The sequence below is a fragment of the Bacillus aquiflavi genome (assembly GCF_019915265.1).
Classification (GTDB): Bacteria; Bacillota; Bacilli; order Bacillales; family Cytobacillaceae; genus Bacillus_BT; species Bacillus_BT aquiflavi.
This window is the reverse complement of sequence record NZ_CP082780.1, coordinates 2,133,844-2,191,514: the sequence shown is the minus strand read 5'-3', so window position 1 is coordinate 2,191,514 and position 57,671 is coordinate 2,133,844. Positions and strand designations below refer to the sequence as shown.

Annotated in this window: 55 protein-coding genes, 9 pseudogenes and 1 other annotated feature (2 of these 65 only partly in view); of the genes and pseudogenes, 46 read left to right on the top strand and 18 right to left on the bottom strand. The window is 36.8% G+C overall.

Annotation, left to right across the window (positions count from 1 at the left end):
* A pseudogene (locus tag K6959_RS10575) lies at nt 1-591 on the bottom strand (IS256 family transposase) (its annotated part extends 348 nt beyond the left edge of the window); the annotation flags it as partial.
* Between the two features lie 69 nt (nt 592-660).
* Here K6959_RS10575 and K6959_RS20025 point away from each other — a divergent pair.
* From K6959_RS20025 to K6959_RS10505, 11 genes and pseudogenes are all read left to right on the top strand, one after another.
* Nucleotides 661-1,814 (top strand): annotated as a pseudogene (locus K6959_RS20025) (IS3 family transposase).
* 506 nt (nt 1,815-2,320) lie between these two features.
* Nucleotides 2,321-2,696 (top strand): annotated as a pseudogene (locus tag K6959_RS10550) (polymorphic toxin type 50 domain-containing protein); the annotation flags it as partial.
* Nucleotides 2,697-2,712: 16 nt separating this feature from the next.
* Nucleotides 2,713-3,048: a hypothetical protein gene (locus K6959_RS10545; protein WP_163242946.1), complete on the top strand. Its 336-nt coding sequence runs from the start codon at nt 2,713-2,715 to the stop codon at nt 3,046-3,048.
* Between the two features lie 759 nt (nt 3,049-3,807).
* Nucleotides 3,808-5,691 (top strand): methylmalonyl-CoA mutase family protein, encoded by a 1,884-nt coding sequence (locus K6959_RS10540; protein ID WP_223086471.1) that lies wholly within the window; start codon nt 3,808-3,810, stop codon nt 5,689-5,691.
* Nucleotides 5,681-7,876 (top strand): methylmalonyl-CoA mutase, encoded by a 2,196-nt coding sequence (gene scpA / locus K6959_RS10535; protein ID WP_223086469.1) that lies wholly within the window; start codon nt 5,681-5,683, stop codon nt 7,874-7,876. Before K6959_RS10540 ends, scpA begins: the two co-directional genes overlap by 11 nt.
* Nucleotide 7,877: 1 nt before the next feature.
* On the top strand, nt 7,878-8,996 hold the full coding sequence (gene meaB / locus K6959_RS10530) for a methylmalonyl Co-A mutase-associated GTPase MeaB (protein ID WP_223086467.1): 1,119 nt from the start codon (nt 7,878-7,880) through the stop codon (nt 8,994-8,996).
* A 263-nt stretch (nt 8,997-9,259) separates the two neighbouring features.
* Entirely contained in the window at nt 9,260-9,697 is a 438-nt protein-coding gene (locus K6959_RS10525; protein ID WP_163242942.1) for a BrxA/BrxB family bacilliredoxin, read from the top strand.
* A gap of 166 nt (nt 9,698-9,863) precedes the next feature.
* Entirely contained in the window at nt 9,864-10,658 is a 795-nt protein-coding gene (locus K6959_RS10520) for a transporter substrate-binding domain-containing protein (RefSeq protein WP_223086465.1), read from the top strand.
* Between the two features lie 118 nt (nt 10,659-10,776).
* A complete protein-coding gene (locus tag K6959_RS10515; RefSeq protein ID WP_163242940.1) occupies nt 10,777-11,436 on the top strand; it encodes an amino acid ABC transporter permease in 660 nt (219 codons plus the stop codon).
* Complete coding sequence (locus K6959_RS10510; RefSeq protein ID WP_223086463.1) at nt 11,429-12,151, top strand: amino acid ABC transporter ATP-binding protein; 723 nt, start codon at nt 11,429-11,431, stop codon at nt 12,149-12,151. Before K6959_RS10515 ends, K6959_RS10510 begins: the two co-directional genes overlap by 8 nt.
* Nucleotides 12,152-12,250: 99 nt before the next feature.
* Entirely contained in the window at nt 12,251-12,802 is a 552-nt protein-coding gene (locus tag K6959_RS10505) for a L,D-transpeptidase (RefSeq protein ID WP_223086462.1), read from the top strand.
* A gap of 57 nt (nt 12,803-12,859) precedes the next feature.
* Here the strand turns inward: K6959_RS10505 and prli42 are convergent, their stop codons facing one another.
* Nucleotides 12,860-12,955 carry a stressosome-associated protein Prli42 gene (gene prli42 / locus K6959_RS10500; RefSeq protein WP_163242937.1) on the bottom strand — a complete coding sequence of 32 codons (96 nt, stop codon included), beginning with the start codon at nt 12,953-12,955 and terminating at the stop codon, nt 12,860-12,862.
* A 162-nt stretch (nt 12,956-13,117) separates the two neighbouring features.
* On the opposite strand from prli42, the gene mce reads away from it, so the two are divergent.
* From mce to K6959_RS10485, 3 genes are all read left to right on the top strand, one after another.
* Nucleotides 13,118-13,522, top strand: coding sequence for a methylmalonyl-CoA epimerase (gene mce / locus K6959_RS10495; protein ID WP_163242936.1), 405 nt, complete (start codon nt 13,118-13,120; stop codon nt 13,520-13,522).
* A 9-nt stretch (nt 13,523-13,531) separates the two neighbouring features.
* Nucleotides 13,532-15,082 (top strand): acyl-CoA carboxylase subunit beta, encoded by a 1,551-nt coding sequence (locus tag K6959_RS10490; protein ID WP_223086461.1) that lies wholly within the window; start codon nt 13,532-13,534, stop codon nt 15,080-15,082.
* A gap of 130 nt (nt 15,083-15,212) precedes the next feature.
* Nucleotides 15,213-16,331, top strand: coding sequence for a M20/M25/M40 family metallo-hydrolase (locus K6959_RS10485; protein ID WP_163242934.1), 1,119 nt, complete (start codon nt 15,213-15,215; stop codon nt 16,329-16,331).
* Nucleotides 16,332-16,443: 112 nt separating this feature from the next.
* On the opposite strand, the gene K6959_RS10480 is transcribed toward K6959_RS10485, so the two are convergent.
* Nucleotides 16,444-17,928 carry an MDR family MFS transporter gene (locus K6959_RS10480; protein WP_163242933.1) on the bottom strand — a complete coding sequence of 495 codons (1,485 nt, stop codon included), beginning with the start codon at nt 17,926-17,928 and terminating at the stop codon, nt 16,444-16,446.
* Nucleotides 17,929-18,109: 181 nt separating this feature from the next.
* Between K6959_RS10480 and K6959_RS10475 the strand changes: the two genes are divergently transcribed.
* The 4 genes and pseudogenes from K6959_RS10475 (at nt 18,110) to K6959_RS10460 (ending at nt 22,084) form a co-directional block, all read left to right on the top strand.
* Nucleotides 18,110-19,045, top strand: a complete 936-nt coding sequence (locus tag K6959_RS10475) for an LCP family glycopolymer transferase (RefSeq protein ID WP_163242932.1) — start codon at nt 18,110-18,112, stop codon at nt 19,043-19,045.
* 137 nt (nt 19,046-19,182) lie between these two features.
* A complete protein-coding gene (locus tag K6959_RS10470) occupies nt 19,183-20,460 on the top strand; it encodes a DNA polymerase IV (protein WP_223086459.1) in 1,278 nt (425 codons plus the stop codon).
* Between the two features lie 122 nt (nt 20,461-20,582).
* Nucleotides 20,583-21,509, top strand: a pseudogene (gene rnz, locus K6959_RS10465) (ribonuclease Z).
* A 26-nt stretch (nt 21,510-21,535) separates the two neighbouring features.
* Complete coding sequence (locus K6959_RS10460; protein WP_163242929.1) at nt 21,536-22,084, top strand: histidine phosphatase family protein; 549 nt, start codon at nt 21,536-21,538, stop codon at nt 22,082-22,084.
* 269 nt (nt 22,085-22,353) lie between these two features.
* On the opposite strand, the gene K6959_RS10455 is transcribed toward K6959_RS10460, so the two are convergent.
* Both K6959_RS10455 and proC read right to left on the bottom strand, forming a co-directional pair.
* The gene (locus K6959_RS10455; RefSeq protein WP_163242950.1) at nt 22,354-23,499 is read right to left on the bottom strand and encodes a glycosyltransferase family 2 protein; all 1,146 of its coding nucleotides are present in this window, start codon (nt 23,497-23,499) and stop codon (nt 22,354-22,356) included.
* A 65-nt stretch (nt 23,500-23,564) separates the two neighbouring features.
* Nucleotides 23,565-24,410 (bottom strand): pyrroline-5-carboxylate reductase, encoded by an 846-nt coding sequence (proC, locus tag K6959_RS10450; RefSeq protein ID WP_163242928.1) that lies wholly within the window; start codon nt 24,408-24,410, stop codon nt 23,565-23,567.
* 52 nt (nt 24,411-24,462) lie between these two features.
* Nucleotides 24,463-24,684: a binding site (T-box leader), on the bottom strand.
* Nucleotides 24,685-24,890: 206 nt separating this feature from the next.
* On the opposite strand from proC, the gene K6959_RS10445 reads away from it, so the two are divergent.
* From K6959_RS10445 to K6959_RS10430, 4 genes are all read left to right on the top strand, one after another.
* On the top strand, nt 24,891-25,847 hold the full coding sequence (locus K6959_RS10445; protein ID WP_163242927.1) for an MBL fold metallo-hydrolase: 957 nt from the start codon (nt 24,891-24,893) through the stop codon (nt 25,845-25,847).
* Between the two features lie 15 nt (nt 25,848-25,862).
* Complete coding sequence (locus tag K6959_RS10440) at nt 25,863-26,660, top strand: SDR family NAD(P)-dependent oxidoreductase (RefSeq protein WP_163242926.1); 798 nt, start codon at nt 25,863-25,865, stop codon at nt 26,658-26,660.
* Between the two features lie 233 nt (nt 26,661-26,893).
* Nucleotides 26,894-28,153 carry a Y-family DNA polymerase gene (locus K6959_RS10435; protein WP_163242925.1) on the top strand — a complete coding sequence of 420 codons (1,260 nt, stop codon included), beginning with the start codon at nt 26,894-26,896 and terminating at the stop codon, nt 28,151-28,153.
* Nucleotides 28,154-28,165: 12 nt separating this feature from the next.
* A complete protein-coding gene (locus tag K6959_RS10430) occupies nt 28,166-28,504 on the top strand; it encodes a YolD-like family protein (protein WP_163242924.1) in 339 nt (112 codons plus the stop codon).
* Between the two features lie 47 nt (nt 28,505-28,551).
* Here K6959_RS10430 and K6959_RS10425 read toward each other — a convergent pair whose 3' ends face one another.
* Nucleotides 28,552-28,749: a CDGSH iron-sulfur domain-containing protein gene (locus K6959_RS10425; RefSeq protein ID WP_163242923.1), complete on the bottom strand. Its 198-nt coding sequence runs from the start codon at nt 28,747-28,749 to the stop codon at nt 28,552-28,554.
* A 218-nt stretch (nt 28,750-28,967) separates the two neighbouring features.
* Between K6959_RS10425 and K6959_RS10420 the strand changes: the two genes are divergently transcribed.
* Nucleotides 28,968-29,297: an iron-sulfur cluster biosynthesis family protein gene (locus tag K6959_RS10420; protein WP_163242922.1), complete on the top strand. Its 330-nt coding sequence runs from the start codon at nt 28,968-28,970 to the stop codon at nt 29,295-29,297.
* Between the two features lie 29 nt (nt 29,298-29,326).
* Here the strand turns inward: K6959_RS10420 and K6959_RS10415 are convergent, their stop codons facing one another.
* Together K6959_RS10415 and K6959_RS10410 are read right to left on the bottom strand one after the other, a co-directional pair.
* Nucleotides 29,327-30,262 carry an alpha/beta hydrolase gene (locus K6959_RS10415; protein WP_246234841.1) on the bottom strand — a complete coding sequence of 312 codons (936 nt, stop codon included), beginning with the start codon at nt 30,260-30,262 and terminating at the stop codon, nt 29,327-29,329.
* A gap of 261 nt (nt 30,263-30,523) precedes the next feature.
* Nucleotides 30,524-31,429: a hydroxymethylglutaryl-CoA lyase gene (locus K6959_RS10410; RefSeq protein ID WP_223086458.1), complete on the bottom strand. Its 906-nt coding sequence runs from the start codon at nt 31,427-31,429 to the stop codon at nt 30,524-30,526.
* A 155-nt stretch (nt 31,430-31,584) separates the two neighbouring features.
* On the opposite strand from K6959_RS10410, the gene K6959_RS10405 reads away from it, so the two are divergent.
* The 3 genes from K6959_RS10405 to K6959_RS10395 all read left to right on the top strand — a co-directional run bounded on the left by K6959_RS10405 (nt 31,585) and on the right by K6959_RS10395 (nt 34,231).
* Nucleotides 31,585-32,775: an acetyl-CoA C-acetyltransferase gene (locus K6959_RS10405; RefSeq protein ID WP_163242920.1), complete on the top strand. Its 1,191-nt coding sequence runs from the start codon at nt 31,585-31,587 to the stop codon at nt 32,773-32,775.
* A 70-nt stretch (nt 32,776-32,845) separates the two neighbouring features.
* Entirely contained in the window at nt 32,846-33,535 is a 690-nt protein-coding gene (locus K6959_RS10400) for a CoA transferase subunit A (RefSeq protein WP_163242919.1), read from the top strand.
* A 30-nt stretch (nt 33,536-33,565) separates the two neighbouring features.
* Nucleotides 33,566-34,231, top strand: coding sequence for a CoA transferase subunit B (locus tag K6959_RS10395; protein ID WP_246234839.1), 666 nt, complete (start codon nt 33,566-33,568; stop codon nt 34,229-34,231).
* 334 nt (nt 34,232-34,565) lie between these two features.
* Here the strand turns inward: K6959_RS10395 and K6959_RS19635 are convergent.
* From K6959_RS19635 to K6959_RS10375, 4 genes and pseudogenes are all read right to left on the bottom strand, one after another.
* Nucleotides 34,566-34,835 (bottom strand): annotated as a pseudogene (locus tag K6959_RS19635) (SMI1/KNR4 family protein); the annotation flags it as partial.
* A 164-nt stretch (nt 34,836-34,999) separates the two neighbouring features.
* On the bottom strand, nt 35,000-35,410 hold the full coding sequence (locus K6959_RS10385) for an HNH/ENDO VII family nuclease (RefSeq protein WP_218944016.1): 411 nt from the start codon (nt 35,408-35,410) through the stop codon (nt 35,000-35,002).
* Nucleotides 35,411-35,478: 68 nt separating this feature from the next.
* Nucleotides 35,479-35,616 (bottom strand): hypothetical protein, encoded by a 138-nt coding sequence (locus K6959_RS10380; RefSeq protein ID WP_163242917.1) that lies wholly within the window; start codon nt 35,614-35,616, stop codon nt 35,479-35,481.
* A gap of 182 nt (nt 35,617-35,798) precedes the next feature.
* Nucleotides 35,799-36,620, bottom strand: a complete 822-nt coding sequence (locus K6959_RS10375; protein ID WP_223086456.1) for a hypothetical protein — start codon at nt 36,618-36,620, stop codon at nt 35,799-35,801.
* Between the two features lie 31 nt (nt 36,621-36,651).
* Between K6959_RS10375 and K6959_RS19160 the strand changes: the two are divergent.
* Nucleotides 36,652-36,876, top strand: a pseudogene (locus tag K6959_RS19160) (IS3 family transposase); the annotation flags it as partial.
* A 92-nt stretch (nt 36,877-36,968) separates the two neighbouring features.
* Here K6959_RS19160 and K6959_RS10370 read toward each other — a convergent pair.
* The 3 genes from K6959_RS10370 to K6959_RS10360 all read right to left on the bottom strand — a co-directional run bounded on the left by K6959_RS10370 (nt 36,969) and on the right by K6959_RS10360 (nt 38,916).
* Nucleotides 36,969-37,388 carry a contact-dependent growth inhibition system immunity protein gene (locus K6959_RS10370; protein ID WP_223086455.1) on the bottom strand — a complete coding sequence of 140 codons (420 nt, stop codon included), beginning with the start codon at nt 37,386-37,388 and terminating at the stop codon, nt 36,969-36,971.
* A gap of 161 nt (nt 37,389-37,549) precedes the next feature.
* Nucleotides 37,550-38,617 carry a pre-toxin TG domain-containing protein gene (locus tag K6959_RS10365; RefSeq protein ID WP_223086453.1) on the bottom strand — a complete coding sequence of 356 codons (1,068 nt, stop codon included), beginning with the start codon at nt 38,615-38,617 and terminating at the stop codon, nt 37,550-37,552.
* 14 nt (nt 38,618-38,631) lie between these two features.
* Nucleotides 38,632-38,916, bottom strand: a complete 285-nt coding sequence (locus tag K6959_RS10360; RefSeq protein WP_163243214.1) for a hypothetical protein — start codon at nt 38,914-38,916, stop codon at nt 38,632-38,634.
* Nucleotides 38,917-39,110: 194 nt separating this feature from the next.
* On the opposite strand from K6959_RS10360, the pseudogene K6959_RS20020 reads away from it, so the two are divergent.
* Nucleotides 39,111-39,246 (top strand): annotated as a pseudogene (locus K6959_RS20020) (IS4 family transposase); the annotation flags it as partial.
* Nucleotides 39,247-39,355: 109 nt separating this feature from the next.
* On the opposite strand, the gene K6959_RS19155 reads toward K6959_RS20020, so the two are convergent.
* The gene (locus K6959_RS19155) at nt 39,356-39,538 is read right to left on the bottom strand and encodes a hypothetical protein (protein ID WP_163241934.1); all 183 of its coding nucleotides are present in this window, start codon (nt 39,536-39,538) and stop codon (nt 39,356-39,358) included.
* A 144-nt stretch (nt 39,539-39,682) separates the two neighbouring features.
* Nucleotides 39,683-40,228, bottom strand: a pseudogene (locus K6959_RS10350) (IS1595 family transposase); the annotation flags it as partial.
* Between the two features lie 200 nt (nt 40,229-40,428).
* Between K6959_RS10350 and K6959_RS10345 the strand changes: the two are divergent.
* Nucleotides 40,429-40,665, top strand: a complete 237-nt coding sequence (locus tag K6959_RS10345) for a YqkE family protein (RefSeq protein ID WP_163241935.1) — start codon at nt 40,429-40,431, stop codon at nt 40,663-40,665.
* A gap of 61 nt (nt 40,666-40,726) precedes the next feature.
* Here K6959_RS10345 and K6959_RS10340 read toward each other — a convergent pair whose 3' ends face one another.
* Nucleotides 40,727-41,650: an aldo/keto reductase gene (locus K6959_RS10340; RefSeq protein ID WP_163241936.1), complete on the bottom strand. Its 924-nt coding sequence runs from the start codon at nt 41,648-41,650 to the stop codon at nt 40,727-40,729.
* A 249-nt stretch (nt 41,651-41,899) separates the two neighbouring features.
* On the opposite strand from K6959_RS10340, the gene K6959_RS10335 reads away from it, so the two are divergent.
* From K6959_RS10335 to K6959_RS10255, 17 genes and pseudogenes are all read left to right on the top strand, one after another.
* Nucleotides 41,900-42,454: an NUDIX hydrolase gene (locus K6959_RS10335; protein WP_223086451.1), complete on the top strand. Its 555-nt coding sequence runs from the start codon at nt 41,900-41,902 to the stop codon at nt 42,452-42,454.
* Nucleotides 42,451-43,617, top strand: coding sequence for an endonuclease Q family protein (locus K6959_RS10330; protein WP_163241938.1), 1,167 nt, complete (start codon nt 42,451-42,453; stop codon nt 43,615-43,617). The genes K6959_RS10335 and K6959_RS10330 overlap by 4 nt, the downstream gene beginning before the upstream one ends.
* 600 nt (nt 43,618-44,217) lie before the next feature.
* Nucleotides 44,218-44,865 (top strand): stage II sporulation protein M, encoded by a 648-nt coding sequence (gene spoIIM, locus K6959_RS10325; protein ID WP_223086450.1) that lies wholly within the window; start codon nt 44,218-44,220, stop codon nt 44,863-44,865.
* Between the two features lie 110 nt (nt 44,866-44,975).
* Nucleotides 44,976-45,419, top strand: a complete 444-nt coding sequence (gene fur / locus K6959_RS10320) for a ferric iron uptake transcriptional regulator (RefSeq protein WP_163241940.1) — start codon at nt 44,976-44,978, stop codon at nt 45,417-45,419.
* Nucleotides 45,420-45,591: 172 nt separating this feature from the next.
* Nucleotides 45,592-45,819, top strand: coding sequence for a YqzK family protein (locus K6959_RS10315; RefSeq protein WP_163241941.1), 228 nt, complete (start codon nt 45,592-45,594; stop codon nt 45,817-45,819).
* Between the two features lie 4 nt (nt 45,820-45,823).
* A complete protein-coding gene (xerD, locus tag K6959_RS10310) occupies nt 45,824-46,717 on the top strand; it encodes a site-specific tyrosine recombinase XerD (protein WP_163241942.1) in 894 nt (297 codons plus the stop codon).
* Nucleotides 46,718-46,979: 262 nt separating this feature from the next.
* Entirely contained in the window at nt 46,980-48,164 is a 1,185-nt protein-coding gene (gene deoB / locus K6959_RS10305) for a phosphopentomutase (RefSeq protein ID WP_223086448.1), read from the top strand.
* An 11-nt stretch (nt 48,165-48,175) separates the two neighbouring features.
* A complete protein-coding gene (locus K6959_RS10300; RefSeq protein WP_163241944.1) occupies nt 48,176-48,994 on the top strand; it encodes a purine-nucleoside phosphorylase in 819 nt (272 codons plus the stop codon).
* A 47-nt stretch (nt 48,995-49,041) separates the two neighbouring features.
* Nucleotides 49,042-50,343, top strand: coding sequence for a pyrimidine-nucleoside phosphorylase (locus K6959_RS10295; RefSeq protein WP_163241995.1), 1,302 nt, complete (start codon nt 49,042-49,044; stop codon nt 50,341-50,343).
* A gap of 293 nt (nt 50,344-50,636) precedes the next feature.
* A complete protein-coding gene (locus K6959_RS10290; RefSeq protein ID WP_223086446.1) occupies nt 50,637-51,809 on the top strand; it encodes a D-alanyl-D-alanine carboxypeptidase family protein in 1,173 nt (390 codons plus the stop codon).
* A gap of 144 nt (nt 51,810-51,953) precedes the next feature.
* The gene (spoIIAA, locus tag K6959_RS10285) at nt 51,954-52,304 is read left to right on the top strand and encodes an anti-sigma F factor antagonist (protein WP_163241946.1); all 351 of its coding nucleotides are present in this window, start codon (nt 51,954-51,956) and stop codon (nt 52,302-52,304) included.
* A 2-nt stretch (nt 52,305-52,306) separates the two neighbouring features.
* Complete coding sequence (spoIIAB, locus tag K6959_RS10280) at nt 52,307-52,747, top strand: anti-sigma F factor (protein WP_163241947.1); 441 nt, start codon at nt 52,307-52,309, stop codon at nt 52,745-52,747.
* 14 nt (nt 52,748-52,761) lie between these two features.
* On the top strand, nt 52,762-53,520 hold the full coding sequence (sigF, locus tag K6959_RS10275; protein ID WP_163241948.1) for an RNA polymerase sporulation sigma factor SigF: 759 nt from the start codon (nt 52,762-52,764) through the stop codon (nt 53,518-53,520).
* Nucleotides 53,521-53,805: 285 nt separating this feature from the next.
* Nucleotides 53,806-54,433: pseudogene (locus K6959_RS10270) on the top strand (stage V sporulation protein AA).
* Nucleotides 54,423-54,845 (top strand): stage V sporulation protein AB, encoded by a 423-nt coding sequence (locus K6959_RS10265; protein WP_163241996.1) that lies wholly within the window; start codon nt 54,423-54,425, stop codon nt 54,843-54,845. The pseudogene K6959_RS10270 and the gene K6959_RS10265 overlap by 11 nt, the downstream one beginning before the upstream one ends.
* A gap of 41 nt (nt 54,846-54,886) precedes the next feature.
* Nucleotides 54,887-56,356, top strand: a complete 1,470-nt coding sequence (locus K6959_RS10260) for a spore germination protein (RefSeq protein WP_223086445.1) — start codon at nt 54,887-54,889, stop codon at nt 56,354-56,356.
* A gap of 758 nt (nt 56,357-57,114) precedes the next feature.
* On the top strand, nt 57,115-57,671 hold the 5' portion of the coding sequence (locus K6959_RS10255) for a DUF2262 domain-containing protein (protein WP_163241951.1). The gene runs 256 nt beyond the window's last position; only the first 557 of its 813 coding nucleotides appear in the window; its start codon is at nt 57,115-57,117; its stop codon lies off the right edge, out of view.

Sequence of the window (57,671 nt, the reverse complement as noted above, 5' to 3'; positions counted from 1 at the left end):
TTCTGCGTCTGTTGCTTGGTGAATCGTTTTAAAATCCTCGCAAATTTCGTGGCGATCTTCTACACGAACTTTATGGGCAATATTACGCCCAACATGTACAAGACACACTTGATATTTCGCTTTAGGGAACACGTTAAAAACAGCGTCAGACATGCCTTTTAAACCGTCTGAAACGAATAATAGGACGTCTTCAACACCACGTTCCCTTAGCTCTTCTAACAGCTCTTTCCAGTTGTAAGCCGATTCTGTTGGTGCGATTGTGTAGGCCAGTACTTCCTTTGAGCCGTCTTCACGAATGCCAACTGCGATGTAAACAGCTTCCTTAGAAACTGTATCACGACGAACGGCAATATATGTCGCATCTAAATACACGCACACGTAGCGATTGTACAGCGGACGATTCTGAAACGCTTTCACGTTTTCAGAAACAGCCTTTGTCATATTCGAAATCGTTTGTGGCGTATAGTGGTGACCATACATTTTCTCTATTAAATTTGCAATTTCAGCCATCGTAATGCCCTTTTTAAATAGGTGAATTACTGTGTCCTCTAACGTGTCATTTGAGCGTTTGTAAGGTGCCACAGTCTGTTGTGATGCTAGACTAAATAGTAGACACAGATTGTTATAATAAATATATCAACTATAACGAGGTGTGTCTGTATGGCAAGAGGAAGGCAATTCGACGAGGCATTTAAAATTGAAACAGTAAAGTATATCAGTGAAAACAATAAGCCTATTGCTCAAGTAGCAAGGGAAGTTGGCGTGAACGCAAATACTTTACATGGCTGGATGAAGAAGTATGTTCAAAAACCTGAAATTAAGGCTGTCCAAACATTTTCTTCAGAAGCAGCTGAATTAAGAGCCCTTCAGAAAGAAATTCGTGATCTCAAGGAGGAGAATGAAATCTTAAAAAAGGCGATGCACTACTTCGCGAAAAGCCCTCGGTAAAATATGAGTTCATCCAAGAACACTGCTCCCAATCCCGAGTGGAGAAGATGTGCAAAGTCCTGGGAGTTTCCAAAAGTGGTTATTTCAAATGGTTAAAACGACCAAAAAGTGACCGACAAAAGAAGCATGATAAATTGCCACAAGAGGTCTTAAAGACCCACTTAGAATTCAAGCAACGATACGGCAGCGTTAAGATCGCTAAAACCCTTAACAAACGGGGCGTAGAAGTAAGTGAGCGGACGGTTTCCCGCATTATGACAAAAAACCAATGGAAGTCTTGTACAGTCAAAAAATATAAGGCCACAACCAATTCCAAGCATCAACATCCAGTAAGTGAAAACGTTCTAGACCGGCAATTTTAAGCTAGTAAACCCAACCAGTTTTGGGTAACGGATATCACGTATATTCCGACCAATGAGGGCTGGTTGTATTTGGCGAGCGTAATGGACTTATATTCTCGTAAAATAGTAGGTTAGGCAATGGATAAAACCATGACAAAGGAATTGGTAATCTCCGCATTAAAAATGGCTTACAAGCGCCAACGTCCAGAGGAAGGCGTTATTCATCACTCGGACCGAGGTGTTCAATATGCCTCACACGAGTATCAGAAACTATAAACACAGTACAAAATGATAGGCAGCATGAGCCGCAAGGGGAACTGTTACGACAATGCTTGTATTGAGTCCTTTCACGGTATTCTTAAGCGTGAGCTAGTTTATCAATCGAAGTATAGGACGCGAGAGGAAGCTAAGAAATCGTTGTTTGAGTACATCGAGTTCTTCTACAATTCCAAGAGGATCCATTCAACATTGGGATACTTTACACCAAACGAATTTGAACGAATGTATGGGGAATCTGCATCCTGATTTTACCTTGATAAAAAAGTTTAAATCGCTCTTTATTTAAACTTTTTTATCAAGGCCACCAAGCGTAAGCGCGGTAGAAAAAATCTGTGTCTACACTCTTGACGTAGTATCAATTTATCCAAGACCCTATTCGTACAGCGGAATCTGTCGCACAGGTTGTGACCGATTCAGTTGAACAAGAAGGCATCATGTATGCAACTGGTTCTGCCTTGCCGTCTCTCATTCCAAGCACCTTATTAAAAGGAGTAAAAGGTCTTTCTAGCGTAAAGAGTCCTGGAAAATCACCGAAAGTGAACAACAGTAAACCATACAGCAAAGAATTTATCCAAGAAAAGATTAACGCAGCGAAAGCAGAATTGGGCAAGATGAAAGTCCCTGTACTTTATCGAGAGCAACTGTCGACAGGCTATTTTTCTCTGCCGATTGTTGGAATGGGAACAAAGCCGCTCGGAGACATTCGTCCTCAAATGTTTTCGGTGAAGAGTAAGGAAGGTAGGGGTACGGGTAATCATAGACCTTCTTATGGAAAAGATTCTGTACCTAAAGGTTCATATCGTGAAGTAAATGGTTTCCCAATAAAAGTGAAAGCTGGAGCTCAAGAAAAGCATATTCTCGGTACACCAAACTATAAACAAGAATTAGCAAACGGAAAAAACAAAAGTATTTTCTGGAGGAGATAATAAAAAAGCGCAAGAATTACTTGATAAATTTGCAGGAAAAGGAACCACTGTTACTAAAAATAAAGAGAGAGTAGATTTTGGTGAACCAATAGGGAAATACTATGATCATGATACTGGTGAATACATTGAGACTACTAGAGGAATAATTCATTACGGAAAAGCCGGTGCACATATAGTGCCTTCAGAACCATTAAAAAAATAAAAAGAGGAGAATATAAATGGGATATGATCCTTTAATAAAAGCATTAAAAGAGAATAAAGGGAGTGACCTGATAATAGAGTGGGATAGTGGATTAAAGATTATTGGTGAACCGGACACACTTTTTGAAACGGACAATGGATTGGATGAGGATGATATAAATTATAACGAATATTATGCAGTCGCATTTCAAGTAAATCATATTTTATCCCATCCTACTACTAACGAAGGCAGTGTATATAATTGGTTAAGACAAAAGAAAAGTTCATTGGTTGAAATTTCTCTCTATAATGATCCGCCAAGTGCAGTTTATTTAACCGACGGAAAGAGAGTATGGGAAAGGGGAAATACATAAATAATAGTTGTATTCAAACTTTGACCTTGATTGGCTATATGCCTTTCGAGGTTTTTTAGTAATTGAAATATTTTACAAATTTGGAAAATGAATTTGATATAAATTGCATAAAACAATAGTTGATTATTCATTATTTCATATATATTATTCCAAATTAACCTATATGATAAATCTAAAATAGTGTGCTGTTTTTATAAGAAAAGAAAGATAAAACGGACATACACACAGGCTGCGATACAATTTATCTATGGCGTTTTTTATGCTCATCAGATGCATCTAAAATCCCCTAATACGATTATTTGGATCGACTGCACTAAGTTGCTTCTGTTTCCATAGCCCAAGATGAACGAATTCGACTCATATAATAAATATACAATTTAAGTAAGCTTGTTAGACAGATTCACGTACAATGGTGTGGAAATCTGGTGGAAGTCATCCTTTCCTACTCGGTTTTTATATTTATTTGAATCTAGTGAAAAAGAAGCGAAAGGCCTACTAGATGTAAAATTTTAGCTTGTTTTTTATATTAAAAAAATTTTATTTATTTAGTACTTTAATATAGAAAAGGGATTTTTTCGGTTCGTACTGAATAAAATTTCAGTTAATTGTGGATTGTAAATCATCATCATGATAATAAGTCATTATTGCTTGTTTGAAATATGTATAATAAAATAATAAAGGGATACACTTTTTTGAATTTTAATACAACTTGATTATCGAATAGAGGGGAGGCTAGGCTGTCGACTTTGACAGTGCGTGATGAAACTAGAATCAATGAAAAATCAATCATTTCCATCTGTTTCATATGAACAATGGAACAAGAAAGCGGAAGAAAGTTTAAAAGGAAAAACAGTTGATTCCTTAAAAAGGAAAACATATGAGCAAATACAACTTAATCCTCTTTATACGAGAGAAAATGTGAACAGTAGTAATGACTATACACAATATCCGGGGTTAGGTGATTTTCGGCGAGGGATATCGCCGCTTGGCTATTTATCTACACCGTGGAAAATTGCTCAAAAATTATCTACTGAGAATGTAAGCGATTTAAAAGATAAACTGTATCAAGCTTTGAAAAAAGGACAGAATGCGATCTCCTTTCAGCTTAATGAAGGGCTTGTAACAAATGTTGAGTCATTTTCTGAGTTGCTAAAAGATATTTACACAAAGTTTCCTTTCAGTATTCATGCTGAAGTATGGCAAAAAGAGATTCTCAGTTTTTTAAGCAAGCTAGCTGAAACAAACAAAGGGGACAAAGCTAAGATTTCTGGTTTTATTGCAAGCGATCCGATCGGTCTTTTAGTACAAAAAGGCGGGCTTGTTAAAACAATTTCAGAAACTTATGATGACTGGGCAAATGTGATAAGCTCAGCGTCGGAACAATTTCCACATTTAAAAACAATTTATGTTGATAGTACAGTCTATCATAATGGCGGAGGAAATGCAGTTCAAGAACTTGCCGCAGCGATAGCTACTGGTGTTTACCATATTGAGGAGCTTTTAAAGCGCGGTTTATCGATTGAAAAGATTTTGTCAAAGATCGTTTTTGGATTTTCAATCGGTGCAAACTTCTTTATGGAAACTGCTAAGCTTAGAGCAGCAAGATTAATTTGGCGGAAAGTAACCGAAGCATATGGCGCTTCCGAAAGTTTAGGAAAAATGGTTATTTTCGCAGAAACTTCTCGTTTTACAAAAACTGTATACGATCCGTATGTAAATATGTTAAGAGCGGGAAATGAAGCATTTGCAGCTGTTTTAGGCGGCGTTCAATATTTGCACGTAAGCAGTTTTGATGAAACATTCAATAAGCAAACAGAGTTTTCAGAACGAATTGCTCGGAATACGCAATTAATTTTAAAAGAAGAATCTCATCTCCATCGAGTCGTTGATCCAGGAGGAGGTTCATATTATATAGAACATTTAACAACTGAGCTGGCTACAAAAGCATGGGAAATGTTCCTTGAAATTGAAGAAAATGAAGGTATTTTTGCTGTATTAAAATCCGGTTGGCTTCAAGGTGAAATTTTATCAATAAAAGAACAGCGTATGAAAGACGTCTTTACTCGAAAACAAAGTATTATCGGTACAAACATATACGCAAATCTATCCGAAGAAACCCCATCTCATTTAGGAACAGAAACAGAGGAAAAAGAATCGGCTTATCGTGAAACTGTCGAGCCAATTTTGCAAGAGCGACTTGCAGAACCTTATGAGAGACTGCGGAAGCAAGCAGAAAAAATTCATCCGGTTGTAGGTCTCATCTGTATCGGGGAATTAAAAAAGCATAAAGCAAGAGCTGACTTTATGGCTGGATTTTTTGCCGCTGGCGGTATTAAGACAGATAGAAGTGCTGGCTTAGAAGCAAATTCTGATGTTTTATCTTTCATAGAAGAAACGAAATATAGTCATTACGCCTTATGTGGAAGTGATGAGCAATATGCACAGTATGGCGCTGACTTAGTAAAGTTTATCAAAGAAAAGTATCCTAATATTCATATTTTTATGGCTGGTAAGCCTAATAATAAAGAACAAGCAAACTTAACAGCAGCAGGCATAGATGAATTTGTTCATGTAAAGAGTAATTGTTATGCTACTCTATCTAACCTGCTAAAAGGATTGGAGGCGGAACAAGATGCAAAATAAGCCTAATTTTAAAAACATTCGCCTTTTTGATCAAGAACAATCTGTTTCAATTGATGACTGGAAAACAAAAGCAGAAGCAGAGGTTGAACGATCAATTGATGCGCTTTTATTTGAAACGAATGAACAAATTAATGTAAAACCACTTTATGCAAATGAAGATTTAGCCGAGATGGATCATCTTGATGATAAGCCTGGTCTGCCCCCTTACACAAGAGGTCCATATCCGACGATGTATGCTAATCGTCCGTGGACAGTACGACAATATGCCGGTTTCTCAACGGCAGAAGAAAGTAATGCTTTTTATCGCCGTAACTTAGCGATGGGTCAAAAAGGTCTCTCTGTAGCTTTTGACTTAGCTACACACCGAGGTTATGACTCTGATCATCCGCGAGTAGTTGGTGATGTCGGAAAAGCAGGGGTAGCGATTGACTCAATTCTTGATATGAAAACATTATTTGCTGGTATACCTTTAGACCAAATGTCTGTTTCCATGACAATGAACGGAGCTGTTCTCCCGGTAATGGCTTTTTATATCGTAACAGCCGAAGAACAAGGTGTAAGCCAAGAAAAATTATCTGGGACGATTCAAAATGACATTTTAAAGGAATACATGGTTCGAAATACTTATATTTATCCGCCAGGAATGTCGATGAAAATTATTGCAGATATTTTTGAATACACATCAAAATATATGCCTAAGTTCAACAGTATTAGTATTTCAGGATATCATATGCAAGAAGCAGGAGCACCTGCAGATATTGAATTAGCTTACACGCTTGCGGATGGACTTGAATATGTTCGCACAGGGTTAAAAGCCGGAATTGATATCGATTCGTTCGCACCTCGCCTGTCATTCTTTTGGGCAATTGGCATGAACTATTTTATGGAAGTCGCAAAGATGAGAGCAGCTCGGTTAATTTGGGCCAAAATGATGAAATCGTTTAATCCAAAAAATCCGAAATCAATGGCATTGCGGACCCATTCACAAACATCGGGATGGAGTTTAACAGAGCAGGATCCGTTTAATAATGTCATTAGAACATTAATTGAGGCCCATGCGGCAGCGATGGGACACACGCAGTCATTGCATACAAATGCTCTTGATGAAGCTATTGCACTGCCGACTGATTTTTCAGCGCGTATTGCCCGAAATACGCAATTGTTTCTACAAGAAGAGAGTGGAATTACGAACGTTATTGACCCGTGGGCAGGTTCTTATTATGTTGAAACGTTAACAAACGAGTTAATGAATCGGGCTTGGGCTCATATCAATGAAATTGAAAACCTAGGCGGTATGGCAAAAGCGATCGAAACAGGTCTTCCAAAAATGAGAATTGAAGAAGCAGCAGCTCGCAGACAGGCTCATATCGACTCAATGAAAGAAACGATTATCGGTGTGAACCGTTATCGACTTGAAAAAGAAGATCCAATTGACATACTTGATATTGATAATACAGCGGTTCGCTTAAAACAAATCGAAAAACTGACTGAATTAAAGGCTTCTAGAGATGATCAGGCTGTTCAAAATGCATTAAATGCGATTACAAAAGCAGCAGAGTCCGGAGAAGGAAACCTATTGGAGCTTGCTGTCCAAACTGCTAGAGTAAGAGCAACACTTGGAGAAATTTCAGATGCAATTGAAAAAGTAGCAAGTCGTCATAAAGCTGTTATCCGTTCAATCAGCGGTGTATACGGCTCTGCTTTTTCTAATGAAGAAGAAATTGAAGAAGTAAAGCGAATGTCTGAGGAGTTTTTAGAAAATGAAGGTAGAAGACCACGTATTTTAGTAGCAAAAATGGGTCAAGATGGGCACGATCGTGGTGCAAAAGTTGTTGCAACAGCATTTGCAGATTTAGGTTTTGATGTTGATATCGGGCCATTGTTCCAAACTCCAGCGGAAACGGCATTACAAGCTGTCGAAAATGATGTTCATGTGATCGGAATGAGTTCTCTTGCCGCAGGTCATAAAACACTTTTGCCGGAACTAATAAAGGAATTGAAAAAGCTCGGTCGTGAGGACATTATTGTCGTTGCTGGAGGCGTTATTCCTGCCCAAGATTATCAATTTTTACTTGATAATGGTGCGGCCGCAATTTTTGGGCCTGGTACAATTATTCCTGTAGCTGCTCAAAAAGTCATTCGCGAAATTTATAAGCGGCTTGGCTATGAGGAAGTGGTGCAATAGCATGACTGAGCAAAAACCTGAATGGGTTGATCCGAATCATCCGGAAAATTTCTCAAGTGTTGTTCGGAAAGGAATAGAAACGACATCAGCAAACGAAAGCTTTCAAAAGGGTACTCGTTTTCAAAAGCAGCAAAAGACGGAGCTTAGTGTCGATGAACTTTACAAAGGTGTGCTAAAAGGTGATCGGACGATGATTGCCCGAGCGATCACATTAATTGAAAGTAATGCTGAACACCACTTTCAAAAGGGACAAGAACTCCTTCAAAAGCTCCTGCCTCATTCAGGGAATGCCATCAGAATTGGAATAACTGGAGTTCCTGGAGCAGGTAAAAGTACTTTTATCGAAGCATTTGGTAGCTATTTATGTGATAACGGCCATCAAGTTGCTGTGTTAGCTGTTGATCCAAGCTCAAGTTTAACTGGAGGAAGCATTCTTGGCGACAAAACAAGGATGGAAAAGCTGGCGAGAAATCGCCGGGCTTTTATACGCCCATCTCCTTCAGAAGGAAAACTTGGTGGTGTTCATCGAAAAAAGCGAGAGACGATGTTATTATGTGAAGCAGCTGGCTTTGATGTAATTCTCATTGAAACGGTCGGTGTTGGTCAAAGTGAAGTAATCGTTCGCGATATGGTCGATTTTTTCATGCTTCTTGTATTAACAGGTGCTGGAGACGAATTACAAGGAATGAAAAAAGGCATTATGGAGTTAGCAGATGGAATTGTTGTGAATAAAGCTGACGGAGATAATTTGCCAAATGCACTAAGAACAAAAGAGGAATACAATCGCATTCTTCATTTTTTACAACCAGCTACTAAAGGATGGCAGACGCAAGCTCATACATGTTCGGCATTAAAACATGAAGGAATCGATGAATTGTGGAAAATGATTACTACATTTGAAAGTACGACAAAAAGCAGTGGAGTATTCGATCAAAGAAGAAGAATGCAAACAAAACAGTGGATCTATTCTATGATCACTGATCATCTACAAGCGTCTTTTTTCTATCACCCACAAATAAAAATGTTATTGCCGAAAATAGAGAATGAAGTAATCGCAGGTGATCGTACCGTTACTTCGGCCGTCAATTTTTTATTTCAAGAATATCAAAAAAAATTTTAAATTCAACCTCCCCGTTTTAGGGGAGGTATTTTAAGATGAAAATATGGAAAAAATTACAATTAAGATAAAAAAAGAGGATAGCGTTGTTTAAACACTATCCAATTACTAGGGAGTTTTTAGGGGTATGGATCTAGCCTAAATATATATTTCCCCCTTAAAACAGAATTAAACACTTTTTTTAAAAAAGTTCTTTATGTTGAAAACAATATAGGCATATTGTTATTATTAATTAAATAAATTGTTTCAAGGGAGTGTGTTTATAGATGAATATTGATTTTAACTTGTTTATGAACGATGTTGTTCGCCAAGCTCGTGAAGATATGGTTGAGGCAGGATATACACAATTGACATCGGCAGAGGAAGTAGATAAGGCTCTTTCAAAGAAGGGAACAACGCTTGTGATGATTAATTCTGTTTGTGGATGCGCAGGTGGAATTGCAAGACCAGCTGCTCTTCACGCTGTTCATTATGATAAGCGTCCAGACCATTTAGTAACTGTTTTTGCTGGACAGGACAAAGAAGCCACTGAAAGAGCACGTTCCTATTTTACAAATTATCCACCTTCTTCCCCGTCATTTGCTTTATTAAAGGATGGGGAAATTTGCACAATGGTTGAACGCCATGAAATTGAGGGATATGACCCAGCAGCAGTCGTCTTAAAGCTTCAGCAAGCATTTGATCAATATTGTGAAGAAATATAGTTACTTTAAAAAGCTCCAGCAACGGAGCTTTTTTTCAAGAAAAAAATAGTATTGAATAATGATAAAAATGTGTTAAAATACATTATAGTGTATAATTATAAAAAGAATTGTTTTTTATAATAATAATATATCTCGCTTAATAAATAAATACAGGGGGAACATTAGGATGAAAAAGGGAATTTTTTTATTCGTTATTAGTATGCTAATGATTGGGATATTAGCAGCATGCGGAACAAACAACGATAGTAAAAAAAGCGCAAAAGAGAAAGGAAAAGAAGAGAAGAAAGTCCTAAAGATGGGGACAGCCTCTGATTATCCGCCATTTGAATTTGTTGATACAGCAAAAAGTAATGAAATCATCGGTTTTGATATCGATTTAGTAAAAATGATTGGTGACAAACTAGGTTATGAAATAAAAGTACAAGATTATGATTTCAGCGGATTAATTCCAGCGCTGCAAGCAGGAAAGCTTGATCTTGTTCTTTCTGGAATGACACCAACTGCTGAGCGAAAAGAAAGTGTTGATTTCAGTGATGTATATTACGAAGCAAAACATATGATTGTATCTCAAAAAGATAGTAAAATTGAAACTTTAGATGATTTAAACGGAAAAACACTTGGTGTTCAGTTGGCTTCAATTCAAGAAGAAAAGGCGAATGAGTTAGCAGAATCACTTGAATTAAAAGTAGAAAAAAGAGATAGAATTCCTGAATTAGTACAAGAAATTTTAGCTGGTCGATTTGATGCCGCCATCATTGAAGATAAAATTGCTAATGGATATTTAAAAGAAAATAAAGATTTAGTTGGATTTACAATTGAAGAAGATAGTGAAGAGGCTGGATATGCTATTGCCTTTCCTAAAGATAGCGAGTTAACAGAAGAGTTTAATAAAGCGTTAAAAGAATTAATGGAAAATGGTGAATTAGAAAAATTAGAGAAAAAAAGGTTACAAGGTGAGTAAAGATATTTAGGAAACGTTCAGGCGGTTTCTCTCCTGAACGTTTTTTTAACTTTGTTCGTACATCATAATGATAAAAAAATAAGACTTAAATCTTTTAAAGAGAGGATTGGAATAATAGATGGAGTTAGATTTTATCAAGATCATTCCCTCTATGCCTTATATTTTGCAAGGGATTGGAGTTACGCTCAAAATTGTTTCATTAGCGGCTATTTTGGGGTTTGTTCTCGGTATTATTTTATCATTTTTTAAAATTAGCTCATTTAAGCCGTTAGTTTGGTTCGCAAATGCTTATACTTCCATTTTTCGTGGTACACCTCTTGTTCTACAGCTTATGCTCATATATTTTGGTTATCCACAATTAACTGGACTTGATATTGAAGCATCTACTGCTGCCGTTTTATCTTTCGGATTAAATTCAGCTGCATATATTTCAGAAATTATTCGTGCGGGAATTTTAGCGGTCGATAAAGGACAACAAGAAGCAGCGATGGCGTTAGGAATTCCATATAAAAAGATGATGAAAGATATCATTTTGCCACAAGCTTTAAAAAATATTTTACCTGCTTTAATGAACGAATTTATTACATTAACAAAAGAGTCTGCTGTTGTTACAGTTATCGGGGTTGCGGATATAATGCGCCGGGCTTATATCGTTGGAGGAGACCAGTTTAGGTATTTTGAACCCATTTTATTTGCTGGAGTGATTTATTATTTAATGGTTATCTCCTTAACATTTTTAGGGAAAATAATTGAAAGGAGATTAAGACATAGTGATTAAAATTGATAATCTTTATAAATCCTTCGGAACATTATCTGTTTTAAAGGGAATCACAACAACATTTAACGAAGGAGAAGTAGCTGCTATTATTGGGCCATCAGGCTCAGGTAAATCAACTTTTCTTCGGTGTTTGAATTTATTGGAGAAACCGACGAGCGGGCAGATTTGGATAAATAAACAAGAAAAAACGAATAAAAAAATAAATGAGCGGGACATGCGCCAAAATGCCGGAATGGTTTTCCAGCATTTCCATCTATTCCCACACATGACGGTGCTAGGAAATTTAATGTATGCGCCGATGAAAGTGAAAGGCCTTTCAAAAGATGAGGCAAAGAAAATCGCTCTTGAATTACTTGAGAAAGTTGGATTAACAGAAAAAGCAGATCATTACCCTAATCGTCTTTCGGGTGGACAAAAGCAGCGTGTTGCAATCGCGAGAGCACTTGCGATGAATCCGCAAATAATGCTTTTTGATGAACCAACGTCAGCCCTTGACCCTGAAATGGTTAAAGAAGTTTTAGATGTAATGAAATCACTAGCCCATTCAGGAATGACAATGATCATTGTTACTCATGAAATGGGTTTTGCCCGCGAAGTGGCTGATAGGGTACTATTTCTTGATGGCGGTATACTTGTTGAGGATGCGAAGCCTGATGAGTTTTTCTCAAAACCAGAAAGTAAACGGGCGCAAGAATTTTTAAGAAAAGTTTTATAAAGAAAATTTATATATAAATTTGATTACCTGCTTATTTTAACTGAATTGAATGAGGACACTCGAAGCAAACTAAAGGAAAGTTTGTTGGCAGGTGATCAGATGATTAAGTTTATTTTTATTTCTGTTTTTATTCTTGCTTTTACCTTTTCCCCGCTTTGGCCATTAGGACAAAATCCTTTACCAGGTGATCCGTTTATTATTGTAAATAAAAAAACAAATGAGGTAGCGTATTTTCACGAAGGAAGGGTTCAATCTGTTGTTAAAGCTGCAACGGGGAAAAGGAACGATTTGACACCAGAAGGATTATATACAATAACAGTGAAAGTTGAACAACCATATTATCGTAGGAAAAACATACCGGGTGGACACCCAAACAATCCTCTCGGAACGAGATGGATTGGCTTTGATGCAGAAAATACAGACGGGCGAACTTATGGTATTCATGGGACGAACAATCCTAATTCAATTGGCAAATACGTTTCACAGGGCTGTATAAGACTTCATAATGACGTGGTGGAGCGATTTTATGATCGAATTCCATTAGGTACAAAAGTGTTAATTATTTCAACTAATAAAAGCTTTGAACAATTAGGAAAGGAATATGGAGCCATCTACTCCCCCCCAATCAATCCCTTATTATTTGAAAAATAGTAATAACAAAAAACATAGAAGTAATTGGTGATCAATACCGATTACTTCTATATCAATTTAAAAGAACATTGTTAATCCAACAAGGAGACTAGAGGCAAGCATTGCAAAGATCATAATATAAACAATGATTTTCTGGAATTTCTTGCTAGACATGAATCATATAACTCCTTTCACTTCACTTTTTCGCACAATTGTTTATCTTCCATTTTACACTGAAAAAGAAGTTCGGACAACTATTCAACTATTAAAAGATTTTCGACATTTTTGACAAGTTCATAGTATAATATAATCTGTACTAGAACAGGGGGGATAAGCTTGATTAAAAAAATTGATCATATTGGAATTGCCGTTAAATCAATTGAGCAAACGCTTCCGTACTATACTGAAGTATTAAAGCTTCAATTGTTGGCAATTGAAGAGGTCGAAAGTGAAAAAGTAAAAATTGCTTTTCTGAAAATTGGCGAATCAAAATTAGAGCTCCTTGAACCGATTGCATCAGACAGTCCGATCAGAAAATTTATCGAAAAGCGCGGGGAAGGGATTCATCATATTGCGCTTGGAGTCGATTCAATTGAAGAGAGAATAGCAGAATTAAAGCAAAAAGGAATTCGGATGATTCAAGATGAGCCAAAGCAAGGGGCTGGGGGAGCTTTAGTTGCCTTTATGCATCCAAAATCAACAGGCGGAGTCCTGTACGAAATATGTGAAAAAAAGGGGTAGAGAATAAGGATGACAGACATCTATGAACAAATTAATGAATTGTATGATCGCCGAAGAGAAATTGAATTAGGCGGTGGAGATGACAAGATTTTAAAGCAGCATGAGAAAGGGAAGTTAACGGCAAGAGAAAGAATCGATTTACTCGTTGACCCGGGAACATTCGTTGAATTAAATCCTTTTATTGAACATCGCTGCACTGATTTTGGCTTAGACACAAAAAAAGGACCTGGAGACGGTGTTGTTACAGGGGACGGAAAAGTAAATGGACGGCCTATTTATTTGTTTTCGCAAGACTTTACTGTTTTCGGCGGTGCGTTAGGGGAAATGCATGCAAAGAAAATAGCGAATGTAATGGATTTAGCTGCAAAAAATGGCGCCCCATTCATCGGTTTAAATGATTCAGGTGGCGCGAGAATTCAAGAAGGTGTCGTTTCATTAGATGGTTACGGACATATTTTTTACCGAAACTCAATCTATTCTGGCGTTATTCCGCAAATCTCAGTGATTATGGGACCATGTGCAGGCGGAGCAGTTTATTCTCCAGCAATTACTGATTTTGTTTTTATGGTTGAAAAAACAAGCCAAATGTTTATTACTGGACCAAAGGTTATTGAAACGGTAACGGGCGAAAAAATTTCCTCAGAGGATCTTGGTGGTGCAAAAGTACACAACTCAATTAGTGGTAATGCGCATTTCCGTGGTGAATCAGAAGAGGCTGTTATCCAGCAAGTACGTGATCTGTTATCGTATTTACCGCAAAACAATGAAGAAAAACCTCCGCGCTTAACAGCTGATGAAGAGGATGACTATAGACCTGATTTAACAGATGTAATTCCATTTGATGCAGTAAGACCATATGATGTGCGTGTTGTCGTAGAACAGGTTGTTGATAAAAATTCCTTTATGGAAGTTCATAAAGATTTCGCTAAAAACATTGTTGTTGGTTTAGCACGAATTAAAGGGGAAGTCGTTGGGTTAGTTTGTAATCAACCTAAATTTATGGCAGGCGGTTTAGACATCGACTCCTCTGATAAGGCTGCTCGCTTTATTCGTTTCTGCGATGCATTTAATATACCGATTATTACATTTGAAGATGTAACAGGATTCTTCCCTGGTATTAAGCAGGAGCATGGGGGAATAATTCGTCACGGTGCTAAAATTTTATACGCATATTCAGAAGCAACAGTGCCAAAATTAACTGTTATTTTACGAAAAGCGTACGGTGGAGCTTACGTTGCCTTAAATAGTAAATCGATTGGCGCAGACCTAGTGTTTGCATGGCCAAACGCTGAAATTGCTGTCATGGGGCCACAAGGAGCCGCAAATATTATTTTTGCACGAGAAATTCAAAATAGTGAGAACCCTGAAGTAACAAGAACGCAAAAAATTGACGAGTACCGGGAAAAATTTGCAAATCCTTACGTAGCAGCAAGTAGAGGAATGGTTGATGATGTCATCGATCCGCGTGAAACGCGTATTAAAATTATCCAAGCTCTTGAAATGCTACGGAACAAAAAAGAATCCCGTCCGCAAAAAAAGCATGCTAATATTCCATTGTAAGAGGAAGGATTATTTGCCGATAATTTTATAAAAGATGTATACTAAAGAAGTGAGTGGTACGATATGTTCCATTCGCTCTTTTTTTATCAATAGAATATTGAAGTTTGTTGAGATGGAGGGTTTTTACTAAATGGTAAATAATGACCGTTTGTTGAATGAATTTTTAGAGCTTGTTCAAATTGACTCAGAAACGAAAAATGAGGCAAAAATTGCGCGTGTTTTAAAAGAGAAATTTTCAAAACTTGGAGTTGAAGTATTTGAAGATGATACAATTGAGCAAACAGGACATGGAGCAGGGAACTTAATTTGTACTATTCCTGCGACAAAGGACGGTGTTGACCCGATCTACTTTACGTCCCATATGGATACAGTTGTTCCGGGTAATGGTGTGAAGCCATTAATAAAGGATGGTTATGTCATGACAGATGGAACAACTATTTTAGGAGCTGATGATAAAGCAGGGCTAGCAGTAATGCTTGAGACAGTTCGGGTGTTAAAAGAACAAAATATTTCACACGGTGAAATTCAATTGATCATTACAGTTGGCGAAGAATCTGGACTTGTTGGAGCAAAAGCATTAAATCCTTCGCTATTAAAAGCAAAATACGGCTTTGCTTTAGATAGCGATGGAAAAGTAGGGAATGTTGTAGTTGCCGCTCCAACACAAGCGAAAATTAAAGCGGTGATCGAAGGTAAGACAGCTCATGCCGGTGTTGCTCCTGAAAAAGGGGTTTCTGCTATTACAATTGCAGCAAAAGCGGTTGCAAAAATGCCGCTAGGACGAATAGACGAGGAAACAACCGCTAACATTGGCAGTTTTGCAGGCGGACAACAAACGAATATCGTTTGTGATCGTGTAGATATCCTAGCAGAAGCTCGTTCACTTGTTCCAGAAAAAATGGAAGCCCAAGTAACAAAAATGAAAAATGCTTTTGAAACGGTAGCAAAAGAAATGGGCGGAAAAGCAGACGTAACCGTTAAAGTGATGTACCCTGGATTCAAATACGGAGAAGGGGACTTAGTTGTTGAAATTGCCCGCAAAGCTGCAACAAAAATTGGCCGTGAATGCAAACTTCTTAAAAGCGGAGGAGGCAGTGATGCGAATGTTATTGCCGGCTTTGGAGTACCAACTGTTAATTTAGCGGTAGGTTACGAAGAAATTCATACGACAAACGAAAAGATTCCAATCGAAGAGCTTACTAAGCTTGCGGAAATGGTTATCGCAATTATTGAAGAAGTAGCAGAATAATTATATTCTCTATTTGGGCAAAGCTAGTATTTAAAGCAAATAAAATGCTAGTCGTCAGCTTATAACGAAGTGCAAACAAAAAAGGTGGAGCATGATTGTCTCCACCTTTTTTCTATGCTTGTTGCTGTTCTTTTGCCTTGCTGTGAGGTAGAAAGAATGACGTGACTAATGCAACTCCAGCAACTATGACCATTGCTATAAATACAAAATGTAAACCTGAAACTAATACTTCACGTAATAATAGTCGAACTGCATCTGGCAGTTCATTTGCAATATGTGGATTAATTAATTGATTCAATTCATCTGTATGTAGCTCACCATATTTCTTATTTGTTATAAAAATTGTGTTAAGCTTTGAGTTGAAATAAGTTCCAAATAGTGCAACACCAATTGTCTGCCCTAACGTACGAAAAAATGTAATAGATGCAGTTGCTGCTCCTCGCATCGTCCAGTCAACAGCAGACTGAACGATGACGGTTGTAATCGTTACAACAATTCCAAAACCTAGTCCTAATATTGCTGATAAAAAATAAAATGATAGCTTTGGTGTCGACATAGAAAAAGTTGTTAGCCAGCCTGTACTAATAAGTAAAATGACAACTCCTGCAGCAACTGTAAAACGCTCTCCTTTTGTAAGAAGCATTTTCCCGCCTATAAATGACCCTAACATCCATGTGAGCGAAGTGGGGGCTAAAATTAATCCAGAGATTGTTGCACCGTAACCGAGAACTCCTTGTATCCACATAGGGATATATACCATAATACCGATCAGGACAGAACTAATTAAAAATCCGATTGCATTTGCAACTGAAATAGAACGAAGACGAAAAAGCGTGAGAGGAATCATCGGTTCTTCAGCTTTTGATTCAATAAAAATGAAAAGTGCAATGAATAAAATAGAAATGGACAAAGGTGCAAGCAAGGAGAATGATAACAATTGTTCACTCTCACCGCCTTTTTGTAAGGTGTAAAGAAAAGCGAGCATTCCGAGAGAGAATATAACTGCACCTAAATAATCGATTTTTTTTCTCGTTTTTTTAATTGTTTCTTTCAACGATACTGCTACCATGATCATTGCAACGAGCCCGATCGGCACGTTAATAAAAAATATCCAGTGCCATGAAAGCTGATCAACGAAAAATCCGCCAACTAAAGGACCAATAACACCAGCAATGCCCCAAGCCATCCCCATAACCCCGAGCATTTTTGCCCGCTTTTCGTATGGATAAATATCGCCAATAATCGTCATCGTGACAGGCATAATTGCCCCAGCGCCAATTCCTTGTATCGCCCGAAATAAAATAAGCTGTTCCATTGTTTGCGAAATCCCGCATAAAGCAGACCCAATTAAAAAAATTGTTGTTCCGATCGTGAAAATAATTTTTCGACCAAACAAATCTGATAATTTCCCAAAAATAGGAACAACAACAGCGGATGTGAGCAAATAAATAGCAAAAACCCAATTCATTAATTCGATTCCTTTTAAATCACTAACAATAATAGGCATTGCTGTACTAACGATTGTCCCTTCAATAGCTGTTAAAAAAGTAGCAACAAACATGGCAATCGTCACTGTCTTTATGTTTGTTTTTTTCATTATTCCCCTCCAAAAATGATCGTACGGTTTCAGTAACCTTGTAACAAGTATTCATAAAAGTATAAAAAGTGTCAATTAAATAGTTTACTATAATAATTGAATTTCATAAAATTTACTGCTTATTTTTATTTTTTTTGTTCATAATAAACAAAATAGCTGAAGTTTTAATGGGGGTTATCATATGGGGTTCAAACGTAAAAAGCTGATCATATCAATATGTGCAATGATTGCACTTTTATTTACTGGTGTAGCAATATATGTTTACTCTATTTATCAATCTTTGGAAAAAACCGCTGAAATTATCCATGAACCGATTACAAGAAATCATACTGAAAGAAGAAAGGAGGAGGTCATTTTTAAGAAGACAGATCCTTTCTCGTTATTAATGTTAGGAGTCGATGAGCGGAAAGGGGATAAAGGTCGCTCAGATACATTGATTGTATTAAGCGTTAATCCGACAAAGCAATCTGTTCAAATGGTCAGTATACCCCGAGATACAAGAACAGAAATAATTGGTAGAGGATATGAAGATAAAATCAATCATGCATACGCTTTTGGTGGAGTGGATATGTCAATAAAAACAATTGAACATTTTCTCGATATTCCAATCGATTATTATATTAAAATGAATATGGACGGTTTTAAAGATATTGTGAACGCACTCAACGGAGTTACAGTTATGAACGATCTTGATTTTACGGCTGAAGGTGTTCATTTCCCTAAAGGTGAGCTATCGTTAAATGGCGATAAGGCATTAATCTACTCTCGAGTTAGATATGAAGACCCACGCGGAGACTTTGGAAGACAGCTCCGACAAAGGCAGATTGTAGAAGCGATCATCAAAAAAGGTGTCAGTCTCGGCTCAATAACAAAATATGATGCAATCCTTTCAGCCCTTGAAAAAAATATTAAAACAAACTTAACGCTAAACGATATGACATATATCCAAAAAAATTATCAGGCGGCGAGTAATCAAATTGAGCATCACCAATTAAAAGGAGTAGGAAAGAAGATAAACTCTACATATTTTTTCATCGTTTCAGATGAAGAAAAGGAGAGAATTCAGCACCTCTTAAAAAACCACTTACAAATAGAACATAAAGGGACTAGCAGTTAATCATTATACCTTACCCCCTCTAAAATACTTCCAATTTCTCTATTAAACGTTGGAAATTTTATCTTAGTGGATATTGTACAACCTACGCTTTTTGATAAAATAAACTAAAAGGATTAATGGAACGAGGAAGTGTCGACATGAAAGAAATGTATCCTAAAAACGGGAAAGTGATTTTACATGTTGATATGAACAGTTTTTTCGCTTCAGTAGAAATGGCATATGATCCGACATTAAAAGGGAAACCATTAGCGATTGCAGGAAATCCACATGAACGCAGAGGGATTATTGTGACATGCAGTTATGAAGCAAGAAAATTCGGTGTAAAAACGACAATGCCTTTGTGGGAGGCAAAAAAGCTTTGTCCGCAATTAATCGTTAAAAAGCCGAATTTTGAACGATATCGAGCCGCCTCTTTCGGTATGTTTCAAATTTTACGCCAATTTTCTGACCTTGTTGAGCCTGTTTCTATTGATGAAGGTTATGTTGACATAACGGACAGCTACGAATTGGGATCACCTATTACAATTGCTCAATTAATTCAAAAACGATTATTAAACCAGCTCGATCTTCCTTGCAGCATTGGGATTGCTCCAAATAAATTTTTGGCAAAGACAGCTTCTGATATGAAGAAGCCTATGGGAATCACCATTTTGCGAAAGCGGGAAATAAGAAATATAATCTGGCCGAGACAAGTAGGCGAGATGCATGGAATTGGTGAGAAAACCGCCTTGAAGCTGAAAAAAATAAATATTTACACGATCGGTGATTTAGCAAAGGCAAATGAGATCCAGTTGCGCAAGCTTCTTGGGATTAATGGGATAAAGCTTAAGGAGCGGGCAAACGGAATTGATACACGACCAGTTGATCCAGAAGCAGTAGCTGAGTTTAAAAGTGTTGGCAATTCTACAACACTTCCAAAAGATACGGTAAATCAGCACGAATTATTTACTGTCCTTGAGAAGCTGGCAGATAAAGTTTCAATTAGAATGAAACAAAAAAAAGTATTAGCTGTTAACATCTCGATTACGATCCGCTATAAAGATAGAAAAACAATTTCAAGAAGTAAAAAGCTGCTTAATCCAGTAGTGCAAAAGGATGAAATTACCGCTATCGCAAAACAGTTATTGATCAAACATTGGAATGGTGATCCTATTCGTTTACTTGGCATTACAGGATTTGATTTAATTGATCAATCTCACGCTGTTGAACAGCTTGATCTATTTTCATTTGAACAAGAAGCAAAAAAAGAGCCGCTTATTAAGACCGTAATGAAGCTTCGCGAAAAATATGGAGAAAGCATTATCGAAAATGCTGTTGAGAAAACGAATAAGGCGTCACCAACTAAACTAGTTGGAGCTGAGACAAGCTTTAATAAAGATTTTCTCCATGATTTAAAAAAGAATGAGTCATCCTAATGATCTGCCCCGCCCTCTCATTAGGAGTAATACACATCATGATTATGGTATAGTAAAAAGAATGTCAGGAAAATATGATAACTGGATTTTGTAACGTTTTTATGAAGGAAGGGGATTAACTAGTGGACATTTTGTTTTTAGGGACAGGTGCAGGTATTCCGGCTAAACATCGCAACGTTTCCTCGATTGCATTGAAGTTACTAGAGGAACGGAAATCTATTTGGTTATTTGATTGTGGTGAAGCAACCCAGCACCAGATTCTACATACAACCTTGAAACCAAGGAAAATTGAAAAAATCTTTATTACTCATTTACATGGTGATCATTTGTACGGTCTTCCCGGCCTCCTCTCAAGTCGCTCCTTCCAAGGGGGAGAATCTGAATTAACGTTATATGGCCCAAAGGGAATTTATGACTATGTAACGATCAGTTTAACCGTTACGGAAACGCATTTAAAGTATCCGTTAAAAATAATTGAAATAGAAGAAGGCATTATTTTTTAAGATGAAAAGTTTAAAGTAGAAGCACGTTTACTTGATCATGGGATAACTTCGTACGGTTTTCGGATTATTGAAAAGGATCGGCCGGGTGTTCTTTTAGCTGATAAACTTCGTGAAGCAGGGGTAAAGCCAGGCCCTATTTATAAAAAAATAAAAAACGGGACGGATATCACGTTAGAAGATGGGCGCCGTTTAAAAGCAGAGGAGTTTGTAGGCAAGTCGCAAAAAGGACGAGTGATTACAGTTTTAGGTGATACGAGGGTGTGTGAAAATGCTGTCATTTTAGCAGAAAATGCTGACCTTCTTATTCATGAAGCGACGTTTTCAAAAGACGAAGAAAAATTAGCGTACGAATATTTTCATTCAACAACTGTCCAAGCAGCCGAGATTGCAAAACAAGCTAATGTAAAACAGCTTTGCCTTACACATATTAGCTCTCGCTATGAAAAAGAAGCGTGGCGGCAGTTAGGTGAAGAAGCAAAAATAGTGTTTGCAAATAGTGAAATTGCTGAAGATTTTAAAGAGATTCATATACCATTAGTAAAATAAGCAAGCATATGAATGGGGAGATGCAAATGAAAACCATTTATTTAGTACGTCATGGGAAGGCAGAGGGACAGCCCTTTTCGGCTCCATTGACTGACAAGGGCCGTGAGCAGGCCAGAGCACTCGTTGACTTTTTTAAGGACCGACAAGTGGACAAAATTTACAGCAGTCCGTATAAGCGAGCCGTTGAAACGATCACGCCTGTTGCGGAAAATAAAAAACTTAATATAATTGAGGATGACCGCCTTAGTGAACGAGTTTTAAGTAATACGAGCTTTTCAGATTGGCAGGAAAAGCTCAAAGCTAGCTTTGCAGATTTTGAACTTGTTTTTGAAGGCGGTGAAACACAAGCTTCTGGAATGAAGCGAGCCGTCTCTATTTTGGAGGACGTTTTGGCTGCAAAACATCAACATATTATTCTCGTTAGCCACGGAAACTTAACGACACTCCTCTTGCGCTATTTTAATCAACAGTTTGGTTATCATGAGTTAATGGAAATGACAAATCCAGATGTGTTTGAAGTTGTTATTTCTAAAAATCAACCAATCCTTCGCCGGATATGGGATGAACGTGTCTAATTTGCGACGTTTTTAAGCGCTCTTTTCCTAACGAATGTTAGGAAAAGAGCAAGTTTGTATTATGGCAGCGAAAGATTTTTAAATGAAGCGACTTATGTGAGGATCGATGCATTTAACCTAATCAACCCAATGTTTAAATTTACCTAAAATGGTGTTATGATGTTGAGAAAAATCGTCGTCTCAACAATCATCTTTTCGCCTTAAGTAAAGAAGGCTAACGATGTTATCTTGTTCCTCTACATTTCTTTTATCTTTTTTATGCTAATCGATTAAGGTGATTCTTTTCTTCGTAAATCAGCTAAGCTGTACGTTGTTCCTCGCCAAACAATTCCGCCTCGTTTGAATGTTAAAAAGCTTGCTCGTGCAATCGCATAAATAAATATTAAAGCTGAAATTGGAAATAAAATAAACAGCAACGGAGAAAATTGGGTTGTTCGAGTCGCAATGATTGTATAAAGTACAGCTAACAGAAGGATATTTAATATACTTAAAGTGAAGACTGTATGGTTATTTGAAAGTAACATAATAAATGGAAATACTTGTGATAAAAAAGTGCCGATAATTGCAAAGACAACCATACTGAAACGGTAATGAAGTCCAGCAAATGTATTTTTCTCTAAACCAATAAACGCTTCTTTTAATGTTGTATACCATTCTACTTTAATTAAAGAGAGAGCGGTAACAAACTGTTGTTTAAAGCCAGCTTGTTTTATTTTGATTCCGAGTTGCAGGTCATCATCAGGTCTCATTTTAATTTTCTCGTGTGTACCGAACGCCTGGTAGGCGCTTTTCGCAATTAAATTAAATGCGCCGATTCCGATTCCTACTTTTGAACGGGGATTATTTGCACGCCATGGTCTTTTATAATAAGAAAAGCCAAATAAGAAAAACGCAATGAACGCTTTTAGCCAAATCCCAGTCCCTTTCATTCCCGGAGCAGCTGTTAAATGGTCTAATTGATGATGCAAAAAATAATGGATTGCTTTTGCGAATGCATCTTTATTGTAACGGACATCTGCATCGGTAAATAAAAGTAGTTCACCAGAAGCCATTTGGGTTCCGACGTAAAGTGCATGGTTTTTACCGAGCCATCCTTCTAATAAAGATTTGATATGGACGACTTTAATTCGGGGATTGTGTGCTGCTAGTTTTTCCATTATGAGACCTGTTTCATCAGTAGAACGATCATTAACAAGAATCCATTCAACGTTTTGATAGCTTTGTGTAAGCTGACTTAATATACTGCTTTCGAGATGATCCTGCTCGTTTCTTGCTGCAACAATGACGGATAGAAGGGGACCTTTAGTTTGAATCGGTTCATCATCTAGACTAGGTAATCGCTTTAAGCCGATTGCTGTTTCAATTAAAATGAAGATCCAAACGATTGCTGTTAAGCTAAGCAAAATGATTGTCATTGTAGTCACTTACTCACTTCCCTTTTAATGCTTTGCTTTAATTGTAAAGAAAAAGCAATTAAAAGTTAAGAAAGTTGTTTGCTTTTGTTGATTTCTGTACTTAACATTGATCCTAGCCGTTTAGATTGGGCAGTAGCCTCTTTAATACAAGAAATAACAGCACGTTGGACGCCATGGGCATCTAATATACGAATCCCAGCTTCAGTTGTCCCGCCTGGGCTTGTTACTTCACGCCGCAGCTGTTGTGGCGGTTTCGGTGACTTTGTAAGCATTTCTGCAGCCCCGAGCAACGTTTGAATAATTAATTCTTTTGCTGTTTTTTGTTCAAGACCGATTTCCATTGCACTTTTTTCCATTGCTTCAACAAGATAATAAATATATGCTGGTCCGCTTCCAGACAGTCCAGTTACAGCATCAAGCTGATATTCTTCTACAAACGTTGCTAGCCCCACTGTTTCAAATATTTTTTTAATCTCATTTTTTTGTATTTCGCTCACTTTGTCGTTAGCCGCAAGAGCAGTAGCTGACTTTCCGATAGCTGCTGATGTGTTTGGCATGGCACGGATAATCGAGTGTCGTTTTCCTGCAAGTGTTTCAATACTTTTAATTGATACACCTGCTAATACAGAGACGATTAAAATATCCTTTGTTAAATGTTCTTTAATGTTCTGAAGTGCTGTGGCTGCATCTTTTGGTTTCATTGCTAAAATAACGACATCTGCATTTGAGAAAAGCTCAGTTAAATTATACGTTGTTGTTACGCCATATTGGTTATATAACTGCTCCAGCCTGTTTTTATCATGTCTATTCGTTACGTAAATATTTCCGCCAGGAAGTAATTGATTTTCTACTAAGCCGGCAATAAGTGCTTCTGCGATTGAACCTGCCCCGATCATTGCTAACTTTTTCATACATATCCCTCCGAATCTTTTATTTGTAAAAAACAAAAAGATCTTTCATCCTGTAAAGGACGAAAGATCTTGCTTCCGTGGTACCACCCTTATTCACCTTTTTTTAAATTAAAAAAGGCGATCTCTAACCCCGTTAACGCTGGGTATGCGTCTAGGTTTACCTAACTGCTCATAAGATAGGTTCAATGGTCAAGAGGACGGTGAAGCCTTTCAGCCGCTGAACTTCACTCTCTGGCGTCATTTTCCATTTACTAGTCTTATTCATTGCTTTTCCATTCATTTATTTTAATTGTGATTATGCTTCATAAACAGCTTGTCTGTCAAGTGGTAAATGTTCATCTTTTTTAAATTATGATTAAAAAATTATGTGAAAATAATGACAATTGTTAATGATAAATGTAAACTTAACTTTATACACATTCTTTCAACGAGTGGCATTTTTTCATGTTATTTAAGTATAATTTTTAAGGAGTAGAGATTATGGTCGAATGGATAAATGGAATTGCAAAAATTACAGTGCCGACACCCTTTGCTGTCGGTGATGTACATGTATATGTAATAAAAGGCGATCGGCTGACGCTTATTGATGCCGGTGTAAAAACACCTGCTGCCTGGGAAGCTTTTAAACATCAACTAAAAGATCTAAAGCTAATCCCGCAAGATATCGAACAAGTTGTGCTGACACACCATCACCCAGATCATATCGGTATGCTTGATTTCTTTTTACCTGATTTGGAAGTATACGGACATCCGGTGAATGAAAGGTGGATAAATCGAACTGCTGATTTTATGAAACAATATGATGCGTTTTACCTACAGTTATTTAAGGATTCTGGTGTGCCAGATCGACTATTTCCAAAGATTCAACAAATGAAAAAAACGTTACAATTTGCATGTAATCGTTCATTAACAGGGACATTGCTTGAAGGAGACACTCCGCCAGGCATGTATGGCTGGAGCGTTATTGAAACTCCCGGTCATGCCCAAAGCCATATAGGTCTTTTGGATGAACGAAGAGGGCTTTTTATCGGAGGAGATCATCTTTTAGCTCATATTTCCTCTAATCCGTTACTTGAACCGCCTCTTCCAGGGAAAGCAGAGCGGCCAAAGCCTCAGCTTCAGTACAATGAATCATTGAAAAAGCTGCTTTCATATCCGATCGAAAAAATATATCCTGGTCATGGTCCTGATGTTTTAAACATTCATGAGCTTGTTGAAAAAAGATTGTCCCGTCAACATGATCGAGCGATGCAAGTAAAGGAAATGATTCACGAAAAGCCGCTAACTACTTTTGAAATTTGCAAACGTTTGTTCCCGAAAGTCTATGAGCGTGAGCTATCATTAACGATGTCAGAAACAATTGCCCAAATTGATTATTTGCAGTCGCTAGACCAGATTCATAAATTAGAAGAGAATGGACAGATTTTCTATTGTTAAAAATGAGGTGGAGTTGTGGCTGACAGAAGATTAAAAGGAAAAAATATTATTATTACTGGAGCTTCGAGTGGAGTTGGTGCTGAAATTGCCCGCTTATGTGCTCAGCAAGGTGCAAACTTAGTTTTACTTGCTCGAAGAATTGATAAGCTAATCGCATTAAAAGAAGAGCTTCAGCACCATTTTCAAGTCGATGTCATTGCTTGTCAACTCGATGTTTCCAACACAACTGAAATTGAGGAGGTTTTTCAAGAAGTTTTTAAGCAAATCGACCGAGTTGACGTGCTTGTTAATAATGCGGGATTTGGGATTTTCCGAGAAGCCCATGAAGCGGAAGTAAAAGAAATAAAAGAAATGTTTGCTGTTAACGTAATCGGTTTACTGGCTTGCACAAAAATGGTATTGCCAAAAATGATCGCTACACGTTCAGGCCATATTATTAACATTGCATCACAGGCTGGCAAAATGGCCACACCAAAATCAAGTGTTTATGCTGCCACAAAGCATGCTGTACTAGGGTATACAAATAGCTTAAGGATGGAGATGGTACGCTCAAACGTATATGTGACAGCCGTGAATCCCGGTCCGATCGCAACTGATTTTTTTACAGTCGCCGATCAGTCAGGTACATATGTAAAAAATGTTGGCAAATATATGCTTCAACCTCATGATGTAGCTAAAAAAATAGTGAACAGCATGTTAACGCAAACGAGAGAAATTAATTTGCCGCGCTGGATGAATATCGGGAGTGTTTTTTATACTCTTTTCCCGCAGCTTGTTGAAAGGCTAGGTAAAAAAGCATTTTTTAAAAAGTAATGTTGAATTCTTAAAAAAGAAGCTAACCTTTTACATAGGTTTGTAGCTTCTTTTTTTATTTAGTGAATAAGGACTATTTAGTAATAGGTCTAAAAACCTATAAATAATAAACGTTTATAATCCAATGGAAATATGATTTTTCATAAATTTCCATTGAAATAAAGTGTATATTTTTTTAAAATGTGAATATGCTATAACGGAACAAACGTTCTCTTTTGTGGAGGCGAAAAAACATGATTGATTACAGCAAAATGCCTCAAAATCAAATTTTATGTATTGATATGAAAAGCTTTTATGCGAGTTGTTCTGCTGTTATGCTCGGCTTCGATCCGCTTACAAGTTATATAGTTGTCGTTGGAGATATAGAACGGAAAGGGAGCGTTGTTCTTGCAGCTTCACCCCCAATGAAAAAGGAATTTGGGATAAAAACTGGTGCCCGTTTGTTTGAAATCCCTCAAGATCCGCGGATACATGTTGTCGAACCGCAAATGGCAATGTATTTACGAATTTCTACGGAAATAACGAAAATTTTTAATCGTTACGTTCCAGTAGAAGCGATTCATACGTACAGTGTCGATGAAAGTTTTATAAAAGTAGATGGTGTAGAAAGAATATGGGGGGATGCATGGACAATTGCCCGGAAAATAAAAGCAGATATTGAAAGAGAGCTCCAGCTTCCATGTGCAATCGGGATTGGCCCAAATATGCTGATGGCAAAATTATGCCTTGATTTGGAGGCAAAAAAGATCGGGATAGCAGAGTGGACATATGAAGATGTCCAAAAAAAGCTGTGGAATGTATCACCACTGCGAAAAATGTGGGGGATTGGAAAGCGGATTGAAAAAACGTTAAATGGAATGGGAATCTTTACAATTGGTCAATTAGCTCGCTATGATTTAACGAGACTTGAGAAAAAATTTGGGATTATGGGAAATCAACTTTATTATCATGCATGGGGAGTAGACCTTTCAGAGATTGGTTCCCCGATTTTGAATGAGCAAATAAGCTTTGGAAAAAGTCAAATTTTACTTCGTGATTACAAAGAAGAACGCGAAATTAAAAGCGTCATTCTCGAAATGTGCGAGGAAGTTGCTAGGAGAGCTCGAATGCATAAAAAAGCCGGAAGGACGATTAGTTTAGGTGTTGGCTATAGTTACGAAGAATTTGGCGGAGGATTCCATCGTTCAAAATCAATCGAAATACCAACAAACGTAACGATGGAGCTTTATCGTGTTTGCCTTGAGATTTTTCATGAGTATTATGAAGGAAAAACAGTACGGCAAATTTCCATTTCCCTTGCTAACATCGCAGATGATAACATGTTTCAGCTGAGTCTTTTTGATCAGAATAGCTGGAAAAAGAGAAAGCTTGGCTATGTAGTTGACGGAATTCGTCAGCGTTTCGGATCAGGAGCGTTGTTGCGCGCTGTTTCTTATACGAGCGGAGGAACAACAAGAGAGCGGACAAAGCTTGTTGGAGGCCATAAAATGTAAGGGGGAGAGGACTTGCTTCGCGACCGGGGAAATATTAAATGGGTTTCGTTAATGTTGCCTGAGCATGTTAAGTTATTAAGAGAGTTAGCAGTAAACTTGGAAAAGGTAGAGAAGCCGATTTTAGATGAGCAAACATATGAACAATTTGATCAATTAATTTATGAGGCAATGGCGGAGAATTATCTTGTACACTTTTTTTATTATCAAAATGGAAAAATTAAATCTTTTAAAGGGAAAGTACATTCCGTAGATCTGTTGCAAAGAGAGTTAAAAATGATCGATATGTATGCAAATAAACAGTCATTACAGTTTGATTACATTGTCGGGATGAATAAATTTGATGAAAATTAAGGAGATGATAGAAGAGCGGTTACGCCGTTGGATAACCGCTCTATATTTTACTTGGCGCGAACGGACGATTCAAAAAATGTTTTATGTGTACCGTCGCAAAAAGGCATTTTAGCGGATTTTCCGCAGCGGCAGAGAGAAAAAGTTTGCTTTGTTTCAAACTTGTTTCCTTCCATATCAATTAATTCAACATCGCCAGTAACACGGAACGAACCGTTATCCATTACTTTAATTTGTACTTTTGACATGTGCATACCATCCTTTCAACATTACATTGTATTGTACAGCCTGTAGAATAAGTGATATTCTCGGGGTGTAAGCCGAATAGAACTTGTCGCTCATAAGCTTACAACGAAGAATGCGAACGTTTGGCAACAGTCTGAACTACATTACATGTATTGTAATTGAAGTTTTCTGAAAATACAATCTTTACTATATGATATACAAAAGAAAGGAAGAACTATTCGTGGAAATTACTTTAACGAAAGCTGCAATTGAAAAATTAGCCGAGAAGTCTGTTGAACAAAGAGGATATGTAAAGCTCGAGTATGACACAGATGGGTGTGAATGCGATATAAGCGGTGTAACCGTATTGTCGTTAGTAAACGAGCTATCCGACGATGATATAGAAGTAAGAACGAACAGTATCCCGATATATGTAGAGAAATCAAGAGAAATGTATTTTGATGAAGAAATGACAGTAGATTTTTCTGAAGCGGTAAACTGTTTTCAATTAAAAAGTCCGAATCAAATTTTAAACGGAAGAATGAGCTTTAAAGACTACACAAAAAACTAGTTGATAGATCATTCTAAAGGCAGTTTCATTTATAATGAATAACTGCCTTTAGAATGATCAGTAAAAACAAACTGTAATAAAAATTGATCGATCGCTTTTTCATACTCTTCACGGTTTTCGTTAAACGATTGGGCATGTGCTCCTTTTACCGTAAAAAATAATTTTTTTGGCCCCTTTTTTCGCTCGTATAGGGATTTTGTCATAGACGGCAAGATGTAATCATCTTTTTTACTATGAATAAAAAGAACTGGCTTATTAATTTGATCAATAATTGAAATTGGTGAGACAGCCTGAAATGAATAGTTGTCACGTATGCGCAAAAATACGTTGGCAATTGGCAAAAATAACTTTGGCGGAAGCTTCATTTCTGTTTTTAATCGATAAGCAAGCTGTTCCTTTAAGTCAGAAAAGGGACAGTCGGCAATATAAAAGTGTGCTCCATCTTCTAGTTCACCAGCATAAAGCAACATTGTGACAGCTCCCATTGACTCACCATGAATGCCAAGGATGAGATCATCTCCTTTGTGGACTTTTAACCAATCAACAACTGATTTTAAATCGAATTTTTCATAATAGCCATAGCTTGTTGTTTTCCCACCTGATTCCCCGTGCCGACGTTGATCATAAATGAGGCAGTTGAATCCCCGTTCAATGAAAAGATTCATATATTTGACTGAGTTTATTTTATTTTCTGTAACGCCGTGACAAATAATAACATAACGGTTTGTTTCATAAGGCTCAATTAAAACGGCTTTCAGCGAGTAGCCAAATGAGGAGGGAATGGTTATCTCTTTTTTTGGCAAAGCATGATAATCTCCGGGAATAAAGCGGCGTGCGTTTCTTTCCCTATTGATAATCAAAGAATCGTCTTTCTTTTTAATATACATCACTCTATTAGTAAAATAGATTCCAACTGTAATAACAGAAAGAAATAGGGCGGCTATTAAGGCAAATAATCGTTTCAAAGGTGTTCCCCCCGTAAAAGATCTTATATTTATTTTAATTCAAAAAGGAAATAGCTACCTTGAACAGACAGCACAGCTTGGAGACAAAGTCGATATTTGAATGAACATTCTTCAGACGAATTAATAACCGCGTCAAACGTCCATAAGCTGATAACGAAGAATGTGTGAGCGTTTGTCAACAGTCTGGGCTGTCTAGCACATATTTAATATTTCAACTCATACTTTTTCTATATAAAAATAATGATTTATAAAGTTAATGTATTAATTTGGATGATGTTGTAATTGATAATAAGTGCTTTCAATTGATCTTGATAAATGTGGTTTTACAATTTCAACAGCTTCAATCAGCTTTTCTAAATCAATTCCTGTATCAATGCCCATCCGTTCAAGCATATAGACAACGTCTTCTGTCGCGACATTACCTGCTGCTCCCGGTGCAAATGGACAACCGCCTAAACCGCCAGCAGATGAATCAAATCGATCGACCCCCGCTTGAAGAGCTGCGAATACATTTGTTAATGCTAATTTTCTAGTATCATGAAAATGAGCAGTTAACAAAACCCCAGGAAATGCTTGTTTTAGCTTTGAAAAAAGGGAAAATGCTTCACTAGGGACAGCCATACCGATTGTATCAGCTACACTGAGTTCGTCAACTTCAGCGTCTACAAACTCACGACATAAAGCTAATGTATCCTCCTCTAATATTTTTCCTTCATAAGGACAATAAAATGCGGTTGAAATACAAGCTCTGACAAAATATCCTTTGCTCTTTAAGCCAGAGATAATCGGTAATAGTTCTTTCATGCTCTCAGTGGTAGTTTTGTTAATATTATGTTTATTAAATGTATTACTAACACCAACAAAGACGGCAACAGCTTTACAATCCGTCATAGAAACACGCTCAATTCCTTTTTGATTTGGCGTAAGAACGATGTTTCGCGTTTGCTCATCGAGGCAGTCGGAGAGAATTTCAGCCGCATCAATCATTTGCGGCACCCATTTCGGTGAAACGAAAGAAGTAAGCTCCAATTCCTTGATGCCCGCTTTTTTTAAAGCAAAAATAAATTCCTTTTTAACAGCTGTTGAAATAAAGTTCTTTTCGTTTTGTAACCCATCCCGTGGACCGACTTCAATAATTGTTACTTTTTTCGGTAATTGTAATGACATGTTTCTCCCCCCTATTCTCATAAGTTTATTTTATAAAGGAATTTTTTATAAAAAATGCAAGAATAATAGAAAATTTGACAAAATTAGAGGATTTCTTTTATTTTGTGCGAATTATATAGTAATAAAGAAAAAGAGACATGAAAGGATGAAAGACAGTGGGGCAAACAGAAGTAGTTATTGTAAGTGCAGTTAGAACCGCAATTGGTAGTTTCAACGGGAGCTTGAAAGACATTTCTGCGCCTGAATTAGGAGCGGTTGCAATTAAAGGAGCGTTAAAAAAAGCAGGTGTTCAACCTGAATTAGTAGATGAAGTCATTTTAGGAAATGTGCTTCAGGCAGGACTTGGTCAAAATCCTGCAAGACAAGCTAGTTTAAAAGCGGGCATTCCTGAAAGCGTTTCCGCAATGACGATAAATAAAGTATGTGGTTCAGGATTAAAGGCAGTACATCTTGCGACACAAGCAATTTTAGCAGGGGATGCTGAAATTGTCGTCGCTGGAGGAATGGAAAATATGAGCCAAGCACCTTATGTGCTAAAAAATGCACGTTCTGGTTTTAAAATGGGTGATCAAAAATTAATCGATAGCATGATTTCAGATGGATTATGGTGTGCCTTTAATGATTATCATATGGGAGTAACAGCGGAAAATCTTTGTGAACAATATCATCTTAGCCGCGAAGAACAAGATGAGTTTTCGGCATTAAGTCAAGAAAAGGCGGCAAGAGCAATTGAAGGGGGAAAATTTAAAGAAGAAATTATCCCGGTAGTCATTCCGCAGCGTAAAGGAGACCCAATTGTTTTTGATACAGATGAATATCCGAAAAAAGGCACAACGATTGAAAAACTAGCGAAACTTCGTCCAGCTTTTAAGAAAGACGGAAGCGTCACTGCTGGGAATGCATCGGGTATTAACGATGGTGCAGCTGCCCTTGTAGTAATGAGCAAGGCAAAAGCTGAAGAGCTTGGACTCAAGCCGCTCGTTACGATAAAGGCAAATGCTAGTGCTGGGGTCGATCCTAGTATTATGGGAATCGGTCCAGTCGGAGCTGTAAAAAAAGTATTGCAAAAAGCAAAGATGACGATGGAAGAATTAGAGTTAATTGAAGCAAACGAAGCTTTTGCTGCTCAGTCGCTCGCTGTTGACAGGGAGCTGAAGTTTAATAAAGAGATTTTAAATGTAAATGGAGGGGCGATTGCACTAGGTCATCCGATTGGCGCAAGCGGAGCGAGAATATTGGTTACATTAATTCACGAAATGAAACGCCGCGATGCGAAGAAAGGTCTTGCAACATTATGTATTGGCGGCGGACAAGGCGTAGCGACAGTTGTCGAATTAAATGAATAATATTTTGTAGAATTCGTACTACATTTTAATATCATCCAAATCGAAATCAAGCTGAGAGGGGCGAGGAAATTTGAAGAAAATTTGCACTTCTTTTAAAGAAGCTGTCGCAAATATTCATGATGGGGCGACCATTATGGTAGGAGGATTTGGACTCTGCGGAATTCCAGAAAATTTAATATTAGCTTTAGTTGATAAAGGGGTTAAAGACTTAACAGTTATTTCAAATAATTGTGGCGTCGACGAATGGGGACTCGGTCTGCTTCTAAATAACAGACAAATTAAGAAAATGATCGGATCATACGTCGGTGAAAACAAAGAGTTTGAAAGACAAGTATTATCGGGTGAATTAGAAGTAGAGCTCGTTCCTCAAGGAACTTTAGCTGAAAAAATTCGTGCTGGCGGTGCAGGGATTCCAGCGTTCTATACGCCGGCAGGAGTCGGAACGCCAATTGCTGAAGGGAAAGAAATTAGAATATTTAATGGAAAAGAATATTTATTAGAGGAAGCATATACAGCTGATTTTAGCTTGGTAAGAGCGTGGAAAGGCGATAAAATGGGGAATCTCATTTATAACAAAACAGCCCAAAACTTCAGTCCTATGATTGCTGCTGCTGGAAAAGTAACCATTGCTGAAGTAGAGACGTTATGTGAAATTGGAGAGCTTGATCCTAACTATATCCATACACCTAGTGTTTACGTTCAAACAATTATTCAAGGAAATCAGCAAAAGCGAATTGAACGGTTAACTGTACAAAAATAGATTTAAATACGGATGAAGGGAGAGTTAAGATTGAAGACTGCTAAAGGAACAGTTCGTGAAAAAATTGCAAGACGTGCTGAAAGGGAAATCCATGACGGTTATTACGTAAATCTCGGTATTGGAATGCCAACGCTTGTAGCAAATTACATCTCCGAAAATAAACAAGTTGTCCTTCAGTCGGAGAACGGTTTACTCGGAATCGGTCCATATCCGAAAGAAGATGAGGTCGATCCAGATTTAATTAATGCTGGGAAGGAGACTGTTACAGCAATTCCAGGCGCCGCATACTTTCATAGTGCTGAATCGTTTGCGATGATCAGAGGCGGTCATATTGATATCGCAATTCTTGGTGGCATGGAAGTATCAGAAAACGGGGATTTAGCCAACTGGATGATTCCTGGGAAAATGATTAAAGGAATGGGTGGCGCTATGGACTTAGTTCATGGTGCACAAAAAATCATCGTGATTATGGAGCATGTGAACAGAAGTGGCGAGGCAAAAATATTAAAAGAATGCAGCCTTCCGTTAACAGGAAAAGGCGTCGTTCATCGAATTATTACCGAGCGTGCAGTTATTGATGTTACTCAAGAAGGACTAAAGCTTGTAGAAGTGGCAAAAGGCTACACAATTGACGAAGTCGTTGCCTCAACTGAACCTGAGTTGGTTATCGCTGATGTTAAGCTAGATGCATATTAACGAAATGCTAGCTTTGGTTACGTAAAATACGGTCTGATGAATTGATATTAATATTATTTCATTGAAAAAAGGAAGCTAAAAACCGGATATGTAAGTCGGTCATTAGCTTTCTTTCTTTTTAAGTAAAAGTTAATGGTTATTGGTCGGAAACCAATTGAAATATTTATTTGGATTAAAAATCATAAAATATACAAAAACGGCTTATTAGATAGCCTCTGCCTGAAAACTATAAAACAGTTCTTATTTCTAGAAATTCACAACTAATAATATTACTTTCTTCAACAATAAGTTCTCTATCGTTCATTTGGCTTACGTGCTTTTTTGTTTTTAATTTCTAATCCCAATTGTCAATTGCTTCTTGAAAGCTATCTTTTAAGTACTCATCAAAAGTTGAGTATCTAATTATTTCTTTCTTACTAATATCATCCCATCTTATAACATAGTAATCATCTTTCGTGTTAATGCAATAAACAAATTCATCTACATTTTCAATAACCAAATAATTCTCTGGTAATCCTAATTTTCTATATCTTTCAGTATTATCGACTACTGATGCACACTCCATTCCTTCCACTCCCAATACTTCAACTCCACAAATACCTCCTGAACCAAACTTTTTAACAAATTCTCTATATTGTGGTGGAAAAGTACACCCTAATTTTTTTCTATTATAACTATGTTTTCATCTGATATTTCTCCAAAAAAATCTCCTTTTTCAGTATATTGATTTATAATCCCTAAAATTTCCATATTCATTTCTCAATCACCTCAATCTAAATTATTAAAACGCCATTTCCAGTATTTTTTTCTAAAATTATTGTATTGTTTATCTAAAATATCACTATTTCTAAAACTATCGCCATCTTTTATTAAACCATGCAAAGTCTTTTTGTACTCATCATGAGTAGTGGCAACTATTTCTACCAGATCACCCGGTTCTTTTTGAAGTAAATGATGAAGTTCAATCTGTGTCTCTACTCCATTCTTATCGACTACAAAAGGTGGACGTCCTTTTGCTGCTAGTTCTCTATTTGACAAACCTTTTGCCTTTGGATGCATCGGCTTATAATTCCACTGTATATCAGTTTTCTGATATACACGTCTTGAAACATCTACCTCTTTTCCGCCAACTTTAACACTACCTTCAAGTTCAATGGCCTTATAATTATCCCCAACCAATCAAGGTTAACTTCTCTACCAACTAGTTTTGAAGAGTTACTTCCGATATTAACATCCTTATCCTTACCCTAACCTTCACTCTTCACCGAAAACATTTGCGGACGAATGTCTCCGAGCGGTTTCGTTCCCATTCCAACAATCGGTAGAGAAGAATAGCCTGTCGACAGTTGCTCTCGATAAAGTACAGGGACTTTCACCTTGTCCAATTCTGCTTTCGCTGCGTTGATCTTTTCTTGGATAAATTCTTTGCTGTAAGGTTTTACTGTTATTCACTTTCGGTGATTTTCCAGGACTTTTTACGCTAGAAAGACCTTTTACTCCTTTTAATAAGGTGCTTGGAATGAGAGACGGCAAGGCAGAACCAGTTGCATACATGATCCCTTCTTGTTCAACCGAATCGGTCACGACCTGTGCGACAGATTCCGCTGTACGAATAGGGTCTTGGATAAATTGTATCGCAGCCTGTGTGTGTATCAATCGTTTGATCTGCCTTTTCTTTTAATTTAGGCGGTTCGATTACATCAGGAATAACACCTGATAGAATCACTATACCTGCATCTCCCACAACGGTGACCAATCCCGTCACCATCCCGACGATTCCATTTGCCAGCCCCTTGATGAGATCGGTGGCGCCCTGGGTTATATTTTCGACGACATCTCCTACTCCTTCAAAGAAGTTCGTATATTTCCCCTTCATTTTTGCTGCTCGATCATGGTACGCATCATCGACATTTTCAAATTTTTTTACTTTCATGTCGTATAGTTCCCACAGATCATCCATTTTGTTTTGAAGTTTGTTTCTAGTTGATTTAATATTCGCTTGAATCTTTTCCATATTTCTTCTATTTATCTTGCTTGCTTCCTTTTCAGCCTCGGTTGGATCATCAAACAAGCTTAAGATGGAAGAGGGTGTCTCGTAGCTTTGGTTTAATGCTTTCGTCACGTTTCTAGTGATGCCACTTTCTATTTGAGTGAGATTAATCCAAATATCATTACGGTCGACACGCATCATAGCGTTTCTCGCAATCGGGGAAATGTAAACGGTTGTGTCTGCCACATAATTTTCGAATAATGACAAAAGATCGTTGATTTGTGTTTCGTATTTTTCGATTTTTTCCTGGGAACGATTGATCTTTTGATCCCATGCCTCGACACTTTTCCCCTGATTCGTTTGAATCGCTGTGGAAACTTGATCAAGCGAGTCTTTCATTTTTACAAGGGCGTGCTTATACATATGAAAGAGAAGAATTACACAGAGTATGTCACGCAAAGGCAACAACTGTTACGATAATGCAGTGATTGAAAACTTTTTTTTTATGATGAAATTAGAATTCCTTTATATAAACTAAATTAAACTAAATTTGAAAATGTAGAGCATATTAAACAAAAATTGGACAAGTATATCCATTAGGATAAAGGTAAAGTTAAAAGGTCTGAGCCTAGTAGAATACGAGTTCAGACCTTAGAGGGTGCTTAATTAAAAATATATGTCTAACTTTTTGGGGTCATTTCAGTATATATTATACAAAGTTAGTACTGTTTTTTTATTAGGTTACTGCTAGCTGTCATAAGCTTTTTTTATTTTTTCTTTTTGTTCATCTAAATTTTTTCCATACATTTGTTTAATATCTTCGTCTTCCCAGTCAAATTCTAAGTACGACTGTTTTAGCTCTGTAACTTTATCATTTAGCATATTCAATTTGTTTATACTTAATTTATTTATATTAACAGACGAAAGTATCAACTTCAATAATTCACCGTCTTGATATTCTCCATCGTAAGGATTAAGAATAAATAAATCTATAGATTTTTCTAGTGCTAAATTTTTTAAAATATCTTGTCTAATCATTTTGGATATATCTGTTACAGTTAATTCCCCTATTTTTTTATCTAGTAGGAAATTATACCATTTTATTAATCCACTACCAAAATTTGATTCATCATAAGATAAATTATATAGTTCTTTTAATGTTTTCATCGTATTCCTCCAAACGGTTTAAATAGTTCTTCAATTTTATTAATATAAAAATTAGCTTTGGCAAGTTCTGGTTCCAAAAATTCTCTTACTGCAGAATTTAAATTAGGATTTTTTAAAGAACCTTCTAAACCTTTTTTAACCCCTTGAAGAGCGTCATATGATTAAATCATCTCTGTTTTATGATCCCAAAATCCACCACTAGGCTTTGGAACGGGATTTCCTTGTAAATCTCTTAATGTGCCAGAGAAGTCGTGATCTTTTAAATTATTTGCTATGACATTGTTAAGAGCCTCAACGTTTCTTTTTTGTGCCCGCGTTAGTTCTTCTGAAACATCGGCCATAGCACCACTAGTCTTCTTACCAGTTCCACCCACACCTCCCGACACTTTGCCCCCGCTAATCCGATAAATTTGCTCTTCAGCTAATCTCACTCCGCGCGTTCCGACCACACCTGTCGCATATGCAGGCATGAGGCGGTTTCCAATGAATGGGGAATATGTATCGATGAACTGGCGAATTCTTTCTAGCTCTTTTTGGGTGATTTGCTTTCCCGTATCCTTCACTGTCCGGAGAGACAGTTTTGACATTTCACTGACTTGCGCTAGTTTTTTTTTCCTTGCTTGAATTCGAGTCGAGTTTTGGAATGCTAACATTCCTTTTGCCGCTTTTCCGGCTCTCCCGGTTCTGATAAACCAACTAGGTGGTGCGACTGTTAAAACAGTCCAGCCAACTGCCTCGAGCCATTCGGGAAAGCTAAGTTTTTTCCCTGTGAATGGATCTTTCCCATTAAACGCTCGGTAAAGATCGTTTACTCCAATCACTTCCCCAGTTCCTTGAAGAAAGCCCTTAAGCGTTATTCCTTCGCTTACTTGTGTTGTTCGATTAACAGGCTGAATGGTGCGAATCATTTGATTAAATTCTGGAATGTTATGTTTACTTAAAAATGCGTTAATGTTTGATATCGCTTCTAAATAAGGATCGATTGGTTTTGCAGTAGAAAGGGTTTGCTCTAAGGACGGCATTTTTTCGGTGATAAATTCGTTCCCTTTTTGCTTAACCGTGTCCATCTCATATTCTACCGCAGCGAGATCTTCTGGGGCAAGAAGATGAGAAGCTTCACGGAGCACTGCTAATTGACTTTCGATGGTTTCGGCTTGCTGTTCATAATGCCTGTACATCTTTTTTAAATATGCTGCTATTTCTTCTGTGTGAACGATTAGTTTTCCCACTGGGTCACCTCCTGCTAATCTAGTTTCCCATATAGATCTTCCATTTGTTTCGTTTCGTAAGTTTGATAGCTTGTTGTGTCTGAACTTGATGTGTGATACATTGCAGCTAATTCTGCGTCTGTGTTCGTAAATTGAGTGGCCATTTCTGAAGCATTATCTTGGAGTGTGACGATATTATTTGCTAAAACTTCCATTAAGTTAATGAGCGAATCGACATAATGATGAATGCCTGCTAAGCTTGTATGCTCAAATCCTTGTTCTTCTAAATTTCGCTTAAACTGAATGAGCGTCCCGATCATCGATTCAGCTTGAAATCGCTCTTCGAAAAGTGTTTGATATCATTCCTCTATGCGCTCAGGATCAATTTTAATTTGTCCCATTTACATCACCCTTCTCTATCAAACATATTTTTTTTTTTTTTTGTTCGGCAGTTACTATTTCGGCATCTGTCATTTGGATGAGATGAAGCAATTAAGATAGTAAACTAAAATATTATTATCTGCACTGGGCAATAGAGCTGTTTTTTAAATACATCAAAAGTTTTAATGACCAAAGCGAATGGGTGATTCAAAATCAAGTATTGATCGCACTAAATCGTCTTTTGCCTAGCTGTTCTTGCACAAATCGAATTATTTGTTTTTTCCGTTCTTGTCCAACTTACGCACCTAAATATGGAAATTCCTAAAAAATTCCTACATACTTTCCTCTATGCATTAAGCCTGCTTTATACCATAATTTTTAGAATTGGATATTTTGAAAAAGTGAAATGGTCAGTATTAGCGTTGATAAGGAACCAACAGACATTAAAGTGATTATTTTCCTTCCGTTCTTCTCTTTTGAAGATTTTACAAGTTCTTTGGACACCGCAATCCAAATAACAATGGAAACTATAGCTACAATGGTAATAATATCTGTAGACATATTTGACATCCCTTTAATTTGTATTTTATGTGAATTTTAACATTTATTATTCCGTTAAAGCATCATTTATATATAATCTTTATATTCTTATATACGAATTATAAAAATTAAAGTTTCTCTTTTGCTCCTTTAGTTGAAGGAGGACTATAAGTTGAATTTTGATAGTCGTAAGCTATCATATATATCCGTCATTTCAAAATAAATGATGTTAATAGAAGGTCTTTAATATGTTGTTTAGTGCTTTTGTTACTATGACTATCGACAAATAAGAACGAAGCAATATAAATTATCAAGATATTTTGCAGTCAAACCTTTAAAGCGGTCTATCCAACGTTTTAAAAGTGATTGAAGACCGTTGAAATTTTGAATGTGATACAATCCCTTGATTATATGTTTGCCATCATCTGATTTAATTCGATAATGCTCTAAATCTTTTTCTTTTCCATAGATTTTATAGGCTCCCCAAGCATTAGTTACAATCACGTTTTTTTAGAAAGTTTTGAGCCAGTTAAAGTATTGACTTTTGTTTTCACAATACGCCCCATACAAGTAACTTTGGAAACAGTGATCTTTGTTTGGTCTCTGGCAACGAGTACACAAACCTGTTCGTGCTGATTCTTCTATGTTTGGATTTCCGCCACGTTTACGAGGTTTGCAGTTAGTGATGCCACGTTTTCCTTTTTCGATGAATGTTTTGCTTCTTGGATTAAGCGGATCAGAAAAAGTGGCAATTTTAAAAAAGTGAAGCTAGTAGGATACATATATTTCATTAGATGATTTATCAGCCGATTCTTTTTATCGCCTAAGTCAAATAAACAAATTTATGTTATAAAGCTCGTCATGTTAAAATGGAAGAAATTCATTTTCAAAAGGGGATGGGGAGGATTTTTATGGACAAAAAACGTTCTCAGCAAAAAAAAGATCATGACTTAACATTAAGTGATATGATTAGTGATGATTTAATGAAGCAATTGAAAGAAAAGCAACTTGAATTGAAAGCAAAGGAAGAACAGCAAGAGAAGTTAGCGGAAGAAAGAAAGCGTCGTGAACGAAAGCAGCGTGAGAAAAATAAGTCATTTGAAGAATTATTAAGTGATAGTAACCTAGATTGGCGGGAATTTAAGTAGCAATTACAAAATAGAGAGCGAGAGCATTCGAGTTGTTGAATGCTCTCAAACAGGAGTGCTTTTAACGATGCTGTTCATAACGATTTGCTTTTGTATTGTTTTTAATCCACTCTACTTCCTCAACCGTTAGCGGCTTCGCTTTAATTGCACGGGCATTCTCTCTCACTTGATCGGCTGAGCTTGCACCAGCTATAACAGAAGCGACTGTTGGATTTGCTAAATTATACTGTAAAGCGACTTCTGTAAAAGTTCGTTCGGATGATAATGCTTCTTTTAATTTTGGCAAAATCTCTGTTAATTCGTTGTAACAATAATTTAAATAACCGTTTTCTTTTACATTAGGAGAAGCTTTAGCGATTAATCTTTCAGTTAGCAGGCCTTTAGCAAGGCTTCCTCTTGAGAGGACGCTAATATTGTTTTTCTGTAATAATGGCAATATTTCTTCTTCTGCACGGCGGTCAAGTATACTGTATTGCATCATGACAGCTGAGATTGATGATTTTTTTACGTATTTGCGAATAACATTCGGTCGAATTGATGAGATACCGTAAAAACGGATATATCCTTCTTCTTTAAGTTCTTCAAATGCTTCAATTGTTTCTGTCATTGGATCATCGATTGTCCCGCCATGTAATTGATAAAGATCAAGATAATCTGTGTTCAGACGGCGCAAGCTTTTCTTTACCGCCTCTTTTATGTATTGTTTCGATGGATCCCAGCTCCAACCGTTTTTCTTATCAGTCCACTTATTTCCGACCTTTGTGGCAATAATAACTTTATCTCTCACATGCTTTAACGCTTTTCCGACAAGCTGTTCATTTTCCCCATAATCATAAAGATCAGCAGTATCAAAATAATTGATGCCTTCTTCAAGCGCAGCTTCAATAATTGTTCTACTTTTTCCTTCATCCATCCTAAGTGACATACAGCCAAGCCCAAGCTCGCTAACAAACAAATCTGAGTTTCCTAAGCGACGTTTCTTCAATCATTTTCACTCCTATTTTCTATTCATTTATCTTATTCATATTTCCGATGTTTTTGGTAGATATATTAAGTTTATCATCATTTTATCCGATCCCCCTCCTAAAATGGTTTATTTCTACTAATTAAAGTTTTATTTTCGTCGGAGTATCATGTATGACTAAAGGATTCACGACAATATTGTTTAAGATGGCCTTTAATATGATAAAATAAGTAAATGATTTATTTAGACGAACAGGAGTGTTTGAATAAAATGAATGATTTAGAAGAAAAAACAATAAAATCTGAAGAAATTTTTACAGGTAAAGTGATTAGTCTTCAAGTGGATGAAGTGAAGCTTCCAAATGGAAAAATGTCAAAACGGGAAATTGTTAAGCATCCTGGAGCTGTTGCTATTTTACCCATAACAAATGATAAAAAAATTGTCATGGTAGAGCAATTTCGAAAGCCGTTAGAACGAACAATCGTTGAAATTCCGGCTGGTAAGCTAGAAAAAGATGAGGAGCCAGCTTTATGTGCTGCAAGAGAGCTTGAGGAAGAGACTGGATATGAGTGTAGCAACATGGAGTGGCTAATCTCATTTTATACATCCCCAGGATTTGCTGATGAAATCATTCATTTATATATTGCTACAGGATTAAGTAAAAAAGAAAATGCCGCTACCCTTGACGAAGATGAATTTGTCAACATTGTAGAATTGACCCTTGATGAGGCGCTTAATTATATAAAGGAACAAAAAATTTTTGATGCGAAAACAGCTTACGCAGTACAATATTTACAATTAATAGAGGAAAAGGAAGGAAAATGAACCGTTATTATGCAGATTTGCACATTCATATCGGCAGAACATTTACTGGGAAAGCGGTAAAAATAACGGGTGCCAAAACATTAACATTTTCAAATATTATTGAAACCGCTAAAGTCCGAAAAGGCTTGCAGATGATCGGAATTATTGATTGCCATTCACCTGAAGTGATTGTTGAGATGGAGAACTTAATTGAGAGTGGGACCCTCATTGAGCATGAGGAGGGAGGCATAATATATGGAGATGTAACAATCATTCCAGGGTCAGAATTGGAAATTTATGATGAGCATTGTAAAGGACCCATTCATGTTTTATGCTTTTTTCCAACATTGGCTCAAATGAAAAGCTTTTCGCAATGGCTATCAAATTATTTGAAGAATATTCATTTAAGCTCGCAAAGAGTGTATATAACAGGAAAAGAATTACAAAGAAAAGTAAAAGGACTTTCAGGTTTGTTTATTCCAGCTCATGTATTTACTCCATTTAAAAGTTTATACGGAAGAGGGGTAAGTAAATCATTAACTGAAGTGTTTGATCCTAAGCTTATTGACGGAATTGAGCTTGGCCTTAGTTCTAATACAGAAATGGCTGATCATCTTCTTGAACTTCGTCAATATACTTTTTTATCTAACTCAGATGCACATTCTCTTGGAAAAATTGCCCGGGAATATCAAATGATTGAAATGGAAAGACCTACGTTTGTTGAGTTGAAAAAGGCATTAATGCAAAAAGGAGGCAGAAGGATTGCTGCCAATTTCGGGCTTGATCCACTATTAGGAAAATATCATCGGACAGTTTGTGCTAAATGCTTTACATTACTAACAAATAATGAGGCAATTTGTCCATCTTGTAATAGCACAAAAATCATAAAAGGTGTTTCTGAACGGATAAAAGAATTAACAACAGCACATTCTTTATTACAAGACAGACCGCCATATATTCATCAAATCCCATTAGAATTTATTCCAGGGCTTGGACCGAAAATGCTCGATACGCTTCTTGCTCATTTTGGAACAGAAATGGCAGTGCTTCATCATGTTCCTTATGAAGCGTTAAGAAAAGTTGTCCCAAGAAAAATAGCTGACTTCATTGTTAATGCCCGGTTAGGCAACCTCCATCTTGAAGCTGGAGGCGGAGGAAAGTACGGAAAAATCTCAAATGAGTAAAAGTCCTATTGGATTAAATCCTAAGCTTCATTCAATTATTGTCATCCATTCCCTCTTAGACTGGCTGAAAAACGCTTGTCAATCAAGACGTATTGTACGAGGACGGAAGCGTATAAAATTGTCATTCATGAGTACGTTCGTCAAACAGTTTGAGAGGCTGGGACATAATTAAAACAATCAACTCTAAAAACGAACGATATGCTCATTCAGCGGAGAAAATATACGTAGACTCCTGCGGGAAAAATAACAGCTGAAAATCCCGCAGGAAGCGGTTTTTGCTTCCGAGGAAGTTGAGGCGTTGTCCGCGGAAAGCGAAGTATATTTCTGGAGCGGTATATATACCTCATTGTACGGATTTATTTTTGATTAAAATGGTTTTGTTCCGACTCTTTTTGGTTAGATTGATTTTTTTCGTTTAATCTTTTTAACCTTCTGTAAAACTCTCCTTCTGTTCATCTTTTATTAGTTCCGTGAGCACAATTGCTAAACGGTCCTCATTTTCGATTAACTCTACTCTATTTTTGAAGATTTAAAAATGAAAGTCATAGATTTACTAGACAAGCATACAATTTAATAACAGAAACAGCGGGAGGAAATAAAATGAAGAAACGTAAATACAAGAATCTTATTGCAGATCATATACAAGAACATTCCTCAATTTATTTATTTGTAGTTGTCCTTTTTTCTATCGGGGTCATTTTTGGAGCAGTCGTTGTTAATAGTTTAAATTTTACCCAAAAAGAAGATTTGTTTTATTATTTATCGCAATTTTTTGGACAAGTTTCTAATGGAGAAGTAGCGTCAAATAAAGAATTGCTTTTGCAAAGCCTCTTTCATAATAGTAAATTTATTGGTTTGATGTGGATATTAGGTGTTTCAGTCATCGGTTTGCCTGTTATTCTCATTTTATTATTTATCAAAGGAATGGTTGTTGGCTTTACAGTAGGTTTTCTCGTAAATCAAATGGGCTGGAGCGGATTTTGGCTCGCCTTTGTATCTATATTGCCGCAAAATTTAATTATTGTTCCAGTCTTTATTGTAACTGCATCATTGTCTATCACTTTATCACTTAAAATGATTCGCAAGCAATTTATGAAAACATACAACCAGCCTGTTGCTCCATTATTTGTCCGCTATTTTTTTTCATTTGTGATTGCAGTCATGTTTTTTTCAATTGCTGCAGGAATAGAAGCTTACTTATCACCTGTTCTTATGAAGTCTGTTATTAGTTCAGTAGGTTCATTATAATATTTACTATATAATATAGATTATTGTTTCTTTCTTATAATAATTTTATTTTGCAACCGTCCTTCCTTCTGTTATAATAAAAATGATAGTGGCGAGGGAGGGACTTTTAAATGGAAAACAGAATCGAAAGAATTAAAAAACAATTGCATTCTTCAAGCTATAAGTTAACACCGCAGCGTGAGGCAACTGTTCGTGTTTTATTGGAACATGAAGAGGATCATTTAAGTGCGGAAGATGTATACCTCCTTGTAAAAGAAAAATCGCCTGAGATTGGTTTAGCTACAGTTTATCGAACGTTAGAACTGTTAACGGAATTGAAAATTGTTGATAAAATTAACTTCGGTGACGGAGTTTCCCGATACGATTTAAGACAGGAAGGAGCCGTTCATTTTCATCACCATTTAGTTTGTATCGAATGTGGATCTGTGGATGAAATTCAAGAAGATTTACTTGAAGACGTAGAGGTAATCGTTGAACGAGATTGGAAGTTTAAGATTAAAGATCATCGATTAACATTCCATGGTATTTGCCATCGTTGCCAAGAAAAAGAATGAAATAAATTTTGCGCTTATTATGTCTGACGAATTCATTGTTTTAGCCGCTAAACTTTGTTTGATGTCAGACTTTTTTTATTTTCCCCTTATACTCATAGTCTAACATGTATAAAAGCTGTCCTATTTGGCATACATTTTAATAAAATGAAAGAGCTCTAGGGGGAACAAGCGAATGAAAAAATGGCTTCAATTATCATTAAAAACGATCAAAGTATTTATTCTCTTTACAGCGTGCACAATTTTATTTTATTATGGGATTATATGGATAAATGAAGAGTACGAAGGTTATCGTCGTTATGATGAACCGAAAGGATCAGCAATTAAAGTGACTTCTCAAACAAGCGATATAAATTATTCATTATTTGATCGGCTTATTTTGTTTTATTTAATAGGAGAGTAATGCAATGGAAGACCTTTTACATGACTTTCTTCATTTTTTAATTGTTGAGAAAGGCTTAGCAAAAAATACGATAGTTGCATATGAACGTGATTTAAAAAATTATATAAAGTACATAACTAAAGAAGAGAACATTTCAAATTTAACTGATGTTAGACGGATACAAATTATTCATTTTTTATCGTCGTTGAAAGATCAAGGAAAGTCAGCAAGGACGTTAGCTAGACATGTTGCATCAATCCGGTCGTTTCATCAGTTTTTATTACGTGAAAAAGCAGTCGATCAAGATCCAACTGTCCATTTAGATTCACCGCAGTTAGAGCGGACATTGCCGAAAGTACTTAGTTTTAAAGAAGTAGAAATGTTACTCGAACATCCGAACAATCGTGATCATTTTGGAATCCGAAATAAAGCAATGCTTGAACTTCTTTATGCAACTGGAATTCGTGTAAGTGAGTTAATCGGTCTAAATATAGGGGATGTTCATTTAACAATGGGGTTTGTTCGCTGTATCGGTAAAGGGAATAAAGAACGGATCATTCCAATAGGACAAACTGCGACTGAATCTCTTCAAAAATATTTACAAACGGGAAGACCGCGTTTAGTTTCAAAAAAATACAGGGATGAAGCATTATTTTTAAATCATCATGGAAGAAGACTTTCCCGTCAAGGCTTTTGGAAAATTTTAAAAGGAATTTCAAAAGAGGCTGGAATAAAAAAAGAACTGACACCGCATACACTTCGTCATTCCTTTGCGACTCATTTGTTGGAAAACGGTGCTGATTTAAGGTCTGTTCAAGAGTTGCTTGGCCATGCTGATATTTCGACAACACAAATATATACTCATGTGACGAAAGTACGTTTAAAGGACGTGTATAGTAAATTTCACCCGCGAGCTTAAAGCTGAGTATTTTTGAAAAAAGCTAGAAAAATATTATTTTCATAGAATTGTTGAAAAGCTGTTAAAAATTTTAACGGCTATTCCTTGTTTTTTTTAGGAGAACTTTAGTAAAATATAGTTGTCAGACTTCCGACATTGGAAGTGCCAATCATGATGATAACCATCATACGTGAAATTTCCTTTAGTATATGGTTACTAGGTGAGGGAACGATATGGCTAAAAGAAATTAAAAACGCTTACAGTAAAAAGAGGAGGAGAATAGATGGGCTTATATAAATATAATCGCGTCTTTTTAATAGTATTGGATTCAGTTGGAATCGGAGAAGCTCCTGATGCCGAAAAGTTTGGCGATAAAGGTGCGGATACATTAGGTCACATTGCCGAAAAAATGAACGGTCTTCACATGCCGAATATGGGTAAGCTCGGTTTAGGCAATATTCGCCCCATTAATGGGATTGAAAAAGAAGAACAAAAACTCTCGTATTACACAAAAATGCAAGAGTCTTCAGAAGGTAAGGATACGATGACAGGGCATTGGGAAATTATGGGCCTACATATACAAAAACCATTTAAAGTATTCCCGAACGGTTTTCCGAAGGAACTTATTCATGAGTTAGAAGCTAGAACCGGGAGAAAAGTGATCGGAAATAAAGCAGCCAGTGGAACAGGCATTATCGAAGAACTTGGAGAAGTTCATATGGAAACCGGTCATATTATCGTATATACATCCGCTGATTCTGTACTGCAAATTGCCGCTCATGAAGAAGTAGTTCCATTAGAAGAACTTTATACAATTTGTAAAATTGCCCGAGAACTTACCTTAAAAGATGAATATAAGGTTGGTCGAGTAATTGCAAGACCGTTTATCGGGAAACCAGGCGAATTTCAACGGACAGCAAATCGGCATGATTATGCGTTAAAACCGTTTGAAAGAACTGTTATGAATGAATTAGAAGATTCAGGTCTTGACGTGATCGCTATCGGAAAAATTGCTGATATCTATGATGGTGAAGGGATAACAAAATCATTGCGCACAGTTTCAAACATGGACGGAGTAAATAAGTTAATTGAAACAATAGATATGGATTTCATCGGATTAAGCTTTGTTAATCTAGTTGATTTTGATGCAATGTTTGGGCATCGCCGCGATCCAATTGGCTATGGAAAAGCATTGCAGGAGTTTGACGCTCGGTTGCCAGAAATACTCTCCAAATTAAAAGATGACGATTTACTCATCATTACGGCTGATCATGGAAATGATCCTATTCATCACGGTACAGATCATACACGAGAGTTCGTGCCATTATTAGTGTATTCTAAAAGAATGAATAATAGCAAAGAATTACGAGTAAGAGAAACATTTGCTGATGTTGGGGCAACAATTGCGGAAAATTTCAACGTTAAAATGCCGAAAAACGGGAAAAGTTTTTTAAATGATCTGCAATAGGAGCGATAAAAATGAATGTGAAAATTGAAGAAGCAGCTTTATTTCTTAAAGAAAAAATAAAAGACAAACCTAAAATCGGCTTGATCTTAGGGTCAGGACTTGGTGTATTAGCTGAGGAAATTAAAGGTGATACAAAAATTCCATATAATCAAATTCCCGGTTTTCCAGTATCAACGGTACAAGGTCATGCTGGACAGCTCGTATTTGGTGAAATAAATGGTGTGACCGTTGCAGCAATGCAAGGAAGATTTCACTTTTATGAAGGCTACAGCTTTGAAAAAATAACGTTCCCAATCCGAGTGATGAAAGAGCTTGGCGTCGAAAAGCTTCTCGTAACGAATGCTGCAGGAGGGGTCAATGAAAGCTTTACCCCAGGTGATTTAATGCTTATTTCTGATCATATTAATAACATGGGATCAAATCCATTAATTGGTGCAAATGATGAAAAGCTTGGTCCTCGTTTTCCAGACATGTCGGAAGCATATTGTAAAGAACTTCGACAAATTGCAAAAGAAACAGCAGCTCTTTTAAACTTTAATGTGAAAGAAGGGGTATATTTCGGAAATACTGGTCCTTCATATGAAACACCAGCGGAAGTTCGAATGATCCGGACTTTAGGCGGAGACGCTGTTGGAATGTCAACAGTTCCTGAAGTTATTGTGGCACGCCATGCGAACATGAAAGTGTTGGGGATTTCTTGTATATCAAATATGGCAGCGGGAATTTTAGACAAACCGTTAACACATAAAGAAGTGATTGAGACAACAGAAAAGGTGAAGGCTGACTTTTTAATGTACGTAAAAGAACTAATCAAAGCGATCGCCAAATAAAAAAGTTTATCGAGAGCTTACATAAAATGATAAAGTGGTGATAAATGATGAGAATGGTTGACTTAATCGAGAAAAAGCGTGACGGTCTTGAATTAACAACAGCTGAAATTCAATTTATAATTAAAGGATATACAGACGGTTCGATCCCTGATTACCAAATGAGCGCTCTATTAATGGCGATTTATTTTCAAGGAATGTCTCAAACTGAAAGAGCGGATTTAACAATGGCGATGGTCGATTCTGGGGATAAAATTGATTTATCTAACATCAACGGGATAAAGGTTGATAAGCATTCTACTGGTGGAGTTGGAGATACAACAACGCTCGTTCTAGGTCCCTTAGTTGCATCCGTCGGTGTTCCAGTAGCGAAAATGTCTGGTCGCGGTTTAAGCCACACAGGCGGAACAATTGATAAATTGGAATCGGTTGCTGGTTTCCATGTAGAAGTTCAAAACAACGAATTTATTAAACTTGTGAATCAAAATAAAGTTGCTGTAATTGGACAAAGTGGAAATTTAACACCTGCTGATAAAAAGCTTTACGCGTTGCGAGATGTAACCGGTACAGTTAACAGCATTCCACTTATCGCAACTTCAATTATGAGTAAAAAAATTGCCGCTGGTGCAGATGCAATCATTTTAGATGTTAAAACCGGCAATGGGGCTTTCATGAAAAGTATCGACGATGCACGGGAGCTTGCTAAAGCGATGGTGTCGATCGGGAACAATGTTGGTCGGAAAACAATAGCGATTATTTCAGATATGAGCCAGCCACTTGGTTTCGCAATTGGAAATGCACTTGAAGTAAAGGAAGCGATAGAGACGTTAAGAGGAGAAGGGCCAGCTGATTTAACCGAGCTCTGTTTAACACTTGGCAGTCACATGGTTTGTCTTGCTCAAAAAGCGAGCTCATTAGAAGAAGCACGAAAAAAGCTTGAAAATGCAATTAGCAGCGGAAGTGCTCTTGAGAAGATGAAAATATTTTTAAGCTCACAAGGCGGCGATGCAACAGTTGTTGATCATGTGAAAAAACTTCCCCAAGCAAAGTATACATTTGAACTCGAAGCAAAACAATCAGGTTATGTATCAGAAATTGTTGCAGACGCTGTTGGCCATGCGGCGATGTTATTAGGAGCTGGACGAGCAACGAAAGAATCAATAATTGACCTTGCTGTTGGTCTTGTTTTAAATAAAAAAATTGGTGACTACGTAACAAAAGGCGACTCTTTAGTTACTATCTATAGCAATTTTGAAGATGTCTCAGAAATAAAGAGTCAATTAGATGCTAATATTAAAATTTCTCTTAATAAAGTAAAATCACCTAAACTGATTTATGAGGAAATTTTATAAATAAGATATTATGAAAAAGAACTTTTAAAAGACTCAGTCGAGACACGTGAAAGTGCACGAACTGACAAACATTTTGAAGGCGTTGAGGATGAAATTCTTCAACGCCTTATTTTATTGCAACATAGATAGATCCTTCAAAATGGAGTTTCAACTAATCTTTAAAAAAATAAATGGGATTATTTGCATAAAAAAAATAAGTTTGGAAAAAATGAATTTTATAAATAGTGTTATACATCATTAATTGGAGCAAGTTAGCGTTTTTACTAATTGAGATAAAGATGGGAGGGTAAGTAATGAAACGTATAATCACATTTTTTCTTATATTCTTTATTATTTTTTTAATTGGCGTTCCTGTTAGTTTTGCAGAAGAAAAAGGAAGTGGAGCACAGCTAGTTGAAAATGCAACGTCCGCAATCTTAATTGAGCGTGATACGGGCACTGTGTTATATGAAAAAAATAGTGATGAAAAACTTCCGCCGGCAAGTATGACAAAAATAATGACCATGTTATTAATAATGGAAGCAATTGACGAAGGTAAACTATCGATGAATGAAAAAATCCGTACAAGTGAACGTGCTGCGTCAATGGGAGGATCGCAAATTTTTCTTGAGGCAGGAGAGGAAATGACAACAGAAGAAATGCTCCAAGGGATTGCAATTGCTTCTGGTAATGATGCATCCGTTGCAATGGCAGAGCGGTTAGCAGGTTCAGAGGAAGCGTTTACCGAAATGATGAATAAAAAAGCAAAAGAATTAGGGTTGAAAAACACCTTTTTTCAAAACTCAACGGGTCTTCCAGCTGACAAACATTACAGTTCAGCACGAGATATGGCCATTATGGCAAAAGAGCTATTGAAATATGAAGAAATTACTAAATTCACTGGTACATACGAATCGTATTTACGTGAAGATACCGATGATAAATTTTGGTTAGTTAACACAAACCGACTTGTCAGATTTTATCCTGGAGTAGATGGCCTAAAGACAGGTTTTACAAAAGAAGCGAAATATTGTTTAAATGCTACTGCTGAGAGAGATGGTATGCGCGTGATCGCAGTTGTCTTTGGTTCACCTACATCTAAAGATAGAAATGCACAAATAACAAAGATGCTTGATTATGCTTTTGGCTTGTATAAAACACACCCAATGTACAAACGAAATCACCCCGTTGGTAAAGTATCTGTTAGTAAAGGGAAAAAGAAGACGGTAGAAGCTGTTACAAGTGAACCAATCTCATTATTAACAAAAAAAGGGGAAGACATTAAAAACATAGAAGAAGAAATTTCGGTGCAAGGTCATGTAAATGCACCAATAAAAAAAACCGATAAAGTCGGTACGATCACATTTAAAAAGGATGGAAAAGTGCTGCTCGAGAGTTCGCTCATTGCTAAAGAGGAAATAAAAAAGGCAAATTGGTGGGAATTGTTTAAGCGCTCTCTAGGAATGTTCACAAGACCTGGTGAATAAAGTAAACTGGATGATAAATGTCGAACAACAAGCAAATATTTGACTATTTATAGAGATTTGACACTTGTTTTGTCTTTAAGAAGGAAATCGCATGATAAAAAGAGAATTGACTCACTAAATGACAGACAAAGGAGGCTGTAGATAGTGAGTCTTAACATTGATATGGAAGTGAGACATGATGTTTTATGTGTTCGCCTTAGTGGAGAGTTAGATCATCACTCTGCAGAAAAGCTTCGTGACGAAGCAACGAAAGCAATTGAAAAATATGAAATTCGCCATATTGTACTTAATTTGGAGCAATTATCATTTATGGACAGCTCAGGACTTGGTGTTATTTTGGGGAGATACAAACAAATTAAACAAATGCATGGTGAAATGGTTGTATGTGCAATTTCTCCAGCTGTAAAACGATTGTTTGAGATGTCAGGTTTATTTAAAATTATCCGTCTAGATCCGACAGAACAGTATGCATTAAAAAGATTGGGGGTTGCATAACAATGAAGAATGAGATGCACCTTCAGTTCAGCGCATTAAGTCAAAATGAATCGTTTGCTCGTGTAACAGTAGCTGCCTTTATTGCCCAACTTGATCCGACAATGGATGAACTAACAGAAATTAAAACAGTTGTTTCTGAGGCGGTCACAAATTCGATCATTCACGGTTATGAAAGTGATCCAAGCGGAGTCGTCTATATTTCTGTTGTCATTGAGGATGGAATCATTGATTTGACAATTAAAGACAATGGTATTGGCATTTCAAATATCGAAGAAGCCCGTCAGCCGTTATTTACAACAAAGCCCGAATTAGAACGTTCGGGTATGGGTTTTACGATCATGGAGAACTTCATGGATGAAGTAAAGGTTGATTCCCAACCGGGCAAAGGGACCAAAATTCGACTCATTAAGCATTTAACTAAGAGCAAAATGCTATGTAATTAAGGGAGTTTTTGCCTATGGATGTGGATGTCAAAAACGAAAAAAAGCAGGCGTATTTAAAGGATTATGAGGTAAAGGATCTTATTAAAAAGAGCCAGCAAGGAGATCAAATTGCTCGAGATGTCATCGTTGAAAAAAATATGCGTCTCGTTTGGTCAGTTGTTCAACGGTTTCTAAACAGGGGATATGAACCAGATGATCTTTTTCAAATTGGCTGTATCGGCCTGTTGAAGTCAGTGGACAAATTTGACCTCTCTTATGATGTAAAATTTTCAACATACGCAGTTCCGATGATCATTGGAGAGATTCAACGGTTTTTAAGGGATGATGGAACTGTAAAAGTGAGCCGTTCTTTGAAGGAGCTTGGCAATAAAATTAGAAAAGCAAAAGATGAACTTTCAAAACAACTAAGTAGAATTCCGACAGTAACGGAATTAGCAGAGTTTATGGATGTTCCTGCTGAAGATATCATTATGGCGCAGGAAGCAGGGCGTTCTCCATCGTCTATCCATGAAACTGTTTATGAAAATGATGGCGATCCGATCACTTTACTTGATCAAATCGCAGATGGAAATGATGGGTCTTGGTTTGACCAAATTGCTCTTCAAGAGGCAATACGCGGACTGGAAGAAAGAGAACGACTTATCGTCTATTTGCGATACTATAAAGATCAAACTCAATCTGAAGTAGCAGAAAGACTTGGGATCTCTCAAGTACAAGTTTCTCGGCTAGAGAAAAAGATTCTGCAGCAAATGAAAGACCGTATGGAAATATAATTTATCCGGTCAAAGATTGTAGATAAAAAAATTAAAAACAATATGAGAATTGCTTTCCTCAGACTGATGAAAACGTTTGTCAGCTGGGGCGGAAACGAATAGAACGAGTGTTTAAAGTTACAACGAAGAATGCGAGCGTTAGTCAACAGTGTAAAGACTGTATGGAGATTTAATCCATACAGTCTTTTACTTGTTGGGGAATTTCTAACATTTGGGTTTCATGAAATGAAAGATTAAAGTCATACTAACGTATACGAGGAAAACATTGTGTGGGAAGTGAAAGTGATGGAAAAAAAGGTTTATATTCGCATGCGTCATCGCGTTCAAGTGCGCCCCCATGATTCAGTTTTTTTAAAGGATGTTGCGTTAATAATAGCTGAGGATCATATTTGTTCGCAACTGAAAGAAATTGTTGTTCATAAAGTAACTGATCAAGATCAGAATATCATTATTATTGATGCAATGAAGGTAGTTGACTTGATAACTCGTAAATTTAAAGAAATTGAAGTACAGACAATCGGGCCTTCCCAAACGATTATTGAAGTCATTTTTAAGAAAAAAAATGTTTCTTTTCCGTTATTTATGCTCATTTGGTTTTTACTATTTTTTGGTGCTGCTCTAACCATTATGAATTTTCATGTAGATGTAAGTATGAAAGAAGTTCATCAGCGTCTTTATACAATCATTACAGGAAAAATGAGTGAAAAGCCGCTCCTGTTTCAAATTCCGTATTCGCTTGGATTAGGATTAGGGATGATTTTGTTTTTTTTTTACCACGTATTTAAAAAGCGAATTAATTAATGAAGAACCAAGTCCGTTAGAAGTCGAAATGTTTAATTACCAGCAAGATTTAGATCAATACGTCATAATGAACGAAAATAAAGAAAGCATGAAACAGCTTGATGACGATTAAGATTTTATTTGTTATTTTCAGTGGTTTTGCTGGAGGTCTTGCTGTTGGAGCTGGTTTCGTAGCATTTTTGACTGTACTCGGAATTATTCCAAGACTGACACAGTTGTCAAAGACGATGAAAATGATTCATTCATATGAATGGGCCGTTGTACTCGGAGTCGTTTCAGGTACGATTGTCGGACTTTGGGAGATAGAATTTCATTTAACCTCACTTTTGTTAATACCACTTGGATTGTTTGGAGGCACTTTTATCGGAATGATTGCGGCAGCTTTAACAGAAGTATTAAATGTATTACCAATTTTAGCTAAAAGAGTGAGGGTTGATGGGAAAATTATTATTTTACTCATGGCTATTGTCTTTGGGAAAATATTTGGCTCATTATTTCAGTGGCTTTATTTAATTGATCTTTAAATATGCCAAGTCGATTAAATATTAGAAAGGAGTGGTTTATAATGAGTAAAAATAAGCCGATCCCTAAATCATTAACAGAAGTAGAATCCTATATGGAAAAACGAATCGGTCTTGGAGAAAGTTATGACTTAGGTGTAAGAAAATTAAAGATCTTAAGGAAAGATGTTCATGTTTATTACGTTAATGGATTGTGTGATACCCAATTCATTATTGAAATTTTAGAAGGAATTATTGATATTAATGATCAGGAAAAGCTTTCAGCAAAATTGTCGGAAATTATTGAGAATCGCCTCTTTCACCAATCAGTTGAACGTATTCAAACTTTAGATGAGCTTGTTGACCAAGTCCTTTCTGGTTTAATCGTGATCTTAACCGAAGGTTCTAATATTGGGTTGGTGGTAGATGTTAGAGCCTATCCGGGAAGAGAACCGCAAGAGCCCGATACAGAAAAAGTTGTTCGAGGGTCTAGAGATGGATTTGTAGAAAATATTATTGTTAACACAGCTTTAACTAGACGAAGAATTCGTGATGAACGATTACGTTTTGAAATGCTCAAAATAGGAGAACGATCGAAAACAGACATTGCAATTGGTTATATAAAAGATGTAGCAAACCCTGACTTAATTAATGTAATTAAAAAGGAAATTCAAACAATTAAAATTGACGGGCTGACAATGGCAGATAAAACTGTTGAGGAGTTTTTATTAAAACAAAACTACAATCCTTATCCGCTCGTTCGTTATACAGAAAGAGCAGATGTGGCTGCAACTCATCTTCTCGAAGGACATGTGGTCATTTATGTTGATACTTCTCCAAGTGTTATTATTACGCCAACAACTTTTTTTCATCATGTACAGCATGCTGAAGAATATCGCCAATCTCCAGCAGTGGGGACTTTTGTCCGTTGGGCAAGATTTATTGGAATTATTACCTCGATCTTATTAGTACCGCTATGGTATTTATTCGTACTAGATCCATCCTTATTGCCGGAAAAAATTTCATTTATTGGACCGAATGAAAAATCAAATATCCCTATATTTTTACAGATCCTTTTTGCTGATTTAGGAATTGAATTTTTGCGAATAGCTGCTATACATACACCGACACCGTTATCTACTGCAATGGGGTTAATAGCTGCAGTAATGATTGGAGAAATTGCCATTGGTGTCGGGCTATTCATTCCAGAAGTCATTCTCTATATTGCTATAGCACAAATTGGAACATTTGCAACCCCAAGCTATGAGCTTAGTGTAGCAAATAAGCTAGCAAGGATGGGGCTATTAGTTGCTGTAGCGTTATTCAAAAACCCTGGATTAGTGATAGGGACAACATTATATTTGCTCTTACTTGCTAATATTCGTTCATTAAATACACCATACTTATGGCCGTTTCTTCCATTTAATCCTGGAGCATTTCTCCAAATTCTTATTAGAACAGCAACGCCAGGGGCAAAAATTCGTCCAAGTATCGTTCATGCACAAAATCGCTTTAAACAACCGTCAAACTCATAGTAAAAAATGTTTGGCTCTGTTAAACAGTATTTTTTGGGCTCATTTGCACAAGATTTGCATGCCTTTGTAGATGCACTTTAAAGGTCTTTCTGACGATATGGAACGGGAAAGAAAGCTCTTTCTCTTTCATTCATATCGTCAGAAGGAAAATAAGCCAATAAATCAACAGAATGATAAAACATTGCAAAATATTTTTTCAAAACTGCTGGTTGGACCCCAGTGCTAATTTTTCTTGTTTTACACGTTTTACGTGCTGAGTTTTACTTGCACTAGACGTTATGCCTTCTCTCCGACTCATCGATGGACGTTGCATTAATAAGTACAATAAAAAATAACGTTCCAAAGTAGTTATGTTAATATTTGAGCAGAGTACAAAGATAGCCAGGGTGAACTTTCGAGGAGTATTTCGATATGCTCTTTCAGTTGATATGCTGAATTGTCCTTTTATTGAGATGTAACTGCTTGTGAACTCAAGTGAAATTTTAAAAAGGTAACAAAGGTAAAGACAATGCGGAAGTGATCCTTTATCATTTAAATTGCAGGTACTTTTAATCAATTAGATTAGCCTGTTTTGATCTATTATGGGTAACATTTATATATAACATAATGCATTAGCACTTTTTTTATTGCTAACATAGTTAAAGTATTAGAACGATAGAAATGTTTTTTGTACATAGGTTTACAAGTAAAATTTTTTAAAAAACAACGAGCACTTTCAATCTGATTTGTGCATGAGTGGAGTAAATGGAGTGTGTGAGATGAGTGAATTGAATGAAATCAGCAGATTTGAACAGAAATTTACCGAGGAGGTAATTGAAGTCGCAGCAGTGATAGGTGCATCAGGTGTTGGCGCAGGGAGAGCCGGGGGAGATCTATTGTGGCACGTGTCTATTCCTTTGATTGCTTGGGAAAACTTAAATCGTCATGAACCTGTTATGAAAGAAGAACTACGGCTGCAATGGCTGGCTGATGATAAAGAATTTGAAAGAAAAAGAGATTTATTGAAAGCAAATTCTGTTGTTAGATTACAAGTTCGCAGGGGAGAAAATTCCATGATGCTTGTTAAGGTTCTGGAGACTTCCTATCGAGATAACGAATTGGAAGAGATACTTCAAGAATCTTTAAAGCCCGTTTATTATCATGATGAGGTATTGGGGCAGTTTGAGCTAATTAAAAGTGTTAAAATTTTCGAAAGGAAGATTTCTTGGACAGGTGAAGAAGGCTGCTTGACTTTCGATTGGTATGAAGATCATGACAAGATGAAATCTGCATTAGAAACCGCCTATGCCCTTTTCAAGCAGGAGGATGAATGGAG

Bases quoted from the DNA above. Each gene is read 5' to 3' on its own strand.
- K6959_RS10545 (WP_163242946.1), top strand. From the start codon at position 2,713: ATGGGATATGATCCTTTAATAAAAGCATTAAAAGAGAATAAAGGGAGT.
- K6959_RS10540 (WP_223086471.1), top strand. From the start codon at position 3,808: ATGAAACTAGAATCAATGAAAAATCAATCATTTCCATCTGTTTCATAT.
- scpA (WP_223086469.1), top strand. From the start codon at position 5,681: ATGCAAAATAAGCCTAATTTTAAAAACATTCGCCTTTTTGATCAAGAA.
- meaB (WP_223086467.1), top strand. From the start codon at position 7,878: ATGACTGAGCAAAAACCTGAATGGGTTGATCCGAATCATCCGGAAAAT.
- K6959_RS10525 (WP_163242942.1), top strand. From the start codon at position 9,260: ATGAATATTGATTTTAACTTGTTTATGAACGATGTTGTTCGCCAAGCT.
- K6959_RS10520 (WP_223086465.1), top strand. From the start codon at position 9,864: ATGAAAAAGGGAATTTTTTTATTCGTTATTAGTATGCTAATGATTGGG.
- K6959_RS10515 (WP_163242940.1), top strand. From the start codon at position 10,777: ATGGAGTTAGATTTTATCAAGATCATTCCCTCTATGCCTTATATTTTG.
- K6959_RS10505 (WP_223086462.1), top strand. From the start codon at position 12,251: ATGATTAAGTTTATTTTTATTTCTGTTTTTATTCTTGCTTTTACCTTT.
- prli42 (WP_163242937.1), bottom strand. From the start codon at position 12,955: ATGTCTAGCAAGAAATTCCAGAAAATCATTGTTTATATTATGATCTTT.
- K6959_RS10490 (WP_223086461.1), top strand. From the start codon at position 13,532: ATGACAGACATCTATGAACAAATTAATGAATTGTATGATCGCCGAAGA.
- K6959_RS10485 (WP_163242934.1), top strand. From the start codon at position 15,213: ATGGTAAATAATGACCGTTTGTTGAATGAATTTTTAGAGCTTGTTCAA.
- K6959_RS10480 (WP_163242933.1), bottom strand. From the start codon at position 17,928: ATGAAAAAAACAAACATAAAGACAGTGACGATTGCCATGTTTGTTGCT.
- K6959_RS10475 (WP_163242932.1), top strand. From the start codon at position 18,110: ATGGGGTTCAAACGTAAAAAGCTGATCATATCAATATGTGCAATGATT.
- K6959_RS10470 (WP_223086459.1), top strand. From the start codon at position 19,183: ATGAAAGAAATGTATCCTAAAAACGGGAAAGTGATTTTACATGTTGAT.
- K6959_RS10460 (WP_163242929.1), top strand. From the start codon at position 21,536: ATGAAAACCATTTATTTAGTACGTCATGGGAAGGCAGAGGGACAGCCC.
- K6959_RS10455 (WP_163242950.1), bottom strand. From the start codon at position 23,499: ATGACAATCATTTTGCTTAGCTTAACAGCAATCGTTTGGATCTTCATT.
- proC (WP_163242928.1), bottom strand. From the start codon at position 24,410: ATGAAAAAGTTAGCAATGATCGGGGCAGGTTCAATCGCAGAAGCACTT.
- K6959_RS10445 (WP_163242927.1), top strand. From the start codon at position 24,891: ATGGTCGAATGGATAAATGGAATTGCAAAAATTACAGTGCCGACACCC.
- K6959_RS10435 (WP_163242925.1), top strand. From the start codon at position 26,894: ATGATTGATTACAGCAAAATGCCTCAAAATCAAATTTTATGTATTGAT.
- K6959_RS10425 (WP_163242923.1), bottom strand. From the start codon at position 28,749: ATGTCAAAAGTACAAATTAAAGTAATGGATAACGGTTCGTTCCGTGTT.
- K6959_RS10410 (WP_223086458.1), bottom strand. From the start codon at position 31,429: ATGTCATTACAATTACCGAAAAAAGTAACAATTATTGAAGTCGGTCCA.
- K6959_RS10375 (WP_223086456.1), bottom strand. From the start codon at position 36,620: ATGAAAGACTCGCTTGATCAAGTTTCCACAGCGATTCAAACGAATCAG.
- K6959_RS10370 (WP_223086455.1), bottom strand. From the start codon at position 37,388: ATGAAAACATTAAAAGAACTATATAATTTATCTTATGATGAATCAAAT.
- K6959_RS10360 (WP_163243214.1), bottom strand. From the start codon at position 38,916: ATGATCGGGACGCTCATTCAGTTTAAGCGAAATTTAGAAGAACAAGGA.
- K6959_RS19155 (WP_163241934.1), bottom strand. From the start codon at position 39,538: ATGTCTACAGATATTATTACCATTGTAGCTATAGTTTCCATTGTTATT.
- K6959_RS10345 (WP_163241935.1), top strand. From the start codon at position 40,429: ATGGACAAAAAACGTTCTCAGCAAAAAAAAGATCATGACTTAACATTA.
- K6959_RS10335 (WP_223086451.1), top strand. From the start codon at position 41,900: ATGAATGATTTAGAAGAAAAAACAATAAAATCTGAAGAAATTTTTACA.
- K6959_RS10330 (WP_163241938.1), top strand. From the start codon at position 42,451: ATGAACCGTTATTATGCAGATTTGCACATTCATATCGGCAGAACATTT.
- spoIIM (WP_223086450.1), top strand. From the start codon at position 44,218: ATGAAGAAACGTAAATACAAGAATCTTATTGCAGATCATATACAAGAA.
- fur (WP_163241940.1), top strand. From the start codon at position 44,976: ATGGAAAACAGAATCGAAAGAATTAAAAAACAATTGCATTCTTCAAGC.
- K6959_RS10315 (WP_163241941.1), top strand. From the start codon at position 45,592: ATGAAAAAATGGCTTCAATTATCATTAAAAACGATCAAAGTATTTATT.
- xerD (WP_163241942.1), top strand. From the start codon at position 45,824: ATGGAAGACCTTTTACATGACTTTCTTCATTTTTTAATTGTTGAGAAA.
- deoB (WP_223086448.1), top strand. From the start codon at position 46,980: ATGGGCTTATATAAATATAATCGCGTCTTTTTAATAGTATTGGATTCA.
- K6959_RS10300 (WP_163241944.1), top strand. From the start codon at position 48,176: ATGAATGTGAAAATTGAAGAAGCAGCTTTATTTCTTAAAGAAAAAATA.
- K6959_RS10295 (WP_163241995.1), top strand. From the start codon at position 49,042: ATGAGAATGGTTGACTTAATCGAGAAAAAGCGTGACGGTCTTGAATTA.
- K6959_RS10290 (WP_223086446.1), top strand. From the start codon at position 50,637: ATGAAACGTATAATCACATTTTTTCTTATATTCTTTATTATTTTTTTA.
- spoIIAB (WP_163241947.1), top strand. From the start codon at position 52,307: ATGAAGAATGAGATGCACCTTCAGTTCAGCGCATTAAGTCAAAATGAA.
- sigF (WP_163241948.1), top strand. From the start codon at position 52,762: ATGGATGTGGATGTCAAAAACGAAAAAAAGCAGGCGTATTTAAAGGAT.
- K6959_RS10265 (WP_163241996.1), top strand. From the start codon at position 54,423: ATGACGATTAAGATTTTATTTGTTATTTTCAGTGGTTTTGCTGGAGGT.
- K6959_RS10260 (WP_223086445.1), top strand. From the start codon at position 54,887: ATGAGTAAAAATAAGCCGATCCCTAAATCATTAACAGAAGTAGAATCC.